This is a genomic window from Pseudomonas sp. 7SR1, assembly GCF_900156465.1.
Classification (GTDB): domain Bacteria; phylum Pseudomonadota; class Gammaproteobacteria; order Pseudomonadales; family Pseudomonadaceae; genus Aquipseudomonas.
The window spans coordinates 2202501-2258303 of record NZ_LT707064.1; the positions used below are offsets into that span (position 1 = coordinate 2202501).

Genomic DNA, 55803 nt, shown 5'->3' on the forward strand with positions numbered 1-55803 from the left:
GAATACGTTCCCGGGCCTTGTACACACCGCCCGTCACACCATGGGAGTGGGTTGCACCAGAAGTAGCTAGTCTAACCTTCGGGGGGACGGTTACCACGGTGTGATTCATGACTGGGGTGAAGTCGTAACAAGGTAGCCGTAGGGGAACCTGCGGCTGGATCACCTCCTTAATCGACGACAGCAGCTGCTGCATGAGCTCCCACACGAATTGCTTGATTCATTGAAGAAGACGATTGGGTCTGTAGCTCAGTTGGTTAGAGCGCACCCCTGATAAGGGTGAGGTCGGCAGTTCGAATCTGCCCAGACCCACCAATTTCATGGTGTACCCTGTAGCGATACGGGGCCATAGCTCAGCTGGGAGAGCGCCTGCCTTGCACGCAGGAGGTCAGCGGTTCGATCCCGCTTGGCTCCACCATTACCGATTGGCACCAACGTTTAAAGCTTAGAAATGAGCATTCCACCGAACGGTGATGAATGTTGATTTCTAGTCTTTTGATTAGATCGTTCTTTAAAAATTTGGGTATGTGATAGAAAGATAGACTGGACGTTACTTTCACTGGTAACGGTTCAGGCTAAGGTAAAATTTGTGAGTTGCTCGTAGAGCAAGCGTACGAATTTTCGGCGAATGTCGTCTTCACAGTATAACCAGATTGCTTGGGGTTATATGGTCAAGTGAAGAAGCGCATACGGTGGATGCCTTGGCAGTCAGAGGCGATGAAAGACGTGGTAGCCTGCGAAAAGCTTCGGGGAGTCGGCAAACAGACTGTGATCCGGAGATGTCTGAATGGGGGAACCCAGCCATCACAAGATGGTTATCTTGCACTGAATACATAGGTGCAAGAGGCGAACCAGGGGAACTGAAACATCTAAGTACCCTGAGGAAAAGAAATCAACCGAGATTCCCTTAGTAGTGGCGAGCGAACGGGGACTAGCCCTTAAGCTTCTTTGATTTTAGCGGAACGCTCTGGAAAGTGCGGCCATAGTGGGTGATAGCCCTGTACGCGAAAGGATCTTAGAAGTGAAATCGAGTAGGACGGAGCACGAGAAACTTTGTCTGAATATGGGGGGACCATCCTCCAAGGCTAAATACTACTGACTGACCGATAGTGAACTAGTACCGTGAGGGAAAGGCGAAAAGAACCCCGGAGAGGGGAGTGAAATAGATCCTGAAACCGTATGCGTACAAGCAGTGGGAGCCCACTTTGTTGGGTGACTGCGTACCTTTTGTATAATGGGTCAGCGACTTATTTTCAGTGGCGAGCTTAACCGAATAGGGGAGGCGTAGCGAAAGCGAGTCTTAATAGGGCGTCTAGTCGCTGGGAATAGACCCGAAACCGGGCGATCTATCCATGGGCAGGTTGAAGGTTAGGTAACACTGACTGGAGGACCGAACCGACTACCGTTGAAAAGTTAGCGGATGACCTGTGGATCGGAGTGAAAGGCTAATCAAGCTCGGAGATAGCTGGTTCTCCTCGAAAGCTATTTAGGTAGCGCCTCATGTATCACTGTAGGGGGTAGAGCACTGTTTCGGCTAGGGGGTCATCCCGACTTACCAAACCGATGCAAACTCCGAATACCTACAAGTGCCGAGCATGGGAGACACACGGCGGGTGCTAACGTCCGTCGTGAAAAGGGAAACAACCCAGACCGTCAGCTAAGGTCCCAAAGTTATGGTTAAGTGGGAAACGATGTGGGAAGGCTTAGACAGCTAGGAGGTTGGCTTAGAAGCAGCCACCCTTTAAAGAAAGCGTAATAGCTCACTAGTCGAGTCGGCCTGCGCGGAAGATGTAACGGGGCTCAAACCATACACCGAAGCTACGGGTATCACGTAAGTGATGCGGTAGAGGAGCGTTCTGTAAGCCTGTGAAGGTGAGTTGAGAAGCTTGCTGGAGGTATCAGAAGTGCGAATGCTGACATGAGTAACGACAATGGGTGTGAAAAACACCCACGCCGAAAGACCAAGGTTTCCTGCGCAACGTTAATCGACGCAGGGTTAGTCGGTCCCTAAGGCGAGGCTGAAAAGCGTAGTCGATGGAAAACAGGTTAATATTCCTGTACTTCTGGTTATTGCGATGGAGGGACGGAGAAGGCTAGGCCAGCTTGGCGTTGGTTGTCCAAGTTTAAGGTGGTAGGCTGAAATCTTAGGTAAATCCGGGGTTTCAAGGCCGAGAGCTGATGACGAGTTACCCTCTGGGTGACGAAGTGGTTGATGCCATGCTTCCAAGAAAAGCTTCTAAGCTTCAGATAACCAGGAACCGTACCCCAAACCGACACAGGTGGTTGGGTAGAGAATACCAAGGCGCTTGAGAGAACTCGGGTGAAGGAACTAGGCAAAATGGCACCGTAACTTCGGGAGAAGGTGCGCCGGTGAGGGTGAAGCACTTGCTGCGTAAGCCCACGCCGGTCGAAGATACCAGGCCGCTGCGACTGTTTATTAAAAACACAGCACTCTGCAAACACGAAAGTGGACGTATAGGGTGTGACGCCTGCCCGGTGCCGGAAGGTTAATTGATGGGGTTAGCTAACGCGAAGCTCTTGATCGAAGCCCCGGTAAACGGCGGCCGTAACTATAACGGTCCTAAGGTAGCGAAATTCCTTGTCGGGTAAGTTCCGACCTGCACGAATGGCGTAACGATGGCGGCGCTGTCTCCACCCGAGACTCAGTGAAATTGAAATCGCTGTGAAGATGCAGTGTATCCGCGGCTAGACGGAAAGACCCCGTGAACCTTTACTATAGCTTTGCACTGGACTTTGAATTTGCTTGTGTAGGATAGGTGGGAGGCTTTGAAGCGTGGACGCCAGTCTGCGTGGAGCCATCCTTGAAATACCACCCTGGCAACTTTGAGGTTCTAACTCAGGTCCGTTATCCGGATCGAGGACAGTGTATGGTGGGTAGTTTGACTGGGGCGGTCTCCTCCTAAAGAGTAACGGAGGAGTACGAAGGTGCGCTCAGACCGGTCGGAAATCGGTCGTAGAGTATAAAGGCAAAAGCGCGCTTGACTGCGAGACAGACACGTCGAGCAGGTACGAAAGTAGGTCTTAGTGATCCGGTGGTTCTGTATGGAAGGGCCATCGCTCAACGGATAAAAGGTACTCCGGGGATAACAGGCTGATACCGCCCAAGAGTTCATATCGACGGCGGTGTTTGGCACCTCGATGTCGGCTCATCACATCCTGGGGCTGAAGCCGGTCCCAAGGGTATGGCTGTTCGCCATTTAAAGTGGTACGCGAGCTGGGTTTAGAACGTCGTGAGACAGTTCGGTCCCTATCTGCCGTGGACGTTTGAGATTTGAGAGGGGCTGCTCCTAGTACGAGAGGACCGGAGTGGACGAACCTCTGGTGTTCCGGTTGTCACGCCAGTGGCATTGCCGGGTAGCTATGTTCGGAAAAGATAACCGCTGAAAGCATCTAAGCGGGAAACTTGCCTCAAGATGAGATCTCACTGGAGCCTTGAGCTCCCTGAAGGGCCGTCGAAGACTACGACGTTGATAGGCAGGGTGTGTAAGCGCTGTGAGGCGTTGAGCTAACCTGTACTAATTGCCCGTGAGGCTTGACCATATAACACCCAAGCAATCTGTCGACTCGACAGAGACCAGATTGCGGTGTTGTGAAGACGAAACGAACCGAAAGTTCGAACGTGCTTGCAGGCAACACACAAACTATCGCATACCCATTCGCTGGAACGTGACCGTAAGGCACGCGCTGGCTACCGAATTTCTTGACGACCATAGAGCGTTGGAACCACCTGATCCCATCCCGAACTCAGAAGTGAAACGATGCATCGCCGATGGTAGTGTGGGGTTTCCCCATGTGAGAGTAGGTCATCGTCAAGATTAAATTCCGAAACCCCTATCTGCTGACGCAGGTAGGGGTTTTGTTTTGCCTTCAGGAAAGCGCCTTCTGTGTTTCTATGCAACCGTCTTGTGCATGGCTATCATGCGGGCCTCATTATCAGGGCGCGTTCGCATGCTCACGTTGCTAGAACTTCTGAAAGATGGCCGTTTCCATTCGGGGCAGGCATTAGGCGCTGCGCTCGGGATCAGCCGTAGTGCTGTGTGGAAACAATTGCAGCACCTGGAGGCGGAGCTTGGCTTGTCCATTCATAAGGTGCGGGGCAGGGGTTATCAATTGGCCAAGCCATTGCAGCTTCTGAATGCGGCTGAGATTGGCGCGCAAGAGTCTTGTGACTGGCCTGTTCATATATTTGATTCTATCGACTCCACCAATGCTGAGGCATTGCGGTCCATAGAGCGTGGGATGCACGCGCCATTCCTCATCCTGGCCGAGCGGCAAACTGCTGGGCGCGGTCGTCGTGGTAGGAAGTGGGTCAGCCCCTTTGCCGATAATCTCTATTACAGCTTGGTATTGCGCATTGATGGCGGCATGCGCCAGGTCGAAGGCCTAAGCCTCGCTGTTGGCCTTGCTGTTCTGCGTGCATTGCGTGATATGGGAGTGCTGGAGGCTGGGTTGAAATGGCCCAACGATTTATTAGTTGGTGATAAAAAAATCGCAGGTATCTTGCTTGAGCTGGTTGGCGATCCAGCAGATGTTTGTCACGTTGTTCTGGGGGTCGGTATCAATGTGAACATGCAGTCTGCAGATGAGGTGGATCAGCAATGGACCTCCATGAGCCTTGAGACGGGCAGAAACTTCAATCGGAATGAGCTTGTGGCGCGTTTGGGCGGCAGCCTTCGCCAATATCTGAGCCTGCATCAGGCGTCAGGGTTTTCGGCACTTCAGGCGGAGTGGGAGCGATATCATTTGTGGCAGGGGCGTTCCGTGTCGTTGGTTGCCGGCGCCAATCGCATTGATGGTGTTGTGCTGGGAGTCGATCGTCAGGGTGCGCTGCGTTTGAAGGTGGATGGTGTGGAAAGAATCTTTAGCGGTGGTGAGCTCAGCCTGAGGTTGCGTGATGATTCTTGAGCTCGATTGTGGCAACAGCTTTATTAAGTGGCGTGTTCTTCGCTCCGATGGCGTAACGCCTGTTGATGGGGGGGTAGTCGGTTCTGATGCTGATCTGCTGGCGAGTTTGAGTGGCTCGGGAAGATTCCAGCTTGCGAAGTGCCGCCTTGTCAGCGTGCGAACTCAAGAAGAAACGGAGTCGCTGGTTTCTTCGTTGGTTGACGCTTTTGGGATCTCTGTCGTAAGAGCAGTGCCTGCCCGGGAAATGGCTGGTGTCAGGAACGGCTACGAAGATTATGAGCGATTGGGGCTGGATCGATGGCTGGCGCTACTTGGAGGGTTTCATCTTGCCTCGAGTGCCTGCCTGGTGCTCGATTTTGGTACGGCCATTACGGCCGATTTCGTAGCGGCAGATGGGGGGCATCTGGGAGGGTTTATTTGTCCAGGTATGCCCTTGATGCGTAATCAGTTGCGTACCCATACCCGGCGAATTCGATATGACGATACGGCTGCCGAACGTGCTCATGAGAGTCTTGAGCCGGGGCGTACAACTGTAGAGGCGGTTGAGCGTGGGTGCATGTTGATGCTTAGGGGATTTGTGCTGACTCAGCTCGAATTGGCTCGACAGTACTGGGGAGAGGATTTCGTTGTGTTCCTGACGGGAGGGGATGCCAACCTGGTTGCGGGGGTTGTCCCGGATGCCAGGGTGGTCCCGGACTTGGTATTTGTCGGGCTCGCGATGGCCTGCCCTTTGTCTTGAGGTTCCTATGCGTTGGGTCTTTCTGCTCTTGCTTGTTTTAAACGCGTTCTACTACGTCTGGCATCAGCAGGAGGCCCCGCTTCGCGCTAAGGATGTCACTCCGCTGAATCTGTATCGTGGTTCGCAGCAGGATATTCATCTTCTGAGTGAAACGGCGGATGCGCTAGTAAGGAGGGATTTGGCCAGGCCAGGCGAGGCGCAAAGGAGCTGCTCCTATCTGGGTGGCTTCAATCGTTCAGAAACTGCCAGGCAGCTAGAGCAGAGGTTGCTAGCTTTGGGGGTCGTGGCTCGTGCTGCTTCTTCGAGTTCTCCTGAGGTGGGGGGATTCTGGGTCCAGGTTTCGCCAGAAAGTACTGTAAAGTTGAATGACATGTTGCTCCAAAACCTTTCCAAAGAATTCAATGAGTTAAAACATAAAATAATGCCTTGTGAGGGGGTTGCACCCACGGGGTAGTTTGCATAGAATGGCGCCCGCTTCGCAGCGAAGGCTTTTAACGGTTGAGGGTGCGAAGCGTGGTCAACGCATCTAACCTCAGGTTTTTAATGAGAAAATAGTTGACAGAAGGCTGGCATGATGTAGAATGCCGGCTCGCTTAGGAGGGGTTCCCGAGCGGCCAAAGGGATCAGACTGTAAATCTGACGTCTACGACTTCGAAGGTTCGAATCCTTCCCCCTCCACCAGTTTAGCGTGAGCTGCAAGCTCCGCGGGTATAGTTTAGTGGTAGAACCTCAGCCTTCCAAGCTGATGATGCGGGTTCGATTCCCGCTACCCGCTCCAAGTTTGCAGATTGTGCAAAGTGTTTTGCTCTTGTAGCTCAGTTGGTAGAGCACACCCTTGGTAAGGGTGAGGTCAGCGGTTCAAATCCGCTCAAGAGCTCCATATAACAAGGCAGATATGAAAATATCTGCCTTTGTTTTAATGGTTAGTGTGACTTGCTAATTTCTTCTCCTAGGGGTGATTTCGATGGCTAAGGAAAAGTTCGAACGTAATAAGCCGCACGTCAACGTTGGCACCATTGGTCACGTCGACCACGGTAAAACCACGCTGACCGCTGCTCTGACTCGTGTCTGCTCCGAAGTCTTCGGCTCGGCCAAGGTTGATTTCGACAAGATCGACAGCGCCCCTGAAGAGAAAGCTCGCGGTATCACCATCAACACCGCTCACGTTGAATACGATTCGGCCGTGCGTCACTACGCACACGTTGACTGCCCAGGTCACGCCGACTACGTAAAAAACATGATCACTGGTGCTGCCCAGATGGATGGCGCGATCTTGGTTTGCTCGGCCGCTGATGGTCCGATGCCGCAAACCCGTGAGCACATCCTGCTGTCCCGTCAGGTAGGCGTTCCGTACATCGTTGTCTTCCTGAACAAGGCTGACATGGTTGACGACGCTGAGCTGCTGGAACTGGTTGAGATGGAAGTGCGCGACCTGCTGAGCACTTACGACTTCCCAGGTGATGACACCCCGATCATCGTTGGTTCCGCGCTGATGGCCCTGAATGGCCAAGACGACAACGAAATGGGCACCACTGCTGTCAAGAAGCTGGTGGAAACTCTGGACAGCTACATCCCAGAGCCAGAGCGTGCTATCGACAAGCCGTTCCTGATGCCGATCGAAGACGTATTCTCGATCTCCGGTCGTGGTACCGTTGTGACTGGTCGTGTTGAGCGTGGCATCGTCCGTATCCAGGAAGAAGTCGAGATCGTCGGCCTGCGCGACACTCAGAAAACTACCTGCACCGGCGTTGAAATGTTCCGCAAGCTGCTGGACGAAGGTCGTGCTGGCGAGAACTGCGGCGTGCTGCTGCGTGGTACCAAGCGTGACGACGTAGAACGTGGTCAGGTTCTGGTCAAGCCAGGCACCGTCAAGGCTCACACCAAGTTCACCGCAGAAGTTTACGTTCTGAGCAAGGAAGAAGGCGGTCGTCACACTCCGTTCTTCAAAGGCTACCGTCCACAGTTCTACTTCCGTACAACTGACGTGACTGGTAACTGCGAGCTGCCAGAAGGCGTTGAAATGGTAATGCCAGGTGACAACATCCAGATGACTGTCACCCTGATCAAGCCGATCGCGATGGAAGATGGTCTGCGTTTCGCTATCCGTGAAGGCGGTCGTACCGTCGGCGCTGGCGTCGTCGCCAAAGTCATCGAGTAAACGGTTGTAATGTCTTTTTCGGGCCGGCATAATGGTCGGCCTGATTTTGTTTTAGGTCAGTAGCTCAATTGGCAGAGCGACGGTCTCCAAAACCGTAGGTTGGGGGTTCGATTCCCTCCTGACCTGCCAGATTCACTCGATGTGTCTGGCTTTCTTTTCACAGGATCTTCATAGATGACTCCTAAAGCTGAAGCTCAAAGCTCTCGCTTCGATCTGCTCAAGTGGCTAGTGGTAGTCGCTTTGGTGGTTGTTGGCGTTGTTGGCAATCAGTATTACTCTGCATCGCCGATCCTGTATCGTGTACTGGCATTGCTTGCCATTGCTGCTGTTGCTGCCTTTGTGGGTTTGCAGACGGCCAAGGGTAAGTCTTTCTTTGTACTCGCTAAGGAAGCTCGAACCGAGATCCGTAAAGTCGTATGGCCAACTCGCCAGGAAACCACTCAGACCACGTTGATTGTCGTGGCTGTTGTTTTGGTGATGGCGTTGCTGTTGTGGGGGCTTGATTCCCTGCTCGGTTGGCTTGTTTCCTTGATTGTTGGCTAAGGGTGTCCCGTGGCTAAGCGTTGGTACGTTGTGCATGCTTACTCGGGTTACGAGAAGCATGTCATGCGCTCTCTGATAGAGCGTGTAAAGCTGGCTGGCATGGAAGATGGCTTTGGCGAGATTCTGGTCCCCACTGAAGAAGTGGTTGAGATGCGTAATGGCCAGAAGCGCAAAAGTGAACGCAAGTTCTTTCCAGGTTACGTGCTGGTGCAGATGGATATGAACGAAGGGACTTGGCACTTGGTCAAGGATACCCCTCGCGTCATGGGCTTCATTGGTGGTACTGCTGATAAGCCGGCACCTATTACAGATAAAGAAGCAGAGGCGATTCTGCGTCGCGTCGCTGATGGTAGCGACAAGCCTAAGCCTAAGACGTTGTTTGAGCCTGGTGAGGTTGTACGAGTCACCGATGGTCCATTCGCTGATTTTAATGGCACGGTTGAAGAAGTTAACTACGAAAAGAGCCGGATTCAGGTCGCGGTGCTCATTTTCGGTCGCTCTACTCCGGTGGAGCTGGAGTTCAGTCAGGTCGAAAAGGTCTGATTGGGCAAGCATCCCAACCCCACAGCCCAAGGCTGTGGGGTTTTGTCGTCACTGGGATAAACGCGCAAGTAACCGGGGAGCCTTTCGAGGCGTTTGAACCCGTAATTGGAGTGCCTCATGGCCAAGAAGATTACCGCTTACATCAAGCTGCAAGTGAAGGCCGCTCAGGCTAACCCAAGCCCACCCGTTGGTCCTGCCCTGGGCCAACACGGTGTCAACATCATGGAATTCTGCAAGGCCTTCAACGCCCGTACTCAGGGTCTTGAGCCGGGTCTGCCGACTCCAGTGATCATCACTGTATACAGCGACCGTAGCTTCACTTTTGAAACAAAAAGCACACCTGCTTCGGTACTGCTGAAGAAGGCAGCAGGTTTGACCAGCGGTTCCGCCCGTCCGAACACCGTTAAGGTTGGCACTGTTACCCGTGCTCAGCTGGAAGAGATCGCGAAAACCAAAAACGCGGATCTGACTGCAGCTGATATGGATGCAGCCGTGCGTACTATCGCCGGTTCTGCTCGTAGCATGGGCCTTAACGTGGAGGGTGTGTAATGGCTAAGCTGACCAAGCGTCAAAAGGCTATCGCCAGCAAGATCGAAGCAGGCAAGGCCTACAACTTTGTAGATGCCGCCGCACTGCTGGCTGAGCTGTCGACTGTCAAGTTCAGCGAGTCGTTCGACGTTGCTGTTAACCTGGGTGTTGATCCACGTAAATCCGACCAGGTCGTTCGTAGCGCTACCGTGCTGCCACATGGCACTGGTAAGACCGTTCGCGTCGCTGTCTTCACCCAGGGCCCAGCAGCCGAAGCTGCTCTGGCTGCCGGTGCAGATCGTGTAGGCATGGACGATCTGGCTGCCGAAATGAAAGCTGGCGAGCTGAACTATGACGTTGTCATCGCATCCCCTGATGCCATGCGCGTTGTAGGTCAACTGGGCCAGATTCTCGGTCCTCGTGGCCTGATGCCTAACCCTAAGGTCGGCACCGTTACGCCAGACGTAGCTACCGCGGTTAAAAACGCCAAGGCTGGTCAGGTTCGTTATCGCACCGACAAGAACGGCATTATCCACACCTCCGTTGGCAAGATCGGCTTCGATGCCGTCAAGCTGAAGGAAAACGTTGAAGCCCTGATCGCTGACCTGAAGCGTATCAAGCCGGCCTCCTCGAAAGGTATCTACGTCAAGCGCGTTACCCTGAGCACCACTATGGGCCCAGGTCTGGTCATCGACCAGAGCTCGCTCGACGCGTAAGACTCGAATTGGCGCAAGCGATTGCGCCAATTGAAAAATTGGGGTCCCTGCCTGGCGGGGGCTATCCAAGACCGTAGGCGACGCAAGTCTTAAACCACAAGCCTACGCAGATGGTGCTCCCGGTTCCTTACCGAATCAGACACCAAAACGACATTCGGTTTCGACCGGATGAAACGGTAACAAGCAGGAGTTAAACCCGTGGCAATTAAACTCGAAGACAAGAAGGCCATCGTCGCTGAAGTCAACGAGGCTGCCAAAGTCGCTCTGTCCGCTGTCGTGGCTGATGCCCGTGGCGTAACAGTAGGCGCTATGACCGGACTCCGTAAAGAGGCCCGCGAAGCTGGCGTTTACGTACGTGTAGTACGTAACACCCTGCTCAAGCGCGCTGTTGAAGGCACTCAATATGACGTGCTCAACGACGCGTTCGTCGGCCCGACCCTAATCGCATTCTCGAAGGAACATCCGGGCGCTGCTGCTCGTATCTTCAAAGAGTTCGCCAAGGGTCAGGACAAGTTCGAGATCAAGGCAGCTGCGTTCGAGGGCAAGTTCCTCGCAGCAAACCAAATCGACGTGCTGGCAACTCTGCCGACCCGTGACGAAGCAATTTCTCAGCTGATGAGCGTGATTCAAGGCGCTACCAGCAAGTTGGCTCGTACTCTGGCGGCAATTCGCGATCAGAAAGAAGCTGCTGCAGCCTGAGGCTGAGCGTTTCCTTTCTCGCGTATTTTTGTTTATTTCGATGGCCGTGCCGGCTATCCCCCAATTCAGGAATTGAGTCATGTCTCTGACTAACGAACAAATCATCGAAGCAATCGGCGAAAAATCCGTAATGGAAATCGTTGAGCTGATCAAGGCAATGGAAGAGAAGTTCGGCGTTACCGCTGCTGCTGCTACCGTTGCTGCTGCTGGTCCAGCTGCTGTTGTTGAAGAACAAACTGAGTTCAACGTTGTTCTGGCTGCCGCTGGCGACAAGAAAGTAAACGTGATCAAGGCTGTTCGCGAACTGACCGGTCTGGGTCTGAAAGAAGCCAAGGAGAAGGTTGACACCGCTCCTCAGGTTATCGCTGAAGGCGTTAGCAAAGAAGCTGCTGAAGACGCGAAGAAGAAGCTGGAAGAAGCAGGCGCTACCGTCGAAATCAAGTAATTTCGACCTTGCGTCTCCAGCCCGAGCGTCGAGCGAAAGGCTGATGGCTGGTGGCTTTTGCCACCGGCCTTTTTCCGTTATTGGCAGCCGACTGGGTCGGTGCTGATAACGAGCTGTAACCACCCGAGGCGGTGGCGCAAACCATGGGGTTTGCACGATTTTCTGGCTGCTCCCGTCGGGAGGGGCCAAACAAGCAGGTGACCAAGCTGGGGAACGCTGATGGCTTACTCATATACTGAGAAAAAACGTATCCGCAAGGACTTTAGCAAGTTGCCGGACGTCATGGATGTGCCGTACCTCCTGGCCATCCAGCTGGATTCGTATCGTGAATTCTTGCAAGCGGGAGCGACTAAAGATCAGTTCCGCGACGTGGGCCTGCATGCGGCCTTCAAATCCGTTTTCCCGATCATCAGCTACTCCGGCAATGCTGCGCTGGAGTATGTCGGTTATCGCCTGGGCGAACCGGCATTTGATGTCAAAGAATGCGTATTGCGCGGTGTGACTTACGCCGTACCTTTGCGGGTAAAAGTGCGCCTGATCATTTTCGACAAAGAGTCGTCGAACAAAGCGATCAAGGACATCAAAGAGCAAGAAGTCTACATGGGTGAAATCCCCCTGATGACTGAAAACGGTACCTTCGTTATCAACGGTACCGAGCGTGTAATCGTTTCCCAGCTGCACCGTTCTCCAGGCGTGTTCTTCGATCACGACCGCGGCAAGACGCACAGCTCCGGCAAGCTGCTTTACTCTGCACGTATCATTCCTTACCGCGGCTCCTGGCTGGACTTCGAGTTCGACCCTAAAGACTGTGTATTCGTGCGTATCGACCGTCGTCGCAAGCTGCCTGCATCGGTATTGCTGCGGGCCCTCGGTTATACCACCGAGGAAGTCCTCGACGCGTTCTACACCACCAACGTCTTCCACGTGCAGGGCGAAAACCTCAGCCTGGAGCTGGTGCCTCAGCGCCTGCGCGGTGAAATCGCGGTCCTGGATATCCAGGATGACAAAGGCAAGGTCATTGTCGAGCAAGGTCGTCGTATTACCGCTCGTCATATCAACCAGCTGGAAAAGGCCGGAATCAAAGAGCTGCAGGTGCCTATGGACTACGTCCTTGGGCGCACCACGGCCAAGGCCATCGTTCACCCGGCCACCGGCGAGATCCTGGCAGAGTGCAATACCGAGCTGAGCACCGAAATCCTGGCGAAGATCGTCAAGGCTCAGGTCGTTCGCATCGAGACGCTGTACACCAACGATATCGATTGCGGTCCGTTTATTTCCGATACGTTGAAGATCGACTCCACCGGTAACCAACTGGAGGCTCTGGTCGAGATCTACCGCATGATGCGTCCTGGCGAGCCGCCAACCAAGGATGCCGCCGAGACCCTGTTCAACAACCTGTTCTTCAGTCCTGAGCGCTATGACCTGTCTGCGGTCGGCCGGATGAAGTTCAACCGTCGTATCGGTCGCACCGAAATCGAAGGTTCGGGCGTTCTGAACAAGGACGACATCGTTGCGGTGCTCAAGACCTTGGTCGACATCCGTAACGGCAAGGGCATTGTCGACGACATCGACCACCTGGGTAACCGCCGTGTTCGCTGCGTAGGCGAAATGGCCGAGAACCAGTTCCGCGTAGGCCTGGTGCGTGTAGAGCGCGCGGTCAAGGAACGCCTGTCGATGGCTGAAAGCGAAGGCTTGATGCCTCAGGACCTGATCAACGCCAAGCCGGTAGCGGCCGCGGTGAAAGAGTTCTTCGGCTCGAGCCAGCTGTCCCAGTTCATGGGCCAGAACAACCCGCTCTCCGAGATCACTCACAAGCGTCGTGTTTCCGCGCTCGGCCCAGGTGGTCTGACTCGTGAGCGTGCGGGCTTCGAAGTTCGTGACGTACACCCGACCCACTACGGTCGTGTATGCCCGATCGAAACGCCGGAAGGTCCGAACATCGGTCTGATCAACTCCTTGGCTGCCTATGCCCGCACCAACCAGTACGGCTTCCTGGAAAGCCCGTACCGCGTGGTGAAAGAAGGTCTGGTAACCGACGAGATCGTGTTCCTGTCCGCCATCGAAGAGGCCGATCACGTGATCGCCCAGGCTTCGGCGACCATGAACGAAAAAGGTCAGCTGACCGACGAGTTGGTGGCCGTCCGTCACCTGAACGAGTTCACCGTCAAGGCGCCGGAAGATGTCACCTTGATGGACGTTTCGCCCAAGCAGGTGGTTTCGGTTGCGGCCTCTTTGATTCCATTCCTGGAACACGACGACGCCAACCGTGCATTGATGGGCTCGAACATGCAGCGTCAGGCTGTACCAACCCTGCGTGCCGACAAGCCGCTGGTAGGTACCGGCATGGAGCGTAACGTTGCCCGTGACTCCGGCGTTTGTGTCGTTGCTCGTCGTGGTGGTGTGATCGACTCCGTCGATGCCAGCCGTATCGTGGTTCGTGTTGCGGATGATGAAGTCGAGCCAGGCGAAGCCGGTGTCGACATCTACAACCTGACCAAGTACACCCGCTCCAACCAGAACACCTGCATCAACCAGCGTCCGCTGGTGAGCAAGGGTGATCGGGTTCAGCGCAGCGACATCATGGCCGACGGTCCGTCCACCGACATGGGTGAATTGGCACTGGGCCAAAACATGCGCATCGCGTTCATGGCGTGGAACGGCTTCAACTTCGAAGACTCCATCTGCCTGTCCGAACGTGTAGTGCAGGAAGACCGCTTCACCACGATCCACATTCAGGAACTGACCTGTGTGGCTCGTGATACCAAGCTTGGCCCGGAAGAAATCACCGCGGACATCCCGAACGTGGGTGAAGCTGCGCTGAACAAGCTGGACGAAGCCGGTATCGTTTATGTGGGTGCTGAAGTAGGCGCTGGCGACATCCTGGTTGGTAAGGTGACTCCGAAAGGCGAAACCCAGCTGACTCCGGAAGAAAAACTGCTGCGCGCCATTTTCGGTGAGAAAGCCAGCGACGTTAAGGACACCTCCCTGCGCGTGCCAACCGGCACCAAGGGCACCGTCATTGACGTGCAGGTCTTCACTCGCGACGGCGTTGAGCGTGATGCTCGTGCCTTGTCCATCGAGAAGACCCAGCTCGACGAGATCCGCAAGGACCTGAACGAAGAGTTCCGTATCGTTGAAGGTGCAACTTTCGAACGTCTGCGCTCCGCCCTGGTCGGCCACAAGGCTGAAGGTGGCGCTGGCCTGAAGAAAGGTCAGGAAATCACCGACGAAGTTCTCGACGGTCTCGAGCATGGCCAGTGGTTCAAACTGCGCATGGCCGAAGACGCGCTGAACGAACAACTCGAAAAGGCCCAGGCCTATATCGTTGATCGTCGCCGTCTGCTGGATGACAAGTTCGAAGACAAGAAGCGCAAGCTGCAGCAGGGCGATGACCTGGCTCCAGGCGTGTTGAAAATCGTCAAGGTTTACCTGGCAATCCGTCGTCGCATCCAGCCGGGCGACAAGATGGCCGGTCGTCACGGTAACAAGGGTGTGGTCTCCGTGATCATGCCGGTTGAAGACATGCCGCACGATGCCAACGGCACCCCTGTCGACGTGGTCCTCAACCCGCTGGGCGTACCTTCGCGTATGAACGTCGGTCAGATCCTTGAAACTCACCTGGGTCTCGCGGCCAAAGGGTTGGGCGAGAAGATCAACCGCATGCTCGAAGAGCAGCGCAAGGTCGCTGACCTGCGCAAGTTCCTGCACGAGATCTACAACGAGATCGGCGGTCGTAACGAAGATCTTGATAGCTTCTCCGACCAGGAGATCCTGGATCTGGCGAAGAACCTCAAGGGCGGCGTTCCAATGGCCACTCCGGTATTCGACGGTGCCAAGGAAGTTGAAATCAAGGCCATGCTGAAACTGGCTGACCTGCCAGAAAGCGGCCAGATGCAGCTGTTCGATGGTCGTACCGGCAACAAGTTCGAGCGCCCGGTTACCGTTGGCTACATGTACATGCTGAAGCTGAACCACTTGGTGGACGACAAGATGCACGCTCGTTCTACCGGTTCTTACAGCCTGGTTACCCAGCAACCGCTGGGTGGTAAGGCGCAGTTCGGTGGTCAGCGTTTCGGGGAGATGGAGGTCTGGGCACTGGAAGCGTACGGTGCTGCATACACTCTGCAAGAAATGCTCACAGTGAAGTCGGACGATGTGAACGGCCGGACCAAGATGTACAAGAACATCGTGGACGGCGATCACCGTATGGAGCCGGGCATGCCCGAGTCTTTCAACGTGTTGATCAAGGAAATTCGTTCCCTCGGCATCGATATCGATCTGGAAACCGAATAACACGTGACGCGAATCGAGAGCGGGGCTGTTTAGCCCGCTCTCTGCTCCGCCAGGAGGAAAGGCCTTGAAAGACCTACTGAATTTGCTGAAAAACCAGGGTCAAGTCGAAGAGTTCGACGCCATCCGTATCGGATTGGCCTCGCCTGAGATGATCCGTTCGTGGTCGTTCGGTGAAGTAAAAAAGCCGGAAACCATCAACTACCGTACGTTCAAGCCTGAGCGTGACGGCCTGTTCTGCGCCAAGATCTTTGGCCCGGTAAAGGACTACGAGTGCCTGTGCGGTAAGTACAAGCGCTTGAAGCATCGTGGCGTGATCTGCGAGAAGTGCGGCGTTGAAGTTGCGCTGGCAAAAGTTCGTCGTGAGCGCATGGCGCACATCGAGCTGGCGTCGCCGGTTGCCCATATCTGGTTCCTGAAGTCACTGCCGTCCCGTATCGGCCTGCTGATGGACATGACCCTGCGTGATATCGAGCGTGTTCTCTATTTCGAGAGCTATGTCGTTATCGATCCAGGCATGACCACCCTTGAAAAAGGTCAGCTGCTCAACGACGAGCAGTACTTCGAAGCGTTGGAAGAGTTCGGTGATGACTTCGATGCCCGCATGGGTGCCGAAGCTGTCCGTGAACTGCTGCACGCTATCGACCTGGAGCACGAGATTGGTCGCCTGCGTGAAGAGATTCCGCAAACCAACTCCGAAACCAAGATCAAGAAGCTGTCCAAGCGTCTGAAGTTGATGGAAGCTTTCCAGGGTTCCGGCAACCTGCCAGAGTGGATGGTGCTGACCGTTCTGCCGGTGCTGCCGCCAGATCTGCGTCCTCTGGTTCCGCTCGATGGCGGTCGTTTCGCGACTTCCGACCTCAACGACCTGTATCGTCGAGTGATCAACCGTAACAACCGTTTGAAGCGCCTGCTTGACCTGTCCGCCCCGGACATCATCGTGCGCAACGAAAAGCGTATGTTGCAGGAGGCGGTCGACGCGTTGCTCGACAACGGTCGTCGCGGCCGCGCTATCACCGGTTCCAACAAGCGTCCTCTGAAATCCCTGGCTGACATGATCAAGGGCAAGCAGGGTCGTTTCCGTCAGAACTTGCTCGGTAAGCGCGTTGACTACTCCGGTCGTTCGGTTATTACCGTTGGTCCGACCCTGCGCCTGCATCAGTGCGGCCTGCCTAAGAAAATGGCTCTGGAGCTGTTCAAGCCGTTCATTTTCGGCAAGCTGGAGATGCGTGGTCTCGCTACCACCATCAAAGCGGCCAAGAAGATGGTCGAGCGCGAGTTGCCAGAGGTCTGGGACGTTCTCGCCGAAGTAATTCGCGAACACCCCGTGCTGCTCAACCGTGCGCCGACCCTTCACCGTCTGGGTATCCAGGCGTTCGAACCAGTACTGATCGAAGGTAAGGCTATTCAGCTGCACCCGCTGGTCTGTGCTGCGTACAACGCCGACTTCGACGGCGACCAGATGGCCGTTCACGTACCGCTGACGCTGGAAGCCCAGCTCGAAGCGCGTGCGCTGATGATGTCGACCAACAACATCCTGTCGCCCGCCAACGGTGAGCCAATCATCGTTCCTTCGCAGGACGTTGTATTGGGTCTCTATTACATGACTCGTGAAGCGATCAACGCCAAGGGCGAAGGTCGTGTGTTCGCGGACCTGCAGGAAGTTGACCGCGTGTTCCGTGCTGGCGAAGCCGCACTGCACGCCAAGGTCAAGGTTCGCATCAACGAAACCGTGAACGATCGCGATGGCAACAGCGTGACCAACACTCGTATCGTCGACACTACTGTCGGCCGTGCGCTGTTGTTCCAGGTTGTGCCGAAAGGTCTGTCCTTCGACGTCGTCAACCTGCCAATGAAGAAAAAGGCGATCTCCAAGCTGATCAACCAGTGCTATCGCGTGGTTGGTCTGAAAGAGACCGTGATCTTCGCTGACCAGCTGATGTATACCGGTTTCGCCTATTCGACCATTTCCGGTGTCTCCATCGGTGTTAACGACTTCGTTATCCCGGATGAAAAGGCCCGCATCATCGGTACCGCTACCGAAGAAGTGAAAGAGATCGAAAGTCAGTACGCCTCCGGCCTGGTAACCCAGGGCGAGAAGTACAACAAGGTGATCGACCTGTGGTCCAAGGCCAACGATGAAGTATCCAAGGCGATGATGGCCAACCTCTCGAAAGAGAAAGTCATCGATCGGCATGGCGACGAAGTCGAGCAGGAATCTTTCAACTCGATGTACATGATGGCCGACTCGGGCGCGCGGGGTTCTGCTGCGCAGATTCGTCAGCTCGCCGGTATGCGTGGTCTGATGGCCAAGCCGGACGGCTCCATCATCGAGACGCCAATCACCGCGAACTTCCGTGAGGGCTTGAGCGTACTCCAGTACTTCATCTCCACTCACGGTGCTCGTAAGGGTCTTGCGGATACCGCGTTGAAAACGGCGAACTCCGGTTACCTGACTCGTCGTCTGGTAGACGTTGCGCAGGATCTGGTTGTGACCGAGATCGATTGCGGCACCGAGCATGGCCTGCTCATGACCCCTCACATTGAAGGTGGTGATGTTGTAGAGCCGTTGGGTGAGCGCGTATTGGGTCGTGTAATTGCCCGTGATGTGTTCAAGCCAGGTACCGAGGACGTCATCGTTCCTGCCGGTACTCTGGTCGACGAAAAGTGGGTCGAATTCATCGAGCTCAACAGCATCGACGAAGTGATCGTGCGTTCGCCGATCAGCTGCGAAACCCGCTACGGCATCTGCGCCAAGTGCTACGGTCGCGACCTGGCTCGTGGTCACCAGGTGAACATCGGTGAAGCAGTCGGCGTTATCGCTGCCCAATCCATCGGTGAGCCGGGTACCCAGCTGACGATGCGTACGTTCCACATCGGTGGTGCTGCAAGCCGGACCTCCGCGGCCGACAGTGTCCAGGTGAAGAATGGCGGTACTGTCCGCCTGCACAACCTGAAGCACGTCGAGCGAGTGGACGGTCATCTGGTTGCCGTATCGCGTTCCGGCGAGCTGGCGATCGCTGACGACTTCGGTCGTGAGCGTGAGCGCTACAAGCTGCCGTACGGTGCCGTGATTTCGGTCAAGGAAGGTGACAAGGTCGACGCTGGCGCCATCGTCGCCAAGTGGGATCCGCACACTCACCCAATCGTCACCGAGATGAAAGGTACCGTGACCTATGTGGGCATGGAAGAGGGCATCACGATCAAGCGTCAGACCGACGAATTGACCGGTATGACCAACATCGAAGTGCTCGATGTCAAAGACCGTCCAGCTGCCGGCAAGGACATCCGTCCTGCCGTGAAGATGGTCGACGACAACGGCAAGGACCTGTTGCTGCCAGGTACTGACGTAATCGCCCAGTACTTCCTGCCCGCCAACGCCCTGGTCGGTGTTGCGGACGGCGCGCGGATCGCGATCGGTGACGTTATCGCTCGTATCCCGCAGGAAACTTCGAAAACCCGTGACATCACCGGTGGTCTGCCGCGTGTTGCCGACCTGTTCGAAGCCCGTCGTCCGAAGGAAGCTTCGATTCTGGCTGAAGTCAGCGGCACCATCGCGTTCGGTAAGGAGACCAAGGGCAAGCGCCGTCTGGTCATTACTCCGAACGACGGTAGCGATCCGTACGAAGAGTTGATTCCGAAGTGGCGTCACCTGAACGTCTTCGAAGGCGAACAGGTAAACCGCGGCGAAGTTATCTCCGACGGTCCGAGCGATCCTCACGACATCCTGCGTCTGCTGGGCGTGAGTGCGCTGGCCAAGTACATCGTGAACGAGATCCAGGACGTTTATCGTCTGCAAGGCGTGAAGATCAACGACAAGCACATCGAGACCATCCTGCGTCAGATGCTGCGTAAAGTTGAGATCACCGAGTCCGGCGATTCCAGCTTCATCAAGGGCGACCAGATGGAACTGACTCACGTGCTGGTGGAGAACGAGCGTCTGGCGGCCGAAGACAAGTTCGTCTCCAAGTTCACTCGTGTGCTGCTGGGTATCACCAAGGCATCGCTGTCCACCGAATCGTTCATCTCGGCGGCTTCCTTCCAGGAAACCACTCGAGTACTGACCGAGGCGGCGGTTACCGGCAAGCGCGACTACCTGCGCGGCCTGAAAGAAAACGTGGTCGTGGGGCGTCTGATCCCGGCTGGTACAGGTTTGGCCTATCACAGTGAGCGTAAGCGTCGCCGTGATGCAGACAAGCCACTGCGCGTAAGCGCCAGTGAAGTGGAAGCTGCACTGACCGAAGCGTTGAACTCGAGTGGTAACTGAGTTCTGCGGTAATTGAGTGCCTGGCCCTGATCATCCCGTTCGGCGGATCGAGACAAAATGTCGAGATTCGGCGGGCGGGGAGGTCGGGGCCTTGCCTTGACTGGGGGCAAGATCCTCTTTAGACTCTTGATCCCCTAAATTTGGCGGGAATACGTTCCTGCCATTTTGCTTTTCTTGTAAGACAATAGCGTCGCAAGACAACAGTGGAGCTAGTAGATGGCAACTATCAACCAGCTGGTACGTCAGCCGCGTAAGCGTATCGTCGAGAAATCCGACGTGCCTGCGCTGCAGAACTGCCCGCAACGTCGTGGCGTATGCACCCGTGTGTATACCACCACGCCGAAAAAACCTAACTCGGCACTGCGTAAGGTATGCCGTGTGCGTCTGACCAACGGTTTCGAGGTTTCCTCGTACATCGGCGGTGAAGGCCACAACCTGCAGGAACACAGCGTGGTTCTGATCCGTGGCGGTCGTGTAAAAGACTTGCCAGGTGTTCGTTATCACACCGTTCGCGGCTCCTTGGATACCTCCGGCGTCAAAGGTCGTAACCAGGGTCGTTCGAAGTACGGTACCAAGCGTCCGAAGTAATCGGTCGTTCTGCAGTTTTTCATTTTTATTGAGTCGATAAGAGTAAGGTCGGGCACGCACATGCTGTCCCGGGCTAACCTGAAGACCGTTTGAGGGCTTATCAATGCCAAGACGTCGCGTAGCAGCCAAACGTGAGATTCTGGACGATCCGAAATACGGAAGCCAGATTCTCGCCAAGTTCATGAACCACGTTATGGAAAGCGGCAAGAAAGCCGTTGCCGAGCGTATTGTTTATGGCGCACTGGACAAAGTTAAGGAACGCAAGAACAGCGATCCCCTGGAAATCTTCGAAAAAGCTCTCGACGCCATCGCTCCGCTGGTCGAAGTGAAGTCGCGCCGTGTAGGCGGTGCTACTTACCAGGTTCCGGTCGAAGTTCGTCCGTCCCGTCGTAACGCCCTGGCAATGCGCTGGTTGGTAGACTTCGCCCGCAAGCGCGGTGAGAAGTCCATGGCTCTGCGCTTGGCTGGCGAACTGTTGGACGCTGCTGAAGGTAAAGGTGCTGCAGTTAAGAAGCGTGAAGACGTGCACCGTATGGCTGAAGCCAACAAGGCTTTCTCGCACTACCGCTTCTAATTTTAGCGTCACTCAATTTGCGAGGGCTTTATGGCTCGTACTACACCGATTAATCGCTACCGTAACATCGGTATCGTTGCTCACGTGGATGCTGGTAAGACCACCACCACCGAGCGCGTCCTTTTTTACACTGGCAAAAGTCACAAAATGGGCGAGGTGCATGATGGCGCCGCGACCACAGACTGGATGGTGCAGGAGCAGGAGCGTGGTATTACCATTACTTCTGCTGCGATCACCGCCTTCTGGAAAGGTTCTGAGAAGCAGTACCCGCACGAGCATCGCTTCAACGTTATCGATACCCCGGGCCACGTAGACTTCACCATTGAGGTTGAGCGTTCCCTGCGTGTGCTCGACGGCGCGGTAGTTGTGTTCTGTGGTACTTCGGGTGTTGAGCCCCAGTCGGAAACCGTATGGCGTCAGGCCAACAAGTACGGTGTTCCGCGTCTTGTTTATGTAAACAAGATGGACCGTGCTGGTGCCAACTTCCTGCGTGTGATCGGTCAGATCAAGCAGCGCTTGGGTCACACTCCGGTGCCGATCCAGCTGGCTATCGGTTCCGAAGACAACTTCCAGGGTCAGATCGATCTGATCAACATGCAAGCGGTCTACTGGAACGATTCCGACAAGGGCATGGTCCCTGTTCGCAAGGAAATTCCTGCTGAGCTGTTGGAAGAAGCCGAGCAATGGCGCAGCAACATGGTTGAGGCTGCGGCCGAAGCCAGCGAAGAGCTGATGAACAAGTACCTCGAAGGCGAAGAGCTCACCAACGAGGAAATCAAGGCCGCTCTGCGTCAGCGTACTATCGCTGGTGAGATCGTTCTGGCTGTTTGCGGTTCTTCCTTCAAAAACAAGGGCGTTCCCCTGGTTCTTGACGCCGTTATCGACTTCCTGCCTGCTCCAACCGACATTCCTGCTATCAAGGGTTCCAACCCGGATAACGAGGAAGAGGAAATGGAGCGTCACGCAAGTGACGACGAGCCGTTCGCGGCTCTGGCGTTCAAGATCGCTACCGACCCATTCGTGGGTACCTTGACCTTTGTTCGAGTCTACTCGGGCGTGTTGGCCTCCGGCGACGGCGTGATCAACTCGGTAAAAGGCAAGAAAGAGCGCGTGGGTCGTATGGTGCAGATGCACGCAAACGCCCGTGAAGAGATCAAGGAAGTACGCGCTGGCGACATCGCGGCCTTGATTGGCATGAAGGATGTCACCACTGGTGAAACTTTGTGCAACGCTGAGAAGCCGATCATCCTGGTTCGCATGGACTTCCCGGAGCCGGTTATTTCGGTTGCCGTTGAGCCTAAGACCAAGGACGACCAGGAAAAAATGGGTATCGCTCTGGGCAAGCTTGCTCAGGAAGACCCGTCTTTCCGCGTCAAGACCGATGAAGAGACTGGTCAGACGATCATCTCCGGCATGGGCGAGTTGCACCTGGACATCCTGGTTGACCGGATGCGCCGTGAGTTCAACGTCGAAGCCAACATCGGTAAGCCTCAGGTTTCCTATCGTGAGCGCATCACGAAGAGCTGTGAAATCGAAGGCAAGTTCGTTCGCCAGTCCGGCGGTCGTGGCCAGTTCGGTCACTGCTGGATCCGTTTTGCACCGGCTGACGAAGGTCAGGAAGGTCTGCAATTCCTGAACGAAGTCGTAGGTGGTGTGGTTCCTAAGGAATACATCCCGGCGATCCAGAAAGGTATCGAAGAGCAGATGAAGAACGGCGTTGTCGCCGGCTATCCGCTGATCGGCCTGAAGGCAACTGTGTTCGATGGTTCTTACCATGACGTCGACTCCAACGAGATGGCGTTTAAGGTGGCTGCCTCCATGGCAACCAAGCAGCTGGCCCAGAAGGGTGGTGGTGAGTTGCTTGAGCCGATCATGGCGGTGGAAGTCGTTACGCCTGAAGACTACATGGGTGATGTCATGGGCGACCTTAACCGTCGTCGTGGCATGATTCTGGGTATGGAAGATACGGTTTCCGGCAAAGTGATTCGCGCTGAGGTTCCGTTGGGTGAAATGTTCGGTTACGCAACCGACGTTCGTTCCATGTCTCAGGGTCGCGCAAGCTACTCTATGGAATTCAAAAAATACAACACAGCTCCGTCGCATATCGTCGAGACTGTTACCAAAAAGCAAGGCTGATTCAGCCCCTTTAAGCTAGGAGTTAATTGTCGTGGCTAAAGAAAAATTTGAACGGAACAAACCGCACGTCAACGTTGGCACCATCGGTCACGTTGACCACGGTAAAACCACGCTGACCGCTGCTCTGACTCGTGTCTGCTCCGAAGTCTTCGGCTCGGCCAAGGTTGATTTCGACAAGATCGACAGCGCCCCTGAAGAGAAAGCTCGCGGTATCACCATCAACACCGCTCACGTTGAATACGATTCGGCCGTGCGTCACTACGCACACGTTGACTGCCCAGGTCACGCCGACTACGTAAAAAACATGATCACTGGTGCTGCCCAGATGGACGGCGCGATCCTGGTTTGCTCGGCCGCTGATGGTCCGATGCCGCAAACCCGTGAGCACATCCTGCTGTCCCGTCAGGTAGGCGTTCCGTACATCGTTGTCTTCCTGAACAAGGCTGACATGGTTGACGACGCTGAGCTGCTGGAACTGGTTGAGATGGAAGTGCGCGACCTGCTGAGCACTTACGACTTCCCAGGTGATGACACCCCGATCATCGTTGGTTCCGCGCTGATGGCCCTGAATGGCCAAGACGACAACGAAATGGGCACCACTGCTGTCAAGAAGCTGGTGGAAACTCTGGACAGCTACATCCCAGAGCCAGAGCGTGCTATCGACAAGCCGTTCCTGATGCCGATCGAAGACGTATTCTCGATCTCCGGTCGTGGTACCGTTGTGACTGGTCGTGTTGAGCGTGGCATCGTCCGTATCCAGGAAGAAGTTGAGATCGTTGGCCTGCGCGACACTCAGAAAACTACCTGCACCGGCGTTGAAATGTTCCGCAAGCTGCTGGACGAAGGTCGTGCTGGCGAGAACTGCGGCGTGCTGCTGCGTGGTACCAAGCGTGACGACGTAGAGCGTGGTCAGGTTCTGGTCAAGCCAGGCACCGTCAAGGCTCACACCAAGTTCACCGCAGAAGTTTACGTTCTGAGCAAGGAAGAAGGCGGTCGTCACACTCCGTTCTTCAAAGGCTACCGTCCACAGTTCTACTTCCGTACAACTGACGTGACTGGTAACTGCGAGCTGCCAGAAGGCGTTGAAATGGTAATGCCAGGTGACAACATCCAGATGACTGTCACCCTGATCAAGCCGATCGCGATGGAAGATGGTCTGCGTTTCGCTATCCGTGAAGGCGGTCGTACCGTCGGCGCTGGCGTCGTAGCCAAAGTCATCGAATAAGACTCTTATCAGAGTCAGCTTGATGAGTGAAGAAGCCCCCGCCTAGCGGGGGCTTTTTTATTGAGTTGACACCTACCAGGGGGGTCTATAGAATTGCGCCTCCTTTTAACGGGCGTATTGCGCCCGGTGGGAATAGCAGCCGGAGTCTGAAATCCAATGCAAAATCAGCAAATCCGTATCAGGTTGAAGGCTTTTGACCATCGCCTGATCGACCAATCCACCCAGGAAATCGTGGAAACCGCGAAGCGTACTGGTGCTCAAGTGCGTGGTCCAATTCCACTGCCTACCCGTAAAGAGCGGTTCACCGTTCTGGTCTCCCCGCACGTCAACAAAGACGCGCGTGACCAGTACGAGATCCGTACTCATAAGCGCGTTCTGGACATCGTCCAGCCAACGGATAAAACCGTTGATGCACTTATGAAGCTCGATCTTGCGGCCGGTGTGGAAGTGCAGATCAGCCTCGGCTAAGACTCGGTCTTGGTCGTGTAACGCTCTGAAATGGGCGGCCATAGCGGGTGAAAGCCCCGTACACTCATGAGGTTTACAACATGACTATTGGTGTAGTCGGTCGTAAATGCGGTATGACCCGTATTTTCACCGAAGAAGGTGTCTCCATTCCGGTCACGGTCATTGAGATCGAGCCGAATCGCGTCACCCAGTTCAAAACTGAAGAGACCGATGGCTATCGTGCAGTGCAAGTCACTGTCGGCGAGCGTCGTGCTTCGCGTGTAACAGCAGCTCAGGCTGGCCACTTCGCCAAGGCGAACGTTGCCGCTGGTCGTACCGTAATGGAATTCCGCCTTGAAGAAGGCGAGTACCAGGCCGGCGATCTGATCAAGGCCGAAATCTTCGCCGCTGGCCAACTGGTTGATGTAACCGGTCAGTCCAAGGGTAAAGGCTTCCAGGGTACGATCAAGCGTTGGAACTTCCGCGGGCAAGATAACACCCACGGTAACTCCGTATCCCACCGCGTCCCAGGCTCTATCGGCCAGTGCCAGACTCCTGGTCGTGTATTCAAGGGCAAGAAAATGTCCGGTCATATGGGCGCTGAGCGCGTGACCGTGCAGTCCCTGGAAGTAGTGCGCGTGGACGCTGAACGCAATCTGTTGTTGGTCAAGGGCGCTGTTCCTGGCGCTACTGGCGGCAACGTGGTTGTACGTCCAGCAGCCAAGGCTCGCGGTTAAGGGGAAGCTGACATGCAATTAAATGTAAATGACGCTCAAGCGATCGAAGTTTCCGAACTGACATTTGGCGGCGAATTCAACGAGACGCTGGTTCACCAAGCAGTCGTGGCCTACATGGCTGGCGGCCGTCAAGGTAGCAAGCAGCAAAAGACCCGTTCCGACGTTTCCGGTGGCGGCAAGCGCCCATGGCGTCAGAAAGGTACTGGCCGTGCTCGTGCCGGTACTATCCGTAGCCCAATCTGGCGTGGCGGCGGTACCACTTTTGCAGCTCGTCCTCAGGATCACTCCCAAAAGCTGAACAAGAAGATGTATCGCGCAGCGATGCGTTCCATCCTTGCTGAGCTGGTGCGTACTGATCGTCTGGTCGTGGTTCAGGACTTCGCTGTCGAAGCACCGAAAACCAAAGATCTGCTGAACAAGCTCAATGGCATGGGTCTGACTGATGTCCTGATCGTGTCCGATGCTGTTGATCAGAACCTGTACCTGGCTGCTCGCAACCTGCCACACGTCGATGTTCGTGACGTGCAGGGTTCCGATCCGGTCAGTCTGATCGCATACGACAAGGTGTTGATCACCGTGTCGGCCGTGAAGAAATTCGAGGAGCTGCTGGGATGAACCAGGAACGCGTATTTAAAGTTCTGCTTGGCCCGCACGTTTCCGAGAAGGCTACGGTTCTGGCAGACAAGAAAGGCCAGTTCGTTTTCAAGGTTGCTACCGACGCAACCAAGCTGGAAATCAAGAAGGCCGTCGAAAGCCTGTTCAGCGTGAAAGTAGAGCGCGTGACTACCCTGAATGTTCTGGGTAAGAGCAAGCGCACTGCTCGCGGTCTGGGCAAGCGCAATGACTGGAAGAAGGCAGTTATCTCCCTTCAGCCAGGCCAAGATCTCGATTTCAGCAGCAGTGCTGAGTAAGGAAGGGGTGCATCATGGCAATCGTTAAATGCAAACCGACTTCCCCTGGCCGCCGTTTTGTGGTCAAGGTGGTCAACCAGGAGCTGCATAAAGGCGCTCCTCACGCACCGCTGCTCGAGAAAAAATCGAAGTCTGGTGGTCGTAACAACAATGGCCGTATTACCACTCGTCACGTTGGTGGTGGTCATAAGCAGCATTATCGTCTGGTCGACTTCCGTCGCAACGACAAGGATGGCATCGCTGCCACCGTCGAGCGTATCGAATACGATCCAAACCGTACTGCTCACATCGCCCTGCTGCTGTACGCAGATGGCGAGCGTCGCTACATCATCGCCCCTAAAGGCGTGAGCGCTGGCGACCAGCTGATCTCTGGTGCTCTCGCACCGATCAAGCCGGGCAACGCTCTGCAACTGCGTAACATCCCAGTGGGTAGCACCGTGCACGGCATCGAACTGAAGCCAGGTAAAGGCGCGCAGATCGCTCGTTCCGCTGGCGCCTCGGCTCAGCTGATCGCTCGTGAAGGTGTGTACGTTACCCTGCGTCTGCGCTCCGGTGAGATGCGTAAAGTACTGGCTGAGTGCCGTGCGACCCTGGGTGAAGTCTCGAACTCCGAGCACAGCCTGCGTTCGTTGGGTAAAGCTGGTGCCAAGCGCTGGCGTGGCGTTCGCCCAACCGTTCGTGGTGTTGCCATGAACCCGGTTGACCACCCACATGGTGGTGGTGAAGGTCGTACCTCTGGTGGTCGTCATCCGGTATCGCCATGGGGCTTCCCGACTAAGGGCGCGAAGACTCGTGGTAATAAGCGTACCGACAAAATGATCGTCCGTCGTCGCAAGTAAATAGAGGGATACGACAGTGCCACGTTCTCTGAAAAAAGGTCCTTTTATTGATCTTCACCTACTGAAGAAGATCGAAGTGGCGGCGGAAAAGAACGATCGCAAACCAGTTAAGACCTGGTCGCGTCGTTCGATGATCCTGCCACAGATGGTCGGTCTGACCATCGCTGTACACAACGGTCGCCAGCACGTCCCAGTTCTCGTGAACGAAGACATGGTCGGCCACAAACTGGGCGAGTTCGCCGGTACCCGCACATACCGTGGGCACGTGGCTGACAAGAAAGCCAAGCGTTAAGGGGTAAGGAAATGGAAGTAGCCGCTAAGTTGTCGGGCGCTCGAATCTCCGCCCAGAAAGCCCGCTTGGTCGCCGACCAGATCCGCGGGAAGAAGGTGGGCGAAGCGCTCAACCTGTTGGCTTTCAGCAGTAAGAAAGCCGCCGAGATCATGAAAAAAGTGCTGGAGTCGGCCGTAGCCAACGCCGAGCATAACGAAGGCGCAGACGTTGATGATCTGAAGGTCAGCACCGTTTTCGTTAACGAAGGGCGTTCGCTGAAGCGCATCATGCCACGTGCCAAAGGCCGTGCTGATCGCATCGTCAAGCGGTCTTGCCATATCACTGTCAAGGTTGCTGACAAGTAACGGAGTCGAAGAGATGGGTCAGAAAGTACATCCCATTGGCATTCGCCTGGGAATCGTCAAGGAGCACACCTCCGTCTGGTACGCAGACGGTCGGACTTATGCGGACTACTTGTTCGCTGATCTGAAGGTGCGTGAGTATCTCCAAGACAAACTAAAAAGCGCGTCCGTAAGCCGTATCGATATCCATCGTCCGGCTCAGACAGCACGTATCACCATCCACACCGCTCGCCCAGGTATCGTTATCGGGAAGAAAGGTGAAGATGTTGAGAAACTGCGTCAGGACCTGACCAAGCAAATGGGTGTGCCTGTGCACATCAATATCGAAGAGATCCGCAAGCCGGAGCTCGACGGTATGCTGGTTGCGCAGAGCGTAGCTCAGCAGCTGGAGCGTCGCGTAATGTTCCGTCGCGCTATGAAGCGCGCTGTACAGAACGCCATTCGCATTGGTGCCAAAGGCATCAAAATCCAAGTGAGCGGTCGTCTCGGCGGTGCTGAAATCGCACGTACTGAATGGTATCGCGAAGGTCGTGTGCCACTGCACACCCTGCGTGCCGACATCGACTATGCCAACTACGAAGCTCACACCACCTACGGTGTGATCGGTGTAAAGGTTTGGATCTTCAAAGGCGAAGTAATTGGTGGTCGCCAAGAAGAGCTGAAGCCACAAGCACCAGCGCCTCGTAAAAAAGCTGCTAAGTAAGGGGTACGCCAAATGTTGCAACCAAAGCGTACGAAGTTCCGCAAGCAGATGACCGGTCACAACCGTGGCCTGGCATTGCGCGGTAGCAAAGTCAGCTTCGGCGAGTTCGCGCTGAAGTCTGTTGCTCGTGGTCGTCTCACCGCTCGTCAGATCGAGTCGGCACGTCGTGCTCTGACCCGTCACGTAAAACGTGGCGGCAAGATCTGGATCCGTGTGTTCCCGGACAAGCCTGTCACCAAGAAGCCTCTCGAAGTGCGGATGGGTAAAGGTAAGGGTAACGTGGAATACTGGGTTGCCCAGATTCAGCCAGGCAAAGTCCTGTATGAAATCGAGGGTGTTTCTGAAGAGCTGGCGCGTGAGGCTTTCGCCCTGGCTGCTGCAAAGCTGCCGCTCGCCACCTCCTTTGTTAAACGGACGGTGATGTGATGAAAGCGAATGAACTTCGTGAAAAATCCGCACAGCAGCTGAACGAGCAACTGCTCGGCCTGCTGCGCGACCAGTTCAATCTGCGTATGCAGAAGGCAACTGGCCAGTTGGGGCAGTCTCATCTGCTCTCGCAAGTTAAGCGTGACATCGCTCGCGTGAAAACTGTGCTCAACCAGCAGGCAGGTAAGTAATCATGGCAGAAGCCGAAAAAACTGTCCGTACGCTGACTGGCCGTGTTGTCAGCGACAAGATGGACAAAACCATCACCGTTCTGATCGAGCGTCGCGTAAAGCACCCGATCTACGGTAAATACGTTAAGCGTTCGACTAAGCTGCACGCGCACGACGAAACCAATCAGTGCCACATCGGCGACAAGGTCACTATTCGTGAAACCCGTCCGATGGCCAAGACCAAATCTTGGGCGCTGGTTGATGTTCTCGAACGCGCTGTGGAAGTCTAAGGGCTAGGGGTCGGAGAAATTATATGATTCAGACTCAATCCATGCTTGATGTGGCCGATAACAGCGGCGCTCGCCGCGTTATGTGCATCAAGGTGCTGGGTGGCTCCCATCGTCGTTACGCTGCAATTGGCGACATCATCAAGGTTACCGTCAAGGAAGCAATTCCTCGCGGTAAGGTGAAGAAAGGCCAAGTGATGACTGCTGTTGTAGTCCGCACTCGCCATGGTGTTCGTCGTGCAGACGGCTCCATCATCCGCTTTGATGGCAACGCTGCTGTTCTGTTGAACAACAAGCAAGAGCCAATCGGCACCCGTATCTTTGGGCCAGTGACCCGTGAACTTCGTACTGAGAAGTTCATGAAGATCGTCTCGCTCGCCCCAGAAGTGCTGTAAGGAGATCCGACATGCAAAAGATTCGTCGTGACGACGAGATCATCGTGATCGCCGGCAAAGACAAGGGCAAGCGCGGTAAGGTGCTTAAGGTTCTCGCTGACAACCGTCTGGTTGTTGGTGGTCTGAACCTGGTCAAGCGTCATACCAAGCCTAACCCGATGTCGGGCGTACAGGGCGGTATCGTCGAGAAAGAAGCGCCACTGCACGCTTCCAACGTCGCCATTTTCAACGGCGAAACCAACAAGGCTGACCGCGTTGGTTTCAAAGTAGAAGACGGCAAAAAAATTCGTGTCTTCAAGTCGACCCAAAAAGCGGTTGATGCTTGAACACTGCTAGGTAGAAGACCATGGCACGACTGAAAGAGATTTACCGGAAGGAAATCGCACCGAAGCTTAAGGAAGAACTTAAGCTGGCGAACGTGATGGAAGTTCCGCGCATTACCAAGATCACCCTGAACATGGGTCTGGGCGAAGCGATCGGCGACAAAAAAGTCATCGAGCACGCGGTAGCTGACCTGGAGAAGATCACCGGCCAGAAAGTCGTTGTGACTCACGCTCGCAAATCCATCGCTGGCTTCAAAGTCCGTGAAGGTTGGCCGATCGGTGTCAAAGTGACCCTGCGTCGCGATCGTATGTATGAGTTCCTGGATCGTCTGCTGTCGATCTCCCTGCCTCGGGTTCGCGACTTCCGCGGCCTGAATGCCAAGTCCTTCGACGGTCGTGGCAACTACAGCATGGGCGTGAAAGAGCAGATCATTTTCCCGGAAATCGATTACGACAAGATCGATGCTCTGCGCGGTCTGGACATTACCCTGACCACCACTGCCAAATCGGATGACGAAGGTCGCGCTCTGCTGCGTGCTTTCAAATTCCCGTTCCGCAACTGATTGGAGTAGGAAAATGGCCAAGAAGAGCATGAAGAACCGTGAGCTGAAGCGTCAGCTCACCGTTGCCAAGTACGCCGCCAAGCGTGCAGCGCTTAAAGCTATCATCGTTGATCTGAACGCAAGTCCAGAAGCACGCTGGGAAGCTACCGTAGCACTGCAGAAGCAGCCACGTGACGCAAGCGCCTCGCGCATGCGTAACCGCTGCCGCCTGACTGGTCGTCCGCATGGCGTGTACCGCAAGTTCGGCCTGGGCCGTAACATGCTGCGTCAAGCTGCAATGCGTGGTGACGTTCCAGGTCTGGTCAAAGCCAGCTGGTAAGCACTGTCAAAGTCTCGGTGGTCAGGGTCTCAGGATCCTGACCACCGGTGGCCTTGAAGCCGAATCAAGCCCCTTTTGGGGCTTGATTCATTTCTGGGGTGTGTCTAGAATGACCGGCTCGCCTGAGCCCGTGTTTTTCATGCCCGGAGTTTCTCGGCGACACGTAGTAGCCGTAAGGCTAATTTTTTTGCATTAGGAGCGTCTAGCCCATGAGTATGCAGGACCCGTTAGCGGACATGCTAACTCGAATCCGTAATGCCCAGATGGCTGAAAAGTCCGTCGTAAGCATGCCGTCTTCCACGTTGAAGGTGGCTGTAGCAAAAGTCCTGAAGGACGAAGGTTACATCGCGGGTTATCAGATCAGCAGCGAAATCAAGCCTCTGCTGTCCATCGAGCTGAAATACTTCGAAGGCCGTCCGGTCATCGAGGAAGTGAAGCGCGTTAGCCGTCCAGGCCTGCGTCAGTACAAGTCCGTCGAGGAGTTGCCGAAAGTTCGCGGCGGTCTGGGCGTGTCTATCGTCTCCACCAACAAGGGTGTGATGACTGATCGTGCTGCGCGCGCTGCCGGTGTCGGCGGCGAAGTTCTTTGCACTGTGTTCTAAGGGGGGATAAGCATGTCTCGCGTCGCTAAGAACCCCGTTAAGCTGCCAGCCGGTGTCGAAGTCAAATTCGCAGGCCAACAGCTTTCGGTGAAGGGTGCCAAGGGCACTCTTGAACTGAACATCCATTCGTCCGTTGAGATCGTTCAGGAAGCCGGTGAGCTGCGTTTTGCTGCTCGCAATGGCGACCAACAGACTCGCGCAATGGCTGGTACCACTCGTGCGTTGGTAAACAACATGGTCCAAGGCGTAAGCCAAGGCTTCGAGCGCAAGCTCCAGCTGGTCGGTGTTGGTTACAAAGCGCAAGCAAAAGGCTCGGTTCTGAACCTGGCTCTTGGCTTCTCGCACCCAGTGGATTACGAACTGCCGGATGGCATCACCGCTGAGACTCCTAGCCAGACCGATATCCTGATCAAGGGCATCGACAAGCAGCTGGTAGGTCAAGTGGCCGCCGAGATCCGCGACTTCCGTCCACCAGAGCCGTACAAAGGCAAAGGTGTGCGCTACGCGGACGAAGTCGTCCGTCGTAAAGAAGCCAAGAAGAAGTAGGGCATAGCAAATGACCGACAAAAAAGTTACTCGACTGCGTCGCGCTCGCAAAGCACGCCTGAAAATGCACGAACTCGAAGTCGTGCGTCTCTGCGTGTTCCGCTCTTCGCAGCACATCTACGCCCAGGTCATTTCGGCCGACGGCAACAAAGTCCTGGCAAGTGCCTCGACTTTGGATAAAGAACTGCGTGATGGTGCTACCGGCAACATCGACGCGGCCACTAAGGTTGGCCAGCTGGTCGCTACGCGTGCTAAAGCCGCTGGCGTCTCGCAGGTGGCTTTCGACCGCTCTGGCTTCAAGTACCACGGCCGCGTCAAGGCGCTGGCTGATGCTGCTCGTGAAGCTGGGCTGGAGTTCTAAGTTATGTCCAATAACGACCAAAAGCGCGACGAAGGCTACATCGAGAAGCTGGTTCAAGTTAACCGCGTAGCCAAAACCGTAAAAGGCGGCCGTATCTTCACTTTCACCGCGTTGACCGTGGTAGGTGATGGCAAGGGCCGTGTTGGCTTCGGCCGTGGCAAGTCGCGTGAAGTGCCTGCTGCGATCCAGAAGGCAATGGAAGCTGCTCGCCGCAACATGATCCAGGTTGATCTGAACGGCACCACTCTGCAGTACGCAATGAAGTCTGCCCATGGCGCTTCGAAGGTGTACATGCAGCCTGCTTCTGAAGGTACCGGTATCATCGCCGGCGGCGCCATGCGTGCTGTCCTCGAGGTTGCTGGCGTTCAGAACGTTCTGGCCAAGTGCTACGGCTCGACTAACCCTGTAAACGTGGTTCACGCCACTTTCAAGGGCTTGAAGGCTATGCAGTCTCCTGAATCCATTGCCGCCAAGCGTGGCAAAAGCGTCAAGGAGATCTTCTGATCATGGCTACCGTAAAAGTTACGCTGATCAAAAGCATGACCGGCCGCATCCCTAACCACAAACTGTGCGTTAAGGGTCTGGGTCTGCGTCGCATCGGTCACACTGTAGAAGTCCAGGATACTCCCGAGAACCGCGGGATGATCAACAAGGCTTACTACATGCTGCGTGTCGAGGGTTAATCGATGAAACTCAATGATCTGAGTCCAGCGCCGGGTTCCCGTCGCGAAAAGCATCGTCCGGGCCGTGGTATCGGTAGTGGTTTGGGCAAGACTGGTGGCCGTGGTCACAAAGGTCAGACCTCCCGCTCCGGTGGCACCATTGCTCCAGGCTTTGAAGGCGGTCAACAGCCGCTGCATCGTCGCCTGCCGAAGTTCGGTTTCGTTTCCCTGAAGGCCATGGACCGCGCAGAAGTGCGTCTGTCCGAGCTGGCTAAAGTGGACGGCGACATCGTCACCGTGCAGTCCCTGAAGGATGCCAACGTGATCAACCAGAACGTACAGCGTGTGAAAATCATGCTGTCGGGCGAAGTTGCTCGCGCTGTCACCATCGGAAAGGGAATCGGCGCCACCAAAGGTGCGCGTGCGGCTATCGAAGCAGCTGGCGGCAAGTTCGAGGAATAAATGGCTAAGCAAGGTGCTCTCTCTGCGCTCGGCAAAGGCGGTATGTCTGAACTCTGGGCTCGTCTGCGTTTTCTGTTCCTGGCGATTATCGTCTACCGAATAGGCGCACACATCCCGGTTCCAGGTATCAACCCGGACCGACTCGCAGACCTGTTTCGACAGAATGAGGGGACCATTCTTAGCTTGTTCAACATGTTTTCCGGCGGCGCGCTGGAGCGGATGAGCATCTTTGCACTGGGGATCATGCCGTACATCTCGGCATCGATCATCATGCAGCTGATGACCGCTGTCAGCCCGCAGCTGGAACAGTTGAAGAAGGAAGGTGAAGCTGGCCGTCGCAAGATCAGCCAGTACACCCGCTACGGCACTGTCGTTCTCGCTCTTGTCCAGGCCATTGGCATGTCCATCGGCCTGGCGGGGCAAGGCGTTTCGTTCACTGCTGACTTCAGCTTCCATTTCGTCGCGGTAACCACTTTCGTGGCGGGCGCGATGTTCATGATGTGGCTGGGTGAGCAGATTACTGAGCGTGGTGTTGGCAACGGTATCTCGATGTTGATCTTCGCAGGTATCGTCGCCGGTCTTCCGAGAGCGATCGGGCAGTCTTTCGAGTCTGCGCGTCAGGGTGATATCAACATTTTCGCTCTGGTTGCCATCGGTTTGCTGGCAGTAGCGATTATCGGTTTCGTGGTATTCATCGAGCGTGGTCAGCGTCGTATTGCTGTTCACTACGCCAAGCGTCAGCAGGGCCGCAAGGTATTTGCTGCGCAGACGAGCCACTTGCCGTTGAAGGTGAACATGGCCGGTGTTATTCCGGCTATTTTCGCGAGCAGCATCTTGCTGTTCCCGGCTTCGTTGGGCGCCTGGTTCGGCCAGTCTGAAGGTATGGGCTGGTTGCAGGATCTCTCGCAGTCGATCGCTCCTGGTCAGCCGTTGAATATTCTGCTGTTTAGTGCAGGGATTATTTTCTTCTGCTTCTTCTATACGGCGTTGATGTTCAATCCGAAAGACGTAGCGGAAAACCTGAAGAAGTCCGGTGCCTTTATTCCGGGTATCCGTCCGGGTGAGCAGTCTGCGCGCTACATTGATGGCGTTCTGACTCGCTTGACCATGTTCGGTGCTCTTTACATGACGGCCGTCTGCCTGTTGCCCCAGTTCCTGGTGGTTGCGGCAAACGTACCGTTCTACCTTGGCGGGACCTCGTTGCTGATCGTGGTCGTGGTTGTGATGGACTTCATGTCCCAAGTACAATCGCACCTCGTTTCGCACCAGTACGAATCCCTGATGAAGAAAGCCAACCTGAAGGGCTACGGCAGCGGCATGTTGCGCTGAGTAGCGTCCATAAGGTTCGAGGAGTTGGTGATGAAAGTTCGTGCATCGGTGAAAAAGCTGTGCCGTAACTGCAAGATTATTCGCCGCGAAGGTGTTGTTCGGGTAATTTGCAGCGCGGAACCGCGTCACAAACAGCGCCAAGGCTGAGTGTGATTGTGCTTTAAGCCCGGCAGCTAGTGCGCTGCCGGGTTGATTATTTGTTATTACAGCGATATTATCTCGCGCCCTATTTCTTGGCTTCCGGGGCGTAGGTAGCTGTCAATTGGAGTCCCACTGAATGGCCCGTATTGCAGGCGTCAACATTCCAGATAACAAGCATACTGTTATCTCGCTGACCTACATCTATGGTGTTGGTCGCACTACTGCACAGAAAATTTGTGCAGTGGCTGGGGTCAACCCAGCGGCAAAGATCAAAGATCTGAGCGACGAGCAGATTGAACAGCTGCGTGGCGAAGTGGCGAAGTTCACCACTGAAGGTGACCTGCGCCGTGAAACCAACATGAAAATCAAGCGCTTGATGGACCTCGGTTGCTATCGCGGTCTGCGTCATCGTCGTGGTCTTCCAGTACGCGGTCAGCGTACCAAGACCAACGCGCGTACCCGTAAAGGCCCGCGTAAGCCGATCCGCAAGTAATCGCCCCAGCGAATCGACAGGAATTTAATCATGGCAAAACCTGCTGCTCGTCCTCGTAAAAAAGTTAAAAAGACAGTGGTTGATGGCATCGCCCACATCCATGCATCTTTTAACAACACCATCGTGACCATTACCGACCGTCAAGGTAACGCTCTTTCCTGGGCTACCTCCGGTGGTTCGGGTTTCCGCGGTTCCCGCAAGTCCACCCCGTTCGCCGCTCAAGTTGCTGCTGAACGTGCTGGTCAAGCTGCGCTGGAATACGGCCTGAAAAACCTCGACGTCAACGTCAAGGGTCCAGGTCCAGGTCGTGAATCCGCAGTTCGTGCATTGAACGGCTGTGGCTACAAGATCGCCAGCATCACCGACGTGACGCCAATCCCGCACAACGGGTGCCGTCCGCCGAAGAAGCGCCGCGTGTAATCCAGGAGATTGTAAAGAATGGCTCGTTACATTGGTCCAAAATGCAAACTCGCTCGTCGCGAAGGCACCGATCTCTTCCTGAAGAGCGGCGTGCGCGCGATCGAATCGAAGTGCAACATCGAAGCAGCACCTGGTATCCACGGCCAGCGCCGCGGTCGCCAGTCCGATTACGGCACCCAACTGCGTGAGAAGCAGAAGGTTCGTCGTATCTACGGCGTTCTCGAGCGTCAGTTCAGCGGCTACTACAAAGAAGCAGCTGGCAAGAAAGGCGCAACCGGCGAAAACCTGTTGCAACTGCTCGAATGCCGTCTGGACAACGTTGTATACCGTATGGGCTTCGGTTCTACTCGTGCCGAATCCCGTCAGCTGGTATCGCACAAGTCGATCAGCGTTAACGGTCAGACCGTAAACGTTCCGTCCTACCAGGTTCGTGCTGGTGACGTGGTTGCTGTTCGCGAGAAAGCAAAGAATCAACTTCGCATTGTCCAAGCTCTCGATCTGTGTGCCCAACGTGGCCGCGTAGAATGGGTAGAAGTAGACACTGAGAAGAAGTCGGGCGTTTTCAAGAACGTTCCAGCTCGCAGTGATCTGTCCGCCGACATCAACGAAAGCCTGATTGTCGAGCTCTACTCCAAGTAAGGGCTAGAAAATAGGTGCATCCATGCAGATTTCGGTAAATGAGTTCCTGACACCCCGCCATATCGATGTGCAGGTTGTCAGTCCAACCCGCGCCAAGATCACACTCGAGCCTCTCGAGCGTGGTTTCGGCCACACCCTGGGCAACGCGCTGCGCCGCATCCTGTTGTCCTCAATGCCCGGCTGTGCAGTAGTCGAGGCCGAGATTGACGGTGTACTCCATGAGTACAGCGCGATCGAAGGCGTACAGGAAGATGTCATTGAAATCCTGTTGAACCTTAAAGGCCTGGCTATCAAGCTGCACGGTCGTGACGAAGTTACGCTGACCTTGTCGAAGAAGGGTTCGGGGGTGGTTACCGCTGCCGATATTCAGCTGGATCATGATGTCGAGATCGTTAACCCCGATCACGTAATCGCTAACCTGGCGTCTAACGGCGCCCTGAACATGAAGCTCACCGTAGCTCGTGGTCGTGGTTATGAGCCGGCAGACTCGCGTCAGAGCGATGAAGACGAAAGCCGCAGCATCGGTCGCTTGCAGCTTGACTCTTCGTTCAGCCCGGTTCGCCGTATCGCATACGTGGTGGAAAACGCCCGTGTCGAGCAGCGTACTAACCTGGACAAGCTGGTTATTGATCTGGAAACCAACGGTACCCTGGATCCTGAAGAGGCTATCCGTCGTGCTGCAACCATCCTGCAACAGCAGTTGGCTGCGTTCGTCGACCTCAAGGGTGACAGTGAGCCAGTGGTTGTCGAGCAGGAAGACGAGATCGATCCGATCCTGCTTCGCCCGGTTGACGATCTGGAACTGACTGTACGTTCGGCTAACTGCCTTAAGGCGGAAAACATCTACTACATCGGCGACCTGATTCAGCGTACCGAAGTAGAGCTGTTGAAGACTCCGAACCTTGGCAAGAAATCCTTGACTGAAATCAAGGACGTTCTGGCCTCCCGCGGTCTGTCCCTCGGCATGCGCCTCGACAACTGGCCGCCTGCAAGTCTTAAGAAGGACGACAAGGCGACTGCCTGATCGTCGTAATCACCGAACGTTGTGTTTGGTAAGGAATGAACCATGCGTCATCGTAAAAGTGGTCGTCACCTGAGCCGCACCAGCTCGCACCGCAAGGCCATGTTCCAGAACATGGCGGTGTCGCTGTTCGAGCACGAGCTGATCAAAACTACACTGCCGAAAGCCAAAGAACTGCGCCGCGTTGCCGAGCCGCTGATCACTCTGGCCAAGACAGACAGCCTGGCTAACCGCCGCCTGGCTTTCGACCGTACTCGTTCGAAAGCTATCGTTGGTAAGCTCTTCAACGACCTGGGCAAGCGTTACGCTACCCGTGAGGGTGGCTACCTGCGCATCCTCAAGTGCGGTTTCCGCGCTGGCGACAACGCGCCTATGGCGTACGTCGAGTTGGTTGATCGTGCTACCGGCGGTGAAGCTGTATCCGCTGAGTAAGACGGCAATAAAGAAAAAACCGGGCCTTGTGCCCGGTTTTTTTGTGCCTGTGAAAAGGTAAACGGCCGTTTCGGCTGGTCTCGCTATTGGCAACACGGCAGCATTAGATAATGACTATCGATGTCCATGATTTAATGAATTTGGATACTGTAACTAACATGGTCAATACTCCTTTCCAGCCGATTAGCCGGCAGTTCAGAGACCGACCGAGGAAGATTGAGCATGAGCCAGACCAAAACGCTTACGACAGCAAGCGGCGCTCCTGTCGCCGATAACCAGAATTCTCGCTCTGCGGGCCCCCGTGGCCCGTTGCTGCTCGATGACTTCCACCTTATCGAGAAGCTCGCTCACTTCAACCGCGAGAATATCCCCGAGCGCCGCGTGCACGCCAAAGGCTCGGGCGCCTACGGCACATTCACCGTGACACGGGATATCACCCAATACACCTGTGCTAAATTGTTCGAGTCTGTCGGCAAGCAGACGCCTACTTTCCTGCGGTTTTCCACTGTGGGGGGCGAGCGAGGCTCTGCCGATACTGAGCGCGATCCCCGTGGTTTCGCCCTGAAGTTCTACACCGAGGAAGGTAACTGGGACATTGTGGGTAACAACACGCCGGTATTCTTCATTCGCGATCCGCTGAAGTTCCCGGACTTTATCCACACCCAGAAACGTCTGCCGCAAAGTAACCTGAAAAGCGCCCAGATGATGTGGGATTTCTGGTCGCATTCGCCTGAGGCCCTGCACCAGGTCACCATTCTGTTCTCTGACCGCGGCATTCCTGACGGCTATCGCCACATGCACGGCTTTGGTAGCCACACCTACAGCTTGATCAATGCACAGGGTGAGCGTCACTGGGTCAAATGGCACTACAAGACCAAGCAAGGCATCAAGAACCTGTCGCCGGCCGAGGCCGCTCGCCTGGCGGGTACTGATCCGGATTACGCCCAGCGTGACCTGTTCAACGCCATTGAGCGCGGTGATTTCCCGAAATGGAGCGTCTGCATCCAGATCATGACCGAAGCCCAGGCTGCTGCGCATTACGAAAATCCGTTCGATGTGACCAAGACCTGGTCGCAGAAAGAGTTTCCGCTGATTGAAGTCGGCGAACTGGAGCTCAACCGCAACCCTCTGAACTACTTCGCTGAAGTGGAGCAAGCAGCGTTTGGGCCCAGCAACATGGTGCCAGGTGTGGGGCTTTCGCCGGACCGCATGTTGCAAGGCCGCGTATTCGCCTACGCGGATGCGCACCGCTACCGTGTCGGCACCAATCATCAGCAGTTGCCGGTGAATGCTCCGCGCAGCCCGGTCAACACCTATCAGCGCGACGGCGCCATGGCGTTCGGCAGCAACGGTGGTGCAGCGCCCAACTACGAGCCGAACAGCTATGTGGAGGCGCCGAAGCAGGCACCACGTTATGCGGAGCCGGCTCTGGCCTTGAGCGGGGCGGCCGATCGCTACGATCATCGCGAGGATACTGACTACTACAGCCATGCGGGGGCGCTGTTCCGCTTGATGAACGACGAGCAGAAAGCGCTGTTGATCAGTAATATCGCCGGTGCGATGGCGGGTGTCTCGGCAGACGTCGTCGACCGTCAATTGCAGCACTTCTTCAAGGCAGACGCCGCTTACGGCGAAGGCATCGCAAAGGCGTTGGGCGTACAGCTTAACTAAGTCTAAACGAGAAGCAGAACCGCCCTCATTTGGGCGGTTTTTGCGTTATTTAACCCTGTTTTCTCGGATTTTCTTCGCTTTTATTGCGATGAGCGAGTGACCTTGCAGTCAGCATGGTTCAAACTAGAGCCTTTCAAAGCTTGTGGAGATGTAGGGCGATGCAAGGTCACCCAGACGTAATCGATTACCTCAACACGCTGCTGACCGGTGAGCTGGCGGCACGTGATCAATATTTCATCCATTCGCGGATGTACGAGGATTGGGGTTTTACCGAGCTCTACGAACGTATCAACCATGAGATGGAAGAAGAGACTCAGCACGCTGATGCACTCATGCGCCGGATCCTGATGCTTGAAGGCACTCCACGCATGCGCGCAGACGACCTGGATATCGGAACCACCGTGCCCGAAATGCTGGCCGCTGACTTGCGTCTGGAATACAAGGTCCGCGCGGCGTTGTGCAAAGGCATCGAACTGTGCGAGCAACACAACGACTACGTGACCCGCGAGATCCTGCGCGTCCAGCTCAACGATACCGAGGAAGACCACACCTACTGGCTTGAGAAGCAGTTGGGGCTGATCAAGTTGATCGGGTTGGAAAACTACCTGCAGTCGCAGTGCTGATTCTGGCTTGAGGTCGGTGAGACCGTTGTTCTGGTGGGCATGCCGTTATGAAAAAGCCCCTGGCATCGATGAGATGGCAGGGGCTTTTTCATGACCGGTGTCTCAATCCCGGTCGCGCTCCAGCAGAGGCTTGAGGTAGTGACCGGTATGGGATTGCTTCATCTGCGCCACTTGCTCGGGCGTCCCCACCGCGATGATCTGGCCACCCTTGGAGCCACCTTCCGGCCCAAGGTCCACCAGCCAGTCGGCGGTCTTGATCACGTCCAGATTGTGCTCGATCACCACCACGGTGTTGCCGTGGTCGCGAAGACGATGCAGCACGTCGAGCAATTGCTGGATATCGGCAAAGTGCAAGCCCGTGGTCGGTTCGTCGAGGATGTACAGGGTCTTGCCGGTGTCGCGCTTTGACAGTTCCCGGGACAGCTTGACCCGTTGGGCCTCCCCCCCGGACAAGGTTGTCGCCGACTGCCCAAGCTTGATGTAGGACAGGCCCACGTCCATCAGCGTCTGGAGCTTGCGTGCCAGGGCCGGCACCGCGTCGAAGAACTCCCGCGCCTCTTCGATGGTCATCTCGAGGGTTTCGTGGATGTTCTTGCCCTTGTATTTGATCTCCAGGGTTTCGCGGTTGTAGCGCTTGCTCTTGCACACGTCGCACGGCACATAGATGTCCGGAAGGAAGTGCATCTCCACCTTGATCAGGCCATCGCCCTGGCACGCTTCGCAGCGCCCGCCCTTGACGTTGAACGAGAACCGGCCCGGGCCGTAGCCCCGGGAACGGGATTCGGGCACGCCGGCGAACAGCTCACGAATCGGCGTGAACAAGCCGGTGTAGGTCGCCGGGTTCGAACGCGGCGTACGGCCGATCGGGCTCTGGTCGATGTCGACCACCTTGTCCAGGTGCTCCAGGCCCTTGATGCTGTCGTGAGCCGCCGCTTCCAGGGTGGTTGCGCCGTTCAGGGCCGTGGCGCTGAGAGGGAACAGGGTGTTGTTGATCAGGGTGGATTTGCCGGAGCCGGATACGCCGGTGACACAGGTGAGCAGACCGATCGGGATCTCCAGGTCAACGTTGCGCAGGTTGTTGCCACGGGCCCCCTTGAGGGTCAGGGACAGCTTCTTGTTGCGCGGCGTACGTTTGGCCGGGACCTTTATCTTCACACGGCCGGACAGGTATTTGCCGGTCAGGGAGTCAGGATGGGCCATGACCTCGGCGGCAGTGCCCTGCGCCACGATATGCCCGCCATGTACCCCCGCACCGGGGCCGATATCCACCACGTAGTCCGCCAGGCGGATCGCGTCTTCATCGTGCTCCACCACGATCACCGTGTTGCCGATGTCCCGCAAATGCTTCAGGGTCCCCAGCAGCCGATCGTTGTCCCGTTGGTGCAGGCCGATGGAAGGTTCGTCGAGGATGTACATCACCCCCACTAGGCCCGCGCCGATCTGGCTGGCCAGGCGGATGCGCTGGGCTTCGCCGCCGGACAAGGTGTCCGCGCTGCGATCGAGGGTCAGGTAGTCCAGGCCGACATTCACCAGGAACTGCAAGCGTTCACGAATCTCCTTGAGAATCTTGTCCGCGATTTCGCCGCGGCGCCCGGTGAGCTTGAGGCCGCCGAAATAGTCGGTGGCATCGCCGATCGGTAGGTTGGTCACCGCCGGCAAGGTCTTCTCGCCCACCCAGACATGCCGGGCCTCCCGCCGCAAACGGGTGCCACGACAGTCGGGGCAGGGCTGGGTGCTGAGAAACTTGGCCAGCTCTTCGCGCACGCTCGCCGATTCGGTCTCACGGTAGCGCCGCTCGAGGTTCGGCACGATGCCTTCGAACGGGTGGGAGCGCTTGACGATGTCGCCGCGGTCGTTCAAGTACTTGAAGTCGACGTTCTGCGAGCCGCTGCCGTGCAGGATGTACTGCTGCCGGTCGGCGGGCAGTTCGTTGAACGGCTTGTCCAGGCTGAACTTGTAGTGGGCCGCCAGGGACCCGAGCATCTGGAAGTAATAGACGTTGCGCCTGTCCCAGCCGCGAATCGCGCCTTCGGCCAGGGTCAGTTCGCCATTGACCAGGCGCTTGGTGTCGAAGAACTGCTTGACCCCCAGGCCATCGCACGTCGGGCAGGCGCCCGCCGGGTTGTTGAAGGAGAACAGCTTGGGTTCCAGCTCGCTGATGGCATGGCCGCAGACCGGGCAGGCGAAGCGTGCGGAAAAAATGATTTCCTCACCGGGTTCGTCGTCCATCGGCGCGACCAGGGCAATGCCGTCGGCCAGCTTCAAGGCGGTCTCGAAGGACTCGGCCAGGCGTTGTTGCAGGTCGGGTCGGACCTTGAAGCGGTCCACCACCACATCGATCGAATGCTTCTTCTGTTTATCCAGCTTCGGCAGTTCGTCCAGTTCGCACAACTTGCCGTTGACCCGGGCCCGCACGAAGCCCTGGGCTCGCAGCTCTTCGAAGACCAGCAGGTGCTCGCCCTTGCGCTCGCGGACGACCGGTGCCAGCAGCATCAGCTTGCTGCCTTCGGGCTGGGCCAGTACCAGGTCGACCATCTGGCTGACGGTCTGGGCTTCCAGGGGGATGTCGTGATCGGGGCAGCGGGGGATCCCGACTCGCGCGTAGAGCAGGCGCAGGTAGTCGTAGATCTCGGTGATGGTGCCGACCGTCGATCGGGGGTTATGGGAAGTCGATTTCTGTTCGATGGAAATCGCCGGCGACAGGCCTTCGATGGTGTCGACGTCGGGTTTTTCCATCATCGACAGGAATTGCCGGGCGTAGGCCGACAGCGATTCGACATAGCGTCGCTGGCCTTCGGCGTACAGGGTGTCGAAAGCCAGGGATGATTTGCCGGATCCGGACAGGCCGGTGATGACGATCAGCTTGTCCCGTGGCAGGGTCAGGTCGATATTCTTCAGGTTGTGGGTACGGGCCCCACGAATCAGGATCTTGTCCAAAATGGCCTCGCTCGGCGGGCGTCGAAAACGTAGGAGTATAAGGGCAAATACTGGATGGATGCACACTATTGAATCGCGACGGCGGCCATACATGAAGACTGCGCGTCAAACCGTCGCGATATACCCCCTCAATCGATGGGACTGGTAGAATCGCCGCCGGTTCAGATGAGGTTTTTCCATGCACGATCCCCACAGCGAACGCATGAGTAGCGGCGAGACCCGAGCGGCAAGCGGTCTGGCCCTGGTGTTCGCCTTCCGTATGCTGGGCATGTTCATGGTGTTGCCGGTGCTGGCGACCTATGGCATGGACCTGGCGGGCGCGACGCCGGCCCTCATCGGGCTGGCGATTGGCGCGTATGGCCTGACCCAGGCGATTTTCCAGATTCCCTTTGGTGTCATTTCCGACCGTATCGGCCGGCGTCCGGTCATTTACCTGGGGTTGATCGTCTTTGCCCTGGGCAGCGTCCTGGCGGCCAGCGCCGATTCGATCTGGGGCGTGATCGCCGGGCGGATCCTGCAAGGTGCCGGGGCGATTTCCGCCGCCGTCATGGCACTGCTGTCAGACCTGACCCGCGAGCAGCACCGGACCAAGGCCATGGCCATGATCGGCATGACGATCGGCCTGTCGTTCGCCGTCGCCATGGTGGTCGGTCCCTTGCTGACCCGGGCTTTCGGCCTGTCGGGGCTGTTCCTGGCGACCGGTGCCATGGCCCTGCTGGGCATCCTGATCGTGGCCTTCGTGGTACCGCAATCCACCGGGCCGCTGCAGCATCGCGAGTCCGGCGTGGCCCGCCAGGCGCTGATACCCACGCTCAAGCACCCGGACCTGTTGCGCCTGGACCTGGGCATCTTCGTGCTGCATGCCATGCTGATGTCCAGCTTCGTGGCCTTGCCGCTGGCGCTGGTCGAGAAGGCCGGCCTGCCCAAGGAGCAACACTGGTGGGTTTACCTCACCGCGCTGCTGATTTCTTTCTTCGCCATGATTCCCTTCATCATCTATGGCGAGAAGCGACGCAAAATGAAACGAGTTTTGCTCGGCGCCGTCGTGACGCTGATGCTCACTGAGCTATTCTTCTGGCAGTTCGGCGACAGCCTGCGGGCCCTGGTGATCGGCACGGTGGTATTTTTCACCGCGTTCAATCTGCTGGAGGCCTCCCTCCCGTCGCTGATCAGCAAGGTTTCACCGGCGGGCGGCAAGGGCACGGCGATGGGGGTCTATTCCACCAGCCAGTTCCTGGGTTCGGCGTTGGGCGGGATCCTGGGCGGCTGGTTGTTCCAGCATGGCGGTTTGTCGGTTGTATTCCTGGGATGCGCGGCGCTGGCTGCACTTTGGCTGGTCTTTGCTGTTACCATGCGCGAACCTCCGTATGTGACGAGCCTGCGCTTGCCGTTGTCGCCCGAAGCCATCCGCGAAGCAGGCCTGGCCGAGCGCCTCAGGGCCGTCGTTGGAGTAACCGATGCAGTGGTGGTCGCCGACGAAGCGGCCGTTTATATCAAACTGGACACCGAATTATTGGATCGTGCGACGCTCGAGCGCCTGGTGAACAACCCGGCACCTACCGCGTGCGAAGCCTAGGAGAACGTTATGGCCCGTGGGGTTAACAAAGTCATATTGGTCGGTACTTGCGGCCAGGATCCCGAGGTTCGCTACCTGCCTAACGGCAACGCCGTGACCAACCTGAGTCTGGCGACCAGCGAACAGTGGACCGACAAGCAGACCGGCCAGAAGGTCGAAAAGACCGAATGGCACCGCGTGTCGATGTTCGGCAAGGTGGCGGAGATCGCCGGCGAATACCTGCGCAAGGGTTCGCAGGTGTACATCGAAGGCAAGCTGCAGACCCGCGAGTGGGAAAAAGACGGCATCAAGCGCTACACCACTGAAATCATCGTCGACATGCAGGGCACCATGCAACTGCTGGGCGGCCGTCCGCAGGGCGATCAACAGGCTGGCAACAACTACCAGCAGTCCGCGCCTCGTCAGCAGGCTCCACGTCCGCAGGCGGCGCCTCAGCCACAGCGCGAGCGTCCGGCCCCGCAACAGACCGCACCGCAGCCGGCGCCGGATTTCGACAGCTTCGATGACGATATTCCGTTCTGAACCGCAGCTTTTTCAGAACCGTAAACATTAAAAGCGAAGCCATTGATTTGGCTTCGCTTTTTTATTGTTTACAGATTTTTGCGGAGTAAGAGCTACATTTGTTAAGCGTTTACCTCTCTGGGGTGTAAACAAATGACTCTGAACCCGTATGCGGTAAAGACGCTTGTCTTGAGCTCTGGGGAGCGCTTGCCAGTGCTGATCGCACTTGCCTCCGGTGCCCCTTTATTCGAACCCTCTGTTTACGTCCTCAGCGAAGTTCGGACGACCAACAGAGCGAGTAATACGATTGACCAGGTTTTGAGGTCAGTCATGGTGCTGCAGCTGTTCCTCGACTCGAGTCGGATTGATATTCAGCAGCGGATCCGAGATGGCGGTGTTTTTCGTTTAAGCGAACTTGACGAGCTTGTCCGGCACTGCAGGCGACCTGTCGCTGATCAACTGAAGTACGATTCAATTTCCCCTTCCCATCACTCCGCTCGTAGAGGCGCCGCTGAACGTGTGCGCCTTTTTCAACGAAAACTTGCACCAACAGAGGTGGCGGGCCATACCGCAGCTAACCGTATTCGGGTCATCCGGGACTATCTTGAATGGCTCGTGAGATACCACATGGCTCGCTATCCCCTGGGTGCAACTGAGACAGAGCGGCTTTGGAATGAGTGGACGTCTTGCAAGGACGCGTTGAACGCGCGACTGCCGCGCCACAAAGGTCGGAATACCATTGGGCAGCGGGAAGGACTTCAGCCAGAGGTGGTGGAGAGACTCCTCAATGTTACGTCGCCAACATCACCGGAGAATCCGTGGAAGGGGGAAAACTGAACTGGTCAAGTAATTCTGGACACCAGTTAAGGTTTCACGCCGCCAGTTTCTCCATAGCTACCGGCGACCGGTAGTCGTTGTAGCTATGGAGCCTGACGTTGTTGTAACGCATCACATAACGTTGTATATCCACACGAGCTTCGTGCTCCGAGTTGTAACCATTCTCTGGCACCCACTCCGACTTCAAGCTTCCAAAAAAACGCTCCATTGGGGCGTTGTCCCAGCATTCACCTTTACGACTCATGCTGTGCACAAGCCCGTGCCTATTTATTTCATTCCTGAATTTATGGCTGGTGTACTGGCAGCCTTGATCAGAATGAAACAGCACTCCCTTTGGGCGGCCTCGCAACTCGACCGCCATCCGCAGTGCCTCGCAAGTCAGCGCGGCGTCAGAAATCAACGAGAAAGACCAGCCCACGATCCGGCGAGCGTACAAATCCAGAACAGCCGCAAAATACAGCCACCGATTGCCGACCTTGATGTACGTCACATCGCCACACCACACCTGGTTGATCGCCGTGACATCAAACTTGCGTTTGAGCAGGTGCGGCGTCACCAGGGCTTCCACACCGGAAGATTTGTACTTGTGCCGTCGACGCTGCCGACTCGCAACACCGGCTTCACGCATCAAACTGCGAGCCATATGTCGCCCGACACGATGCCCCTTTGCTTGCAGCTCCTTGGAAAGGGTGCGAGCCCCCGCGGATGCTCTGGATTCCTTGTGATGCTCGACCAGCACGGCTTTAAGTTTCTCCCGCTCAGGCTTCACCTTGCCTTGGCGCTGCCGCCAAGCGTAAAAGCTGCTGCGGTTGACTCCAAACGCCCGACAGCAATTGTTAACGCCGTACTGCTCGTCCAGCTCATCGATCAACGAGAATGATCTTTGGAGTCCAAAAGCAGGAGAGCACTGGCCTTTTTTAGGATTTCAATGTCCAGGTCTTTTTGCCTGAGCAACGCTTTGAGCTGCTGAATCTCTCGCTGATCGGCGGTAATCGCCTTGGCCCCTTGCGGGGTTGAGCCCAAGCGTTCTTGACGCACCTGATCGACCCAACGGCGCAAGGCCGTTGGGCCAATATCCAAACTGGCACAGACCTCTGGGACCGACTGGCCCTCGTCCAGCACCAAGCTGGCAGCCTTGAGCTTGAATTCCCTGGAATAAGATTTACGCATAGCCAAACACCTCAGATTTGAGCGCCATCATAGCGCCCGATTGAAGTGTCCAAAATCATTAGGCCAGTTCAAACACGCGCATTCGAAACGCTCTCCTAGTGCGCTGGTTCTACGAGCTTGGCCTACGGCGTGGCGAAGCTTTGAACGTAAAGATTCCCGACATTAACTTTCAGTCGGAGGAGCTGACGGTTGTTAGGCGAGCAGACGATCCGCAAGACCCCCGAAAGGATCAGCCACTGGTCAAGACGCGTGACCGAAAGATTCCATTATCCCCAGGCCTTTGCAAGCTGACTCACGAATACATAACCATCACACGCCGAGCCACTGAAGGTGCAAGGCGGCACCCATACCTATTCATAGCCATCGGCACCGGGGCGCCTCTTTCGCTCAGTGCTGTGAATGCTGTTTTCGCCGAGCTTCGGAATGCCTTCAATGGCGAGTTCGATGCTGTAACTCCGCATGTTTTGCGTCACACGTGGAACGACCGCTTCTCGGACATTATGGACAATGCGCAAGTCTCTGAAGCCGAAGAAGAGCGCATGCGATCTTTCTTGATGGGGTGGGCACCGACCTCAAAGACTTCTGTCAATTACACCCGGCGGCACATCCGACTGAAAGCTCAGCAAGTGTCTTTGTCGATGCAAGCGAAGCAAGTAGACGGTGTGTCGAGTGATGACTGAAAAACGAGCAATTACCCATCAGTCGTTGGGCGGTCTGACTCTGCCGCCTACTGTGAGGGCGCTCAGCGGAGCGGTGTTCGATCCGAGCGCCAAGCGATGGACATTCCATGATGGCCTTCACTCAATCAGTGTGAATTTCGAAAGACTGAGAGGGTGTGCGAGTGATGAGTTAATCACGGCAGCAAAGTTTCCCTTGCTTTGGTATGCCGAAAACACGGAAGCGACGACTGTCGTCTCATTGTTTGACCATTTGAGGCGATTACTCGAATCGATTTCGGATGGCCAGGGACAGCCAGTCAGCGTCATTGATGCGCCGCTGCTCGCTAACTTTCGAGCTTCCTTGGTATGTGATACCGAGTGGAAGTTGGGGGCTTTGAGTGCCTTTCTCAAAAAATGGGAGAGCTTGGGCGTGCCGGGCGTGACGAACGCTGCCGTGCGCTTTCTGAAAAGTATTCGCCTCAAAGGGAACTGCAAGGGCGCAGCAGTCCTGACTATGGACCCGCTCAAGGGGCCGCTTACGGACATTGAACGCTCGGCCACACAGGCAGCACTGAACGATGCCTTTGCCGCCAAGAAAATCGCCTTGGATGACTATCTTTTGACTTGGCTTTGCTTGCTGTTGGGGCAGAGGAACATCCAGTTCGCAATGTTGAAGGTCTGCGATGTCAAAGAGATTGCGAAAGCGGATGGGAGCCACGAGTACGTACTGCGAGTGCCTAGGGTTAAGCAAGTTAGTGCCGAGGCTCGACGGGAGCAATTCAAGGAGCGATTGATAACTCCCAGCGTCGGAAAAATGCTTATAGGCTACGCGAGTAGTGTTCGCAAACGATTCGAACTTGACGGCAAATTCTCCGGCGAACTATCGCAAGCGCCACTGTTTCCTCAAAGGAAGGCGACGAAAAAGGCTCGTCCAGATTTTCACTATCACACGTCACCTGCGCAGATTGGCAATAGAATAAGTTCGGTATTTGAAGCTTTACAGGTGTATTCGGAGCGAACCGGTGAACCCATTAAGGTTACCTCTAAAAGGCTGCGACATACGATGGCTACGTCCGCGGCAAGAGAGGGACATGGCGAGCTGATCATCGCTGAATTGCTCGATCATAGCGACACTCAAAATGTCGGGATTTATGTGAAGGCCACACCGGAAATCATTGAACGGATCGACCGTGCAGTGGCGCTTCGAATGGCGCCCCTTGCTCATGCGTTTACCGGTGTCGTCATTAGTGAGGAGTCGGCGGCGATCCGTGGCAGTGACCCAACGAGTCGGATTGTCGATCCTCGCTTTGACGAAACGATGAAGCCGATGGGGAACTGTGGCCGCGGCGGACCTTGTGGTTTTATGGCTCCTATCGCGTGCTACACCTGTAAAAACTTCCAAGCCTGGGTCGATGGTCCTCATGAAGCGGTGCTGGACTACCTCTTGGTCGAGCGTGAACGACTGATCGCAGCGGCAGATGCCCGCATCGCAGCAGTGAATGACCGAACGATTCTGGCCGTTGCCGAGGTGATTGAGCTCACTCGTGAGAAGCGTGGGGAGACGAAAGATGCCTGACAGCCTCGTGGTGTTCACCCCCAGGGCAGAGCGGGGTGCTGCAGAAAACTTGGGCGAGTTTATCGCGATGAGTCGTTCTCAATTGACCATTTTCGGTGCTGGTCTTCGTTTTAACGATATGACATGGGATGTCACCGACACCACGCAGCTGAAGGCGCATGGTAAGAACCGGATCCGCATCTGCTTCTCTACTCAAGAAACAGTAGATGACATATTGCCAACTCAGATGGCTGAGCCGTTTGTGTCTTTTGCCAAAGCTTACGTCCGCTACATGCAGGGTATGCGGCCAACGAAGAATCCAGCTTTTCGAGTCACTGCGCTGCGCGCCCTTGAGGCCGCTTTTAGGAAGAGCGGTCATTTGATCCCGGTGATGATGGATGGCGACACGTTTAATCGAGCTGCGCGAATTATCGCTGAGCGCCTCTCAGGATCTACGGCCTATCGAGTAGGCTCTCAGCTCGAGTTGATTGCTAGGTTTATGTCAGAGCACCGTCTCACAGCGATTCCGCTATCGTGGCGTAGTCCGATCAATCGACCGCTCGATACGGTTCGTGTGGGGCAGGAGTTTGACAAGCGCCGGAACGAAAAGATGCCATCTCAAGCTGCATTGGAAGCGCTTCCCAAGACGTTCTACATGGCGATCCAACCTAATGACGTTATGTTCTCGTCGATTGCCGCGATTCTCTGCTCTGCGCCTGATCGTATCAATGAGGTGTTACTGCTTACCGAGAACTGCGAGGTTTATGAAAAAACGTCAGGTGGTAAAGATGCCTACGGCCTGCGATGGCATTCGGCAAAGGGGGCTGATCCAATGGTTAAATGGATCATTCCCTCAATGGCTCTCGTTGTCGCTGAGGCCGTTGCCAAAATCAGGCATTTGACGGAAGGCGCTCGACGTATTGCTAAATGGTACGAGTTGAACCCAGAAAAGCTTTATCTACCTCAGCATTTGGAGTACCTGAGAAGCCAAGACTTTTTAACAATGGATGAAGTTCAGCAGGTAATTTTGCTTGATGAGGGCGCGGCTTCATTTGCGCGACTTTGGTGCACCGCAAATGATGTGTTGTTAATAAAAGTTGGCCGCAGGGTATGTGCGCGATTTGCTGATGTCGAAAGAGCCGCAATAGCTCTACTTCCAGCGGGATTCCCGCTGCTAAACGCGGAAATGGACCTTAAGTTTTCAGAAGCGCTCATCGTAGTGCGGCGTAATGAACTGCATTCCGCCAAAGGTACTTTTGGCTGTGTCATTGAACCGGTCACCATCAATCAGGTGAACACAGCGCTCGGCACCAGAAGTGAATATGGTTTTGAATCGATGTTTGGACGTCTTGGTTTCACTGAGCCAGACGGCAGCCATATCCGAGTATCTACCCATCAGTTTCGTCACTATTTAAATACCTTGGCGCAGGCGGGGGGGATGAGTCAGTTGGATATTGCGAAGTGGTCGGGGCGCTTGGATGTCCGTCAAAACGAGGTTTATGACCATGTGAGCGCAGATCAAATGGTGGCGAAGATTCGCGAGTCCATTGGCGACGAATCCCATATGTTCGGCCCGCTGGCAAAGCTGCCGAAGAATATCCCGATTTCACGAGATGAGTTTGCACGGCTTAAGATTCCGACAGCCCATACGACTGACTTTGGCTTCTGCGTCCATGACTACACGATGATGCCATGCGACCGGCATGCCGACTGCATCAACTGTAACGAGCATGTATGCGTGAAGGGTGATGAAGGCAAGGCCATGATGGTGAAACGTCGGCTACAGGATGCGCAGGAATTGCTGGTGCGTGCTGAAGCTGCGACGGTGAAGGGCTACTACGGAGCGGATCGCTGGATGGAGCATCACAAGAAAACGGTATTACGTCTAACCCAGCTTACAGAAGTTCTCGATAACCCAGCGGTTCCAACCGGCTCTGTAATTCAGCTCGCTGATGTTCCCGTTGTTTCATGGGGCATTGAACAGGCGTTAGAGGATCGAATTGCATTAGACGACTATTCGGCGCAGAAGCGGCTCCTACCGGGGCAGCGGTAACCAGAAGAAACGGAGCGAGGATGACTAAACGACGTGCCAGAAACCTCGATGACCAGGCTATCGAACGTATTATTGGTGTATTAGATGGATGGTCAGGCAAGCTCTCTTGGGATCTACTCGTAGACTCAATTGAGAGGTATTTGGGGGGGCGGTACACGCGTCAGGCACTCGATAAGCATGGGCGAATCAAATCTGCATACCAGATAGCCAAAGCGCGAATCAGCAATGTATCTAGCTCCGAGCGTCGACAGAAGTTAACTGGTGCGGAAATTGGAGTGCTTATACAGCGCCTTGAGCGTTTGGAAGCAGAGAATGCTCGACTCAAAGTTGAGAATGGAAGCTTGCTCGAGCAATTCATGACGTGGGCCTATAACGCACATCTGAAAGGGCTTTCAAAAGAATACTTGAATGCGCCGCTTCCGAAGGTCGACAGAGAGCTTACTAAGGCTAAATAACGTAAATTAGGACACCTAGTATTATAGTCCTTCAATTTCTTTTCGGATGCGTTCGAAGATTTGTTCAAGGGTCTGCGAGCTATCGCACTGTAAGTAACAGAGGACGAGAATGGACATGGGATGAACGTCCATAGCAGATGCAATTTCGTCGAGCTTATCAATCGTCGGGCTCTTCAGGCCTCGCTCAAGCGTGCTGAGATAGGTTCTGCTGCTTACATCGGAAAAGTCCTCCTGTGTGAGCCCTTTACTCGTCCTTAGCTGCTTCAGCGCCTGCCCGAAGGCTTTTTTCAGTTCCATTTGCCAATCTCGCAAAAGGAACGATGAGGCCTGTATGAGCCCTTTAGGGCTACAATCTATAGTGTTCATTGGCCGGAGCTACGGCATGTTCAGAACACATCTGCAGGCAGAGGTGAAAGGAGCCGTTGCGTTCGGCGGCGGCCTGCGCGTTTGGCGCTATGTAGAGCAAGCCATCCACTGTCCTTGGCTCTATGTCAGCTGTACAGAGACGAATGGAGAGGCAACCCTCAATAGCATGCTGATGGTCGCAGATATGTCGTTGTTCGAAGACATGCTGGCCCAGCAGACCGAGACTCAGCGTGTAGAGCGAGTGCTGCTTGTTAGTCCAGGGCATCTCAATCGAAGCTCTGGCTGGCTGATGGAGGGGCTCGTGGAGTTGTGCGAGGCGATAGGCCCTGCGTGCGAGCACCTGGCCTATGTTTACAGGCTGGAAGGTGGCAGCACCTACTGGGACGGATATGTTCAGAATCCGCAGCATACTCTGCTTCGAGTGATTTATTCTCGGAGCTGATTTTGCGGAGGTGGCCATGAATCTAGACCAGCAGGATGAAGTGTTCGTCCTTCAGCTAATCAATGCTATCTGTTCGCGGAGCCCACGACAGGTTCCTGAAGATGCCCTAGCCGATTTCGCAAAGCAGGTTTGGTATGGAGAGCTGAATCTAGTCGTTCTGCTTGGGGAGCACCTGGTGCGATCGGACATGGCCGACGAGCAACGGCGAAGGCTGCTCTACGTTATAGATCGGCTGATTTGTTACCCCTGCATACTGCGCTCGAAGGCAACCCAGCTACGGACGATTCTGAAGGAATGGGCTGAGCTGAAGCCCACACAACCAACCACCAACGCTATCGAACTCGCTGCCCGGCACATGCTGGATAAGAAGGCCTTCGAGTGGGGGCTAGAGGAGGACATTACACCGCAGATGAAATCTGTGCTGCAGTACCAGACTCGCCATTACGCAGCATCTCTGGGGAGGGTAACTGGATATTCTGAGCCATAAGCTCCTCACCCAATCTTTTCCTATTGCCTTTTATGACGTTCTGATCCTATGTGTGGTCATGGTTCCGGCTATACGGCAGGAGGGGAAGCGCCACAAGCAGCCAGATCCCAGAGTTGACCAGCTACACTCTTTTTCATGCACGCAGCTATGGACGGGCCCCATGCACCTCAGCAGGATTGTTGTTCAGAATTTCAGATCCCTGAAGTATCTCGATGTCCCAATCGCTCCTGGTTCATCGGCCATCATCGGAGAAAACAGTGTTGGGAAGACCAATCTGTTTCATGCTCTCCGCATTTGTCTCGATGTACAGCTGTCATCGACGTATCGGTCATTGCTGAAAGATGACATCCACTCACAGGTGAATCTTGGGGAGCCTTTTCAAGTTCTGATAGGTGTCGAATTTTCCGGTTTTCAGGGTAACGAAAATCAGGAGGCGCTACTGCACGGCGCTCAGATCGCGCATGATCGGGCACGGTTGTTCTATCGCTTTCGGCCTCGGAAAGCAGTTCGTGAGGAGCTGAGCCGTGGAGAGCTTCAGCGCCAGTTGACCCTGGAGGACTACTCTTGGGAGTTAGCGGGAGGGGGAAACCCTCAGGTGGATCTGACTGACATAGTATGGTCGGACGAGTTACCGGCCTTAGGTGCCTCTAGCGTCAACTTCCAATACCTCCAGTCTTATCTTGTCGTTTTTCTGCCGGCGCTGCGCGATGTAGAGGCGGATCTACAGTCTCGGCGCTCAACTCTCGCCCGTTTGATTGACGCCTTTCAAATCGACGAGCAAGAGCAGAATGCTCTCGTCCAAGCGGTTCACTTAGCGAACCAACAGATTGAAAGATCGCCCACCATCCAAGGCATTGCTGAATCGATAGATAGTGCGTTCGAGCGCATTAGCGGACCTGCATTCAGGCTGGATGTGGAGCTGGGACTTTCCTCCGCGACCTTCCAGTCCATCCTTCGAAATCTGATCGTGCTACTGAGCAATGATCTGGTTTCAAAATTTGAGCCCCGCCGCAACGGTCTTGGCCTCAACAACATTCTTTATATTGCGACGCTCGTGGAGTACTTCCGCAAGCGGGCGGAGCTCGGCCGCGCAGCAGGAGAGATTCTGCTAATAGAAGAGCCTGAGGCGCATCTGCACCCGCAGCTACAAAGCACATTGGTTGAGGCACTTCGATCAATGCCATTTCAGTCTTTGGTCTCAACGCACAGCACTCAGGTTACGGCCAAAGTCCCGCTGGCCAACTACGTCGTGATGACGGCTCGTGCTGACGGCACACCATTTGCCGCGGCCCCTGCCTATAACCAACGACTGACAGAGTCTGACAGGCAGGATCTGGGCCGTTACCTGGACGCTACCAAGTCAAACCTTCTTTTTGCCAAGAAGGTGATTCTGGTTGAGGGCGCAGCCGAGATGCTGCTCATTCCTCCTCTTGTTAAGCAGGTAATGGGCATCGATCTCGAACGCGAAGGGATTTCGCTCGTTGCAATACATGGTGTCCACTTCGCACCCTTTGCGCGCCTGTTTGGTGAGGACTGTTTACCGAAGCGCTGCGCGATTGTGGCGGATGCCGATCAAGATGTCGGTTTCGCAATGCCTGACGATGATGTACCGATGAATGCGCCTCATGCCTTGCTTCGTGGGCCTTACGTAGAGGTGTTCCTTGGCCTGACGACCTTTGAAAAAGAACTATCTACCGATGGTAATTTGCCAATGCTTCGGGCCGTGGCTGAGCAGCTCGGAGCTCCTAGGTTGATGCAAGCGCTTGATGCTCATGTATTGCTCGGCCTCGGGCCAATGCCCGATGAATTGAAGAATAAAGTACTTCGTACAGCTAGGCGGTTTGGCAAGGGCCGTTTCGCTCAAGTTGCCGCAAGAAACGTAGCGTTGGCGCGTGAGGTGCCAGCTTACATTGCAAATGCCATTCATTGGTTGAGGGCGGAATGAGCCTTACTGATGAGCAGCGAGAGGCTGTCAGCGAAGAAGGAAACCTATTGCTAACGGCATGCCCTGGAAGCGGCAAAACAAGAACACTAATTGCCAAGGCTCTACGTGAAATTGAAAAGCTTCGCGAGTCGCCGAGGAGAGTTTGTTGCATCACGTACACAAACTCAGCCGCCCAGGAAATTGAGGAGCGTGCGCGACTCGAAATGCAGGATGGGGACGAACTTCACCTCCTAGTATCCACTATCCATTCTTTTTGTCTGCAGGAGATCTTGAGGCCGTATGGCTGGCTTC

59 protein-coding genes, 6 tRNA genes, 3 rRNA genes and 2 pseudogenes (2 of these 70 running past the window's edge) are annotated in these 55803 nt (G+C 55.5%); 66 read left to right on the top strand and 4 right to left on the bottom strand.

Annotated elements, in window-relative coordinates; genetic code table 11:
- The 55 genes from BW992_RS09940 to bfr all read left to right on the top strand — a co-directional run.
- Nucleotides 1-170: ribosomal RNA gene (locus BW992_RS09940) — 16S ribosomal RNA — on the top strand (it extends 1367 nt beyond the left edge of the window).
- Nucleotides 171-235: 65 nt separating this feature from the next.
- Nucleotides 236-312 (top strand) — tRNA-Ile (locus tag BW992_RS09945).
- Nucleotides 313-339: 27 nt separating this feature from the next.
- Nucleotides 340-415 (top strand) — tRNA-Ala (locus BW992_RS09950).
- Nucleotides 416-666: 251 nt separating this feature from the next.
- Nucleotides 667-3558: ribosomal RNA gene (locus BW992_RS09955) — 23S ribosomal RNA — on the top strand.
- Between the two features lie 159 nt (nt 3559-3717).
- A 5S ribosomal RNA gene (gene rrf / locus BW992_RS09960) occupies nt 3718-3833 on the top strand.
- Together the 16S, 23S and 5S rRNA genes with 2 tRNA genes alongside form the textbook arrangement of a ribosomal RNA operon.
- Nucleotides 3834-3966: 133 nt before the next feature.
- Complete coding sequence (birA, locus tag BW992_RS09965; RefSeq protein ID WP_072432392.1) at nt 3967-4923, top strand: bifunctional biotin--[acetyl-CoA-carboxylase] ligase/biotin operon repressor BirA; 957 nt, start codon at nt 3967-3969, stop codon at nt 4921-4923.
- Complete coding sequence (locus BW992_RS09970; protein WP_072399302.1) at nt 4913-5662, top strand: pantothenate kinase; 750 nt, start codon at nt 4913-4915, stop codon at nt 5660-5662. The genes birA and BW992_RS09970 overlap by 11 nt, the downstream gene beginning before the upstream one ends.
- A gap of 7 nt (nt 5663-5669) precedes the next feature.
- Nucleotides 5670-6116 carry a hypothetical protein gene (locus BW992_RS27195; protein ID WP_072399300.1) on the top strand — a complete coding sequence of 149 codons (447 nt, stop codon included), beginning with the start codon at nt 5670-5672 and terminating at the stop codon, nt 6114-6116.
- Nucleotides 6117-6258: 142 nt separating this feature from the next.
- A tRNA-Tyr gene (locus BW992_RS09980) sits at nt 6259-6343 on the top strand.
- A gap of 23 nt (nt 6344-6366) precedes the next feature.
- A tRNA-Gly gene (locus tag BW992_RS09985) sits at nt 6367-6440 on the top strand.
- A gap of 26 nt (nt 6441-6466) precedes the next feature.
- A tRNA-Thr gene (locus BW992_RS09990) sits at nt 6467-6542 on the top strand.
- 84 nt (nt 6543-6626) lie between these two features.
- On the top strand, nt 6627-7820 hold the full coding sequence (gene tuf, locus BW992_RS09995; protein ID WP_076406111.1) for an elongation factor Tu: 1194 nt from the start codon (nt 6627-6629) through the stop codon (nt 7818-7820).
- 53 nt (nt 7821-7873) lie between these two features.
- Nucleotides 7874-7949: transfer RNA gene (locus BW992_RS10000), tRNA-Trp, on the top strand.
- A gap of 45 nt (nt 7950-7994) precedes the next feature.
- Nucleotides 7995-8363: a preprotein translocase subunit SecE gene (gene secE / locus BW992_RS10005; protein ID WP_072399281.1), complete on the top strand. Its 369-nt coding sequence runs from the start codon at nt 7995-7997 to the stop codon at nt 8361-8363.
- A gap of 9 nt (nt 8364-8372) precedes the next feature.
- Nucleotides 8373-8906: a transcription termination/antitermination protein NusG gene (nusG, locus tag BW992_RS10010; protein WP_010443972.1), complete on the top strand. Its 534-nt coding sequence runs from the start codon at nt 8373-8375 to the stop codon at nt 8904-8906.
- 117 nt (nt 8907-9023) lie between these two features.
- Nucleotides 9024-9455, top strand: coding sequence for a 50S ribosomal protein L11 (gene rplK, locus BW992_RS10015; protein WP_003176435.1), 432 nt, complete (start codon nt 9024-9026; stop codon nt 9453-9455).
- Nucleotides 9455-10150, top strand: coding sequence for a 50S ribosomal protein L1 (rplA, locus tag BW992_RS10020; protein ID WP_072399283.1), 696 nt, complete (start codon nt 9455-9457; stop codon nt 10148-10150). The genes rplK and rplA overlap by 1 nt, the downstream gene beginning before the upstream one ends.
- Before the next feature lie 198 nt (nt 10151-10348).
- A complete protein-coding gene (gene rplJ / locus BW992_RS10025; protein WP_024776458.1) occupies nt 10349-10849 on the top strand; it encodes a 50S ribosomal protein L10 in 501 nt (166 codons plus the stop codon).
- A 79-nt stretch (nt 10850-10928) separates the two neighbouring features.
- Nucleotides 10929-11294 (top strand): 50S ribosomal protein L7/L12, encoded by a 366-nt coding sequence (gene rplL / locus BW992_RS10030; RefSeq protein WP_072399285.1) that lies wholly within the window; start codon nt 10929-10931, stop codon nt 11292-11294.
- Nucleotides 11295-11513: 219 nt separating this feature from the next.
- A complete protein-coding gene (rpoB, locus tag BW992_RS10035; protein WP_076406113.1) occupies nt 11514-15587 on the top strand; it encodes a DNA-directed RNA polymerase subunit beta in 4074 nt (1357 codons plus the stop codon).
- Between the two features lie 64 nt (nt 15588-15651).
- Nucleotides 15652-19851, top strand: a complete 4200-nt coding sequence (gene rpoC / locus BW992_RS10040; protein ID WP_072399289.1) for a DNA-directed RNA polymerase subunit beta' — start codon at nt 15652-15654, stop codon at nt 19849-19851.
- Nucleotides 19852-20067: 216 nt separating this feature from the next.
- Nucleotides 20068-20439 (top strand): 30S ribosomal protein S12, encoded by a 372-nt coding sequence (rpsL, locus tag BW992_RS10045; RefSeq protein WP_003186084.1) that lies wholly within the window; start codon nt 20068-20070, stop codon nt 20437-20439.
- A gap of 103 nt (nt 20440-20542) precedes the next feature.
- Complete coding sequence (gene rpsG / locus BW992_RS10050; protein ID WP_003186074.1) at nt 20543-21013, top strand: 30S ribosomal protein S7; 471 nt, start codon at nt 20543-20545, stop codon at nt 21011-21013.
- 30 nt (nt 21014-21043) lie between these two features.
- Complete coding sequence (gene fusA, locus BW992_RS10055) at nt 21044-23149, top strand: elongation factor G (protein ID WP_072399291.1); 2106 nt, start codon at nt 21044-21046, stop codon at nt 23147-23149.
- Nucleotides 23150-23180: 31 nt separating this feature from the next.
- Nucleotides 23181-24374, top strand: coding sequence for an elongation factor Tu (tuf, locus tag BW992_RS10060; RefSeq protein ID WP_076406111.1), 1194 nt, complete (start codon nt 23181-23183; stop codon nt 24372-24374).
- Nucleotides 24375-24530: 156 nt separating this feature from the next.
- The gene (rpsJ, locus tag BW992_RS10065; RefSeq protein ID WP_003186070.1) at nt 24531-24842 is read left to right on the top strand and encodes a 30S ribosomal protein S10; all 312 of its coding nucleotides are present in this window, start codon (nt 24531-24533) and stop codon (nt 24840-24842) included.
- Between the two features lie 80 nt (nt 24843-24922).
- Nucleotides 24923-25558, top strand: coding sequence for a 50S ribosomal protein L3 (gene rplC / locus BW992_RS10070; RefSeq protein WP_053151955.1), 636 nt, complete (start codon nt 24923-24925; stop codon nt 25556-25558).
- A 12-nt stretch (nt 25559-25570) separates the two neighbouring features.
- Nucleotides 25571-26173, top strand: coding sequence for a 50S ribosomal protein L4 (rplD, locus tag BW992_RS10075; protein WP_003186057.1), 603 nt, complete (start codon nt 25571-25573; stop codon nt 26171-26173).
- A complete protein-coding gene (gene rplW / locus BW992_RS10080) occupies nt 26170-26469 on the top strand; it encodes a 50S ribosomal protein L23 (protein WP_002555488.1) in 300 nt (99 codons plus the stop codon). The genes rplD and rplW overlap by 4 nt, the downstream gene beginning before the upstream one ends.
- Nucleotides 26470-26483: 14 nt before the next feature.
- Nucleotides 26484-27308 (top strand): 50S ribosomal protein L2, encoded by an 825-nt coding sequence (gene rplB / locus BW992_RS10085; protein WP_053151953.1) that lies wholly within the window; start codon nt 26484-26486, stop codon nt 27306-27308.
- A gap of 16 nt (nt 27309-27324) precedes the next feature.
- The gene (gene rpsS / locus BW992_RS10090; RefSeq protein ID WP_002555486.1) at nt 27325-27600 is read left to right on the top strand and encodes a 30S ribosomal protein S19; all 276 of its coding nucleotides are present in this window, start codon (nt 27325-27327) and stop codon (nt 27598-27600) included.
- Nucleotides 27601-27611: 11 nt separating this feature from the next.
- Nucleotides 27612-27944, top strand: a complete 333-nt coding sequence (rplV, locus tag BW992_RS10095) for a 50S ribosomal protein L22 (RefSeq protein ID WP_003103908.1) — start codon at nt 27612-27614, stop codon at nt 27942-27944.
- A 13-nt stretch (nt 27945-27957) separates the two neighbouring features.
- Complete coding sequence (gene rpsC / locus BW992_RS10100) at nt 27958-28644, top strand: 30S ribosomal protein S3 (RefSeq protein ID WP_024778328.1); 687 nt, start codon at nt 27958-27960, stop codon at nt 28642-28644.
- A 12-nt stretch (nt 28645-28656) separates the two neighbouring features.
- A complete protein-coding gene (gene rplP / locus BW992_RS10105) occupies nt 28657-29070 on the top strand; it encodes a 50S ribosomal protein L16 (protein ID WP_003186052.1) in 414 nt (137 codons plus the stop codon).
- Entirely contained in the window at nt 29070-29261 is a 192-nt protein-coding gene (gene rpmC, locus BW992_RS10110) for a 50S ribosomal protein L29 (protein WP_002555481.1), read from the top strand. Before rplP ends, rpmC begins: the two co-directional genes overlap by 1 nt.
- A gap of 2 nt (nt 29262-29263) precedes the next feature.
- Nucleotides 29264-29530 (top strand): 30S ribosomal protein S17, encoded by a 267-nt coding sequence (gene rpsQ / locus BW992_RS10115; RefSeq protein WP_003194644.1) that lies wholly within the window; start codon nt 29264-29266, stop codon nt 29528-29530.
- A gap of 23 nt (nt 29531-29553) precedes the next feature.
- The gene (gene rplN / locus BW992_RS10120) at nt 29554-29922 is read left to right on the top strand and encodes a 50S ribosomal protein L14 (protein ID WP_024778329.1); all 369 of its coding nucleotides are present in this window, start codon (nt 29554-29556) and stop codon (nt 29920-29922) included.
- Between the two features lie 11 nt (nt 29923-29933).
- Nucleotides 29934-30248, top strand: coding sequence for a 50S ribosomal protein L24 (gene rplX / locus BW992_RS10125; protein ID WP_003186046.1), 315 nt, complete (start codon nt 29934-29936; stop codon nt 30246-30248).
- Nucleotides 30249-30268: 20 nt separating this feature from the next.
- The gene (gene rplE / locus BW992_RS10130) at nt 30269-30808 is read left to right on the top strand and encodes a 50S ribosomal protein L5 (protein WP_024778330.1); all 540 of its coding nucleotides are present in this window, start codon (nt 30269-30271) and stop codon (nt 30806-30808) included.
- 13 nt (nt 30809-30821) lie between these two features.
- Complete coding sequence (rpsN, locus tag BW992_RS10135) at nt 30822-31127, top strand: 30S ribosomal protein S14 (protein ID WP_072395485.1); 306 nt, start codon at nt 30822-30824, stop codon at nt 31125-31127.
- Nucleotides 31128-31336: 209 nt separating this feature from the next.
- Nucleotides 31337-31729: a 30S ribosomal protein S8 gene (rpsH, locus tag BW992_RS10140; protein WP_011063773.1), complete on the top strand. Its 393-nt coding sequence runs from the start codon at nt 31337-31339 to the stop codon at nt 31727-31729.
- Between the two features lie 12 nt (nt 31730-31741).
- Nucleotides 31742-32275 carry a 50S ribosomal protein L6 gene (gene rplF / locus BW992_RS10145; RefSeq protein WP_076406115.1) on the top strand — a complete coding sequence of 178 codons (534 nt, stop codon included), beginning with the start codon at nt 31742-31744 and terminating at the stop codon, nt 32273-32275.
- A 10-nt stretch (nt 32276-32285) separates the two neighbouring features.
- Nucleotides 32286-32636: a 50S ribosomal protein L18 gene (gene rplR / locus BW992_RS10150; RefSeq protein WP_003186037.1), complete on the top strand. Its 351-nt coding sequence runs from the start codon at nt 32286-32288 to the stop codon at nt 32634-32636.
- A 3-nt stretch (nt 32637-32639) separates the two neighbouring features.
- Nucleotides 32640-33140, top strand: a complete 501-nt coding sequence (gene rpsE, locus BW992_RS10155) for a 30S ribosomal protein S5 (protein ID WP_003186035.1) — start codon at nt 32640-32642, stop codon at nt 33138-33140.
- A 2-nt stretch (nt 33141-33142) separates the two neighbouring features.
- Nucleotides 33143-33319 carry a 50S ribosomal protein L30 gene (gene rpmD, locus BW992_RS10160; protein ID WP_003176408.1) on the top strand — a complete coding sequence of 59 codons (177 nt, stop codon included), beginning with the start codon at nt 33143-33145 and terminating at the stop codon, nt 33317-33319.
- A gap of 3 nt (nt 33320-33322) precedes the next feature.
- Nucleotides 33323-33760, top strand: a complete 438-nt coding sequence (gene rplO, locus BW992_RS10165; RefSeq protein ID WP_003186032.1) for a 50S ribosomal protein L15 — start codon at nt 33323-33325, stop codon at nt 33758-33760.
- Nucleotides 33761-35089 carry a preprotein translocase subunit SecY gene (gene secY / locus BW992_RS10170; protein ID WP_072395489.1) on the top strand — a complete coding sequence of 443 codons (1329 nt, stop codon included), beginning with the start codon at nt 33761-33763 and terminating at the stop codon, nt 35087-35089.
- Nucleotides 35090-35119: 30 nt separating this feature from the next.
- Nucleotides 35120-35236, top strand: a complete 117-nt coding sequence (rpmJ, locus tag BW992_RS10175) for a 50S ribosomal protein L36 (RefSeq protein WP_002555468.1) — start codon at nt 35120-35122, stop codon at nt 35234-35236.
- A 130-nt stretch (nt 35237-35366) separates the two neighbouring features.
- Nucleotides 35367-35723 carry a 30S ribosomal protein S13 gene (rpsM, locus tag BW992_RS10180; protein ID WP_072395491.1) on the top strand — a complete coding sequence of 119 codons (357 nt, stop codon included), beginning with the start codon at nt 35367-35369 and terminating at the stop codon, nt 35721-35723.
- 30 nt (nt 35724-35753) lie between these two features.
- Complete coding sequence (gene rpsK, locus BW992_RS10185; protein ID WP_002555466.1) at nt 35754-36143, top strand: 30S ribosomal protein S11; 390 nt, start codon at nt 35754-35756, stop codon at nt 36141-36143.
- A gap of 18 nt (nt 36144-36161) precedes the next feature.
- A complete protein-coding gene (rpsD, locus tag BW992_RS10190) occupies nt 36162-36782 on the top strand; it encodes a 30S ribosomal protein S4 (RefSeq protein WP_003176404.1) in 621 nt (206 codons plus the stop codon).
- Between the two features lie 22 nt (nt 36783-36804).
- Nucleotides 36805-37806 (top strand): DNA-directed RNA polymerase subunit alpha, encoded by a 1002-nt coding sequence (locus BW992_RS10195; RefSeq protein ID WP_003186012.1) that lies wholly within the window; start codon nt 36805-36807, stop codon nt 37804-37806.
- A 42-nt stretch (nt 37807-37848) separates the two neighbouring features.
- A complete protein-coding gene (rplQ, locus tag BW992_RS10200; protein WP_024778333.1) occupies nt 37849-38235 on the top strand; it encodes a 50S ribosomal protein L17 in 387 nt (128 codons plus the stop codon).
- 222 nt (nt 38236-38457) lie between these two features.
- The gene (locus BW992_RS10205) at nt 38458-39906 is read left to right on the top strand and encodes a catalase (RefSeq protein WP_072395493.1); all 1449 of its coding nucleotides are present in this window, start codon (nt 38458-38460) and stop codon (nt 39904-39906) included.
- A 158-nt stretch (nt 39907-40064) separates the two neighbouring features.
- Complete coding sequence (gene bfr / locus BW992_RS10210) at nt 40065-40529, top strand: bacterioferritin (protein WP_072395495.1); 465 nt, start codon at nt 40065-40067, stop codon at nt 40527-40529.
- Nucleotides 40530-40631: 102 nt separating this feature from the next.
- Here the strand turns inward: bfr and uvrA are convergent, their stop codons facing one another.
- Nucleotides 40632-43466, bottom strand: coding sequence for an excinuclease ABC subunit UvrA (gene uvrA / locus BW992_RS10215; RefSeq protein WP_072395497.1), 2835 nt, complete (start codon nt 43464-43466; stop codon nt 40632-40634).
- 178 nt (nt 43467-43644) lie between these two features.
- Here uvrA and BW992_RS10220 point away from each other — a divergent pair, with 178 nt between their 5' ends.
- The 3 genes and pseudogenes from BW992_RS10220 to BW992_RS27200 all read left to right on the top strand — a co-directional run.
- A complete protein-coding gene (locus BW992_RS10220) occupies nt 43645-45042 on the top strand; it encodes an MFS transporter (RefSeq protein WP_072431446.1) in 1398 nt (465 codons plus the stop codon).
- Between the two features lie 9 nt (nt 45043-45051).
- On the top strand, nt 45052-45564 hold the full coding sequence (locus tag BW992_RS10225; protein WP_072458881.1) for a single-stranded DNA-binding protein: 513 nt from the start codon (nt 45052-45054) through the stop codon (nt 45562-45564).
- Between the two features lie 132 nt (nt 45565-45696).
- Nucleotides 45697-46374, top strand: a pseudogene (locus BW992_RS27200) (site-specific integrase); the annotation flags it as partial.
- Between the two features lie 40 nt (nt 46375-46414).
- On the opposite strand, the gene BW992_RS10235 reads toward BW992_RS27200, so the two are convergent.
- Together BW992_RS10235 and BW992_RS27470 are read right to left on the bottom strand one after the other, a co-directional pair.
- Complete coding sequence (locus tag BW992_RS10235) at nt 46415-47251, bottom strand: IS3 family transposase (RefSeq protein WP_076405277.1); 837 nt, start codon at nt 47249-47251, stop codon at nt 46415-46417.
- On the bottom strand, nt 47248-47550 hold the full coding sequence (locus BW992_RS27470; protein ID WP_076405275.1) for a transposase: 303 nt from the start codon (nt 47548-47550) through the stop codon (nt 47248-47250). The genes BW992_RS10235 and BW992_RS27470 overlap by 4 nt, the downstream gene beginning before the upstream one ends.
- 74 nt (nt 47551-47624) lie before the next feature.
- On the opposite strand from BW992_RS27470, the pseudogene BW992_RS10245 reads away from it, so the two are divergent.
- From BW992_RS10245 to BW992_RS10260, 4 genes and pseudogenes are all read left to right on the top strand, one after another.
- Nucleotides 47625-48230, top strand: a pseudogene (locus BW992_RS10245) (tyrosine-type recombinase/integrase); the annotation flags it as partial.
- Entirely contained in the window at nt 48223-49785 is a 1563-nt protein-coding gene (locus BW992_RS10250; RefSeq protein WP_076406117.1) for a site-specific integrase, read from the top strand. The pseudogene BW992_RS10245 and the gene BW992_RS10250, both read left to right, overlap by 8 nt.
- Complete coding sequence (locus BW992_RS10255; RefSeq protein WP_076406119.1) at nt 49778-51817, top strand: integrase; 2040 nt, start codon at nt 49778-49780, stop codon at nt 51815-51817. Before BW992_RS10250 ends, BW992_RS10255 begins: the two co-directional genes overlap by 8 nt.
- Nucleotides 51818-51837: 20 nt before the next feature.
- Complete coding sequence (locus BW992_RS10260) at nt 51838-52272, top strand: hypothetical protein (protein ID WP_076406122.1); 435 nt, start codon at nt 51838-51840, stop codon at nt 52270-52272.
- Between the two features lie 21 nt (nt 52273-52293).
- On the opposite strand, the gene BW992_RS10265 is transcribed toward BW992_RS10260, so the two are convergent.
- The gene (locus BW992_RS10265; protein WP_076406124.1) at nt 52294-52569 is read right to left on the bottom strand and encodes a helix-turn-helix domain-containing protein; all 276 of its coding nucleotides are present in this window, start codon (nt 52567-52569) and stop codon (nt 52294-52296) included.
- A gap of 85 nt (nt 52570-52654) precedes the next feature.
- Between BW992_RS10265 and BW992_RS10270 the strand changes: the two genes are divergently transcribed.
- The 4 genes from BW992_RS10270 to BW992_RS10285 all read left to right on the top strand — a co-directional run.
- Nucleotides 52655-53080, top strand: a complete 426-nt coding sequence (locus BW992_RS10270; protein WP_121402098.1) for a hypothetical protein — start codon at nt 52655-52657, stop codon at nt 53078-53080.
- A 16-nt stretch (nt 53081-53096) separates the two neighbouring features.
- A complete protein-coding gene (locus tag BW992_RS10275; protein ID WP_076406128.1) occupies nt 53097-53567 on the top strand; it encodes a hypothetical protein in 471 nt (156 codons plus the stop codon).
- Nucleotides 53568-53727: 160 nt separating this feature from the next.
- Complete coding sequence (locus BW992_RS10280) at nt 53728-55512, top strand: ATP-dependent nuclease (protein ID WP_076406130.1); 1785 nt, start codon at nt 53728-53730, stop codon at nt 55510-55512.
- Nucleotides 55509-55803: the start of a UvrD-helicase domain-containing protein gene (locus tag BW992_RS10285; protein WP_076406132.1), read on the top strand. Its footprint extends 1469 nt past the window's final position; only the first 295 of its 1764 coding nucleotides appear in the window; it begins with the start codon at nt 55509-55511; the stop codon falls past the right edge of the window. The genes BW992_RS10280 and BW992_RS10285 overlap by 4 nt, the downstream gene beginning before the upstream one ends.

Coding starts and splice junctions, on each gene's coding strand:
- bfr (WP_072395495.1), top strand. CDS start 40,065: ATGCAAGGTCACCCAGACGTAATCGATTACCTCAACACGCTGCTGACC.
- BW992_RS10270 (WP_121402098.1), top strand. CDS start 52,655: ATGTTCAGAACACATCTGCAGGCAGAGGTGAAAGGAGCCGTTGCGTTC.
- BW992_RS10205 (WP_072395493.1), top strand. CDS start 38,458: ATGAGCCAGACCAAAACGCTTACGACAGCAAGCGGCGCTCCTGTCGCC.
- rpsK (WP_002555466.1), top strand. CDS start 35,754: ATGGCAAAACCTGCTGCTCGTCCTCGTAAAAAAGTTAAAAAGACAGTG.
- BW992_RS10260 (WP_076406122.1), top strand. CDS start 51,838: ATGACTAAACGACGTGCCAGAAACCTCGATGACCAGGCTATCGAACGT.
- rpsJ (WP_003186070.1), top strand. CDS start 24,531: ATGCAAAATCAGCAAATCCGTATCAGGTTGAAGGCTTTTGACCATCGC.
- rplW (WP_002555488.1), top strand. CDS start 26,170: ATGAACCAGGAACGCGTATTTAAAGTTCTGCTTGGCCCGCACGTTTCC.
- rplO (WP_003186032.1), top strand. CDS start 33,323: ATGAAACTCAATGATCTGAGTCCAGCGCCGGGTTCCCGTCGCGAAAAG.
- rplC (WP_053151955.1), top strand. CDS start 24,923: ATGACTATTGGTGTAGTCGGTCGTAAATGCGGTATGACCCGTATTTTC.
- rpmC (WP_002555481.1), top strand. CDS start 29,070: ATGAAAGCGAATGAACTTCGTGAAAAATCCGCACAGCAGCTGAACGAG.
- BW992_RS10255 (WP_076406119.1), top strand. CDS start 49,778: ATGCCTGACAGCCTCGTGGTGTTCACCCCCAGGGCAGAGCGGGGTGCT.
- rplD (WP_003186057.1), top strand. CDS start 25,571: ATGCAATTAAATGTAAATGACGCTCAAGCGATCGAAGTTTCCGAACTG.
- rpsC (WP_024778328.1), top strand. CDS start 27,958: ATGGGTCAGAAAGTACATCCCATTGGCATTCGCCTGGGAATCGTCAAG.
- rpsH (WP_011063773.1), top strand. CDS start 31,337: ATGAGTATGCAGGACCCGTTAGCGGACATGCTAACTCGAATCCGTAAT.
- BW992_RS10265 (WP_076406124.1), bottom strand. CDS start 52,569: ATGGAACTGAAAAAAGCCTTCGGGCAGGCGCTGAAGCAGCTAAGGACG.
- rpsQ (WP_003194644.1), top strand. CDS start 29,264: ATGGCAGAAGCCGAAAAAACTGTCCGTACGCTGACTGGCCGTGTTGTC.
- rpsM (WP_072395491.1), top strand. CDS start 35,367: ATGGCCCGTATTGCAGGCGTCAACATTCCAGATAACAAGCATACTGTT.
- fusA (WP_072399291.1), top strand. CDS start 21,044: ATGGCTCGTACTACACCGATTAATCGCTACCGTAACATCGGTATCGTT.
- rplL (WP_072399285.1), top strand. CDS start 10,929: ATGTCTCTGACTAACGAACAAATCATCGAAGCAATCGGCGAAAAATCC.
- rplP (WP_003186052.1), top strand. CDS start 28,657: ATGTTGCAACCAAAGCGTACGAAGTTCCGCAAGCAGATGACCGGTCAC.
- tuf (WP_076406111.1), top strand. CDS start 6,627: ATGGCTAAGGAAAAGTTCGAACGTAATAAGCCGCACGTCAACGTTGGC.
- BW992_RS09970 (WP_072399302.1), top strand. CDS start 4,913: ATGATTCTTGAGCTCGATTGTGGCAACAGCTTTATTAAGTGGCGTGTT.
- rpsL (WP_003186084.1), top strand. CDS start 20,068: ATGGCAACTATCAACCAGCTGGTACGTCAGCCGCGTAAGCGTATCGTC.
- BW992_RS10275 (WP_076406128.1), top strand. CDS start 53,097: ATGAATCTAGACCAGCAGGATGAAGTGTTCGTCCTTCAGCTAATCAAT.
- secY (WP_072395489.1), top strand. CDS start 33,761: ATGGCTAAGCAAGGTGCTCTCTCTGCGCTCGGCAAAGGCGGTATGTCT.
- rpsE (WP_003186035.1), top strand. CDS start 32,640: ATGTCCAATAACGACCAAAAGCGCGACGAAGGCTACATCGAGAAGCTG.
- birA (WP_072432392.1), top strand. CDS start 3,967: ATGCTCACGTTGCTAGAACTTCTGAAAGATGGCCGTTTCCATTCGGGG.
- rplX (WP_003186046.1), top strand. CDS start 29,934: ATGCAAAAGATTCGTCGTGACGACGAGATCATCGTGATCGCCGGCAAA.
- rpmD (WP_003176408.1), top strand. CDS start 33,143: ATGGCTACCGTAAAAGTTACGCTGATCAAAAGCATGACCGGCCGCATC.
- rplA (WP_072399283.1), top strand. CDS start 9,455: ATGGCTAAGCTGACCAAGCGTCAAAAGGCTATCGCCAGCAAGATCGAA.
- rplR (WP_003186037.1), top strand. CDS start 32,286: ATGACCGACAAAAAAGTTACTCGACTGCGTCGCGCTCGCAAAGCACGC.
- rpmJ (WP_002555468.1), top strand. CDS start 35,120: ATGAAAGTTCGTGCATCGGTGAAAAAGCTGTGCCGTAACTGCAAGATT.
- rplK (WP_003176435.1), top strand. CDS start 9,024: ATGGCCAAGAAGATTACCGCTTACATCAAGCTGCAAGTGAAGGCCGCT.
- BW992_RS10220 (WP_072431446.1), top strand. CDS start 43,645: ATGCACGATCCCCACAGCGAACGCATGAGTAGCGGCGAGACCCGAGCG.
- BW992_RS27195 (WP_072399300.1), top strand. CDS start 5,670: ATGCGTTGGGTCTTTCTGCTCTTGCTTGTTTTAAACGCGTTCTACTAC.
- rplE (WP_024778330.1), top strand. CDS start 30,269: ATGGCACGACTGAAAGAGATTTACCGGAAGGAAATCGCACCGAAGCTT.
- rpsN (WP_072395485.1), top strand. CDS start 30,822: ATGGCCAAGAAGAGCATGAAGAACCGTGAGCTGAAGCGTCAGCTCACC.
- BW992_RS10250 (WP_076406117.1), top strand. CDS start 48,223: ATGACTGAAAAACGAGCAATTACCCATCAGTCGTTGGGCGGTCTGACT.
- rplV (WP_003103908.1), top strand. CDS start 27,612: ATGGAAGTAGCCGCTAAGTTGTCGGGCGCTCGAATCTCCGCCCAGAAA.
- BW992_RS10280 (WP_076406130.1), top strand. CDS start 53,728: ATGCACCTCAGCAGGATTGTTGTTCAGAATTTCAGATCCCTGAAGTAT.
- rplQ (WP_024778333.1), top strand. CDS start 37,849: ATGCGTCATCGTAAAAGTGGTCGTCACCTGAGCCGCACCAGCTCGCAC.
- rplN (WP_024778329.1), top strand. CDS start 29,554: ATGATTCAGACTCAATCCATGCTTGATGTGGCCGATAACAGCGGCGCT.
- rplF (WP_076406115.1), top strand. CDS start 31,742: ATGTCTCGCGTCGCTAAGAACCCCGTTAAGCTGCCAGCCGGTGTCGAA.
- BW992_RS10195 (WP_003186012.1), top strand. CDS start 36,805: ATGCAGATTTCGGTAAATGAGTTCCTGACACCCCGCCATATCGATGTG.
- rpsD (WP_003176404.1), top strand. CDS start 36,162: ATGGCTCGTTACATTGGTCCAAAATGCAAACTCGCTCGTCGCGAAGGC.
- rplB (WP_053151953.1), top strand. CDS start 26,484: ATGGCAATCGTTAAATGCAAACCGACTTCCCCTGGCCGCCGTTTTGTG.
- rpoB (WP_076406113.1), top strand. CDS start 11,514: ATGGCTTACTCATATACTGAGAAAAAACGTATCCGCAAGGACTTTAGC.
- rpsG (WP_003186074.1), top strand. CDS start 20,543: ATGCCAAGACGTCGCGTAGCAGCCAAACGTGAGATTCTGGACGATCCG.
- BW992_RS10225 (WP_072458881.1), top strand. CDS start 45,052: ATGGCCCGTGGGGTTAACAAAGTCATATTGGTCGGTACTTGCGGCCAG.
- BW992_RS27470 (WP_076405275.1), bottom strand. CDS start 47,550: ATGCGTAAATCTTATTCCAGGGAATTCAAGCTCAAGGCTGCCAGCTTG.
- secE (WP_072399281.1), top strand. CDS start 7,995: ATGACTCCTAAAGCTGAAGCTCAAAGCTCTCGCTTCGATCTGCTCAAG.